The 46,995-nt window shown below is 68.7% G+C and carries 41 protein-coding genes and 11 pseudogenes; 28 read left to right on the top strand and 24 right to left on the bottom strand.

All coding sequences use genetic code 11. The features are described from left to right. The 5 genes from IE277_RS41795 to IE277_RS41810 all read left to right on the top strand — a co-directional run. Positions 1–956, top strand: a 956-nt coding sequence (locus IE277_RS41795; RefSeq protein ID WP_229882407.1) for a TnsA-like heteromeric transposase endonuclease subunit, incomplete at its 5' end; no start/stop codon positions are given. Next, positions 953–2,029 (top strand): hypothetical protein, encoded by a 1,077-nt coding sequence (locus IE277_RS48280; RefSeq protein WP_229882408.1) that lies wholly within the window; start codon positions 953–955, stop codon positions 2,027–2,029. The genes IE277_RS41795 and IE277_RS48280, both read left to right, overlap by 4 nt. Positions 2,030–2,032: 3 nt before the next feature. Then, positions 2,033–3,016: a hypothetical protein gene (locus tag IE277_RS48285; RefSeq protein WP_229882409.1), complete on the top strand. Its 984-nt coding sequence runs from the start codon at positions 2,033–2,035 to the stop codon at positions 3,014–3,016. A 62-nt stretch (positions 3,017–3,078) separates the two neighbouring features. Then, positions 3,079–4,011: a TniB family NTP-binding protein gene (locus tag IE277_RS41805; RefSeq protein WP_189958949.1), complete on the top strand. Its 933-nt coding sequence runs from the start codon at positions 3,079–3,081 to the stop codon at positions 4,009–4,011. Between the two features lie 34 nt (positions 4,012–4,045). Then, a complete protein-coding gene (locus IE277_RS41810; RefSeq protein WP_189958950.1) occupies positions 4,046–5,047 on the top strand; it encodes a TniQ family protein in 1,002 nt (333 codons plus the stop codon). A gap of 115 nt (positions 5,048–5,162) precedes the next feature. On the opposite strand, the gene IE277_RS41815 is transcribed toward IE277_RS41810, so the two are convergent. Further along, on the bottom strand, positions 5,163–5,600 hold the full coding sequence (locus IE277_RS41815; RefSeq protein ID WP_189958951.1) for a nucleotidyltransferase family protein: 438 nt from the start codon (positions 5,598–5,600) through the stop codon (positions 5,163–5,165). 17 nt (positions 5,601–5,617) lie between these two features. Here IE277_RS41815 and IE277_RS41820 point away from each other — a divergent pair. Then, positions 5,618–6,552 (top strand): IS5 family transposase gene (locus IE277_RS41820; protein ID WP_444544860.1). Its coding sequence is split into 2 segments (ribosomal slippage): positions 5,618–6,064 and positions 6,067–6,552, totalling 933 coding nucleotides; the frame shifts between segments, so codons are not numbered across the junction. An 18-nt stretch (positions 6,553–6,570) separates the two neighbouring features. Here IE277_RS41820 and IE277_RS41825 read toward each other — a convergent pair. The 4 genes and pseudogenes from IE277_RS41825 to IE277_RS41840 all read right to left on the bottom strand — a co-directional run. Further along, a pseudogene (locus tag IE277_RS41825) lies at positions 6,571–6,747 on the bottom strand (nucleotidyltransferase family protein); the annotation flags it as partial. Between the two features lie 474 nt (positions 6,748–7,221). Then, positions 7,222–8,340, bottom strand: coding sequence for a site-specific integrase (locus IE277_RS41830; protein ID WP_189958952.1), 1,119 nt, complete (start codon positions 8,338–8,340; stop codon positions 7,222–7,224). A gap of 428 nt (positions 8,341–8,768) precedes the next feature. Next, positions 8,769–9,071: a helix-turn-helix domain-containing protein gene (locus IE277_RS41835; protein ID WP_189958953.1), complete on the bottom strand. Its 303-nt coding sequence runs from the start codon at positions 9,069–9,071 to the stop codon at positions 8,769–8,771. Between the two features lie 84 nt (positions 9,072–9,155). Then, a complete protein-coding gene (locus IE277_RS41840; RefSeq protein ID WP_229882410.1) occupies positions 9,156–9,647 on the bottom strand; it encodes a tyrosine-type recombinase/integrase in 492 nt (163 codons plus the stop codon). A 342-nt stretch (positions 9,648–9,989) separates the two neighbouring features. Between IE277_RS41840 and tpg the strand changes: the two are divergent. From tpg to IE277_RS41850, 3 genes and pseudogenes are all read left to right on the top strand, one after another. After that, positions 9,990–10,232: pseudogene (gene tpg / locus IE277_RS50215) on the top strand (telomere-protecting terminal protein Tpg); the annotation flags it as partial. Positions 10,233–10,370: 138 nt separating this feature from the next. Further along, the gene (locus tag IE277_RS41845) at positions 10,371–10,571 is read left to right on the top strand and encodes a hypothetical protein (RefSeq protein WP_189958954.1); all 201 of its coding nucleotides are present in this window, start codon (positions 10,371–10,373) and stop codon (positions 10,569–10,571) included. Between the two features lie 114 nt (positions 10,572–10,685). After that, a complete protein-coding gene (locus IE277_RS41850; protein WP_444544861.1) occupies positions 10,686–11,093 on the top strand; it encodes a helicase associated domain-containing protein in 408 nt (135 codons plus the stop codon). 375 nt (positions 11,094–11,468) lie between these two features. Here IE277_RS41850 and IE277_RS41855 read toward each other — a convergent pair whose 3' ends face one another. Together IE277_RS41855 and IE277_RS41860 are read right to left on the bottom strand one after the other, a co-directional pair. Beyond that, positions 11,469–11,921, bottom strand: a complete 453-nt coding sequence (locus IE277_RS41855; RefSeq protein WP_189958955.1) for a hypothetical protein — start codon at positions 11,919–11,921, stop codon at positions 11,469–11,471. A gap of 38 nt (positions 11,922–11,959) precedes the next feature. Next, entirely contained in the window at positions 11,960–13,249 is a 1,290-nt protein-coding gene (locus IE277_RS41860; protein ID WP_229882411.1) for an MFS transporter, read from the bottom strand. An 81-nt stretch (positions 13,250–13,330) separates the two neighbouring features. Here IE277_RS41860 and IE277_RS41865 point away from each other — a divergent pair, with 81 nt between their 5' ends. Next, a complete protein-coding gene (locus tag IE277_RS41865; RefSeq protein WP_189958956.1) occupies positions 13,331–13,675 on the top strand; it encodes an ArsR/SmtB family transcription factor in 345 nt (114 codons plus the stop codon). A 116-nt stretch (positions 13,676–13,791) separates the two neighbouring features. On the opposite strand, the gene IE277_RS41870 is transcribed toward IE277_RS41865, so the two are convergent. Continuing rightward, positions 13,792–14,859, bottom strand: coding sequence for a serine hydrolase domain-containing protein (locus IE277_RS41870; RefSeq protein ID WP_189958957.1), 1,068 nt, complete (start codon positions 14,857–14,859; stop codon positions 13,792–13,794). Positions 14,860–15,069: 210 nt separating this feature from the next. Between IE277_RS41870 and IE277_RS41875 the strand changes: the two genes are divergently transcribed. Next, positions 15,070–15,798, top strand: a complete 729-nt coding sequence (locus IE277_RS41875) for a GbsR/MarR family transcriptional regulator (protein WP_189958958.1) — start codon at positions 15,070–15,072, stop codon at positions 15,796–15,798. Positions 15,799–16,111: 313 nt separating this feature from the next. Here IE277_RS41875 and IE277_RS41880 read toward each other — a convergent pair whose 3' ends face one another. The 5 genes from IE277_RS41880 to IE277_RS41900 form a co-directional block, all read right to left on the bottom strand. Further along, a complete protein-coding gene (locus IE277_RS41880; protein WP_189958959.1) occupies positions 16,112–16,489 on the bottom strand; it encodes a Helicase associated domain protein in 378 nt (125 codons plus the stop codon). A gap of 288 nt (positions 16,490–16,777) precedes the next feature. After that, positions 16,778–17,512, bottom strand: coding sequence for a GNAT family N-acetyltransferase (locus tag IE277_RS41885; RefSeq protein WP_189958960.1), 735 nt, complete (start codon positions 17,510–17,512; stop codon positions 16,778–16,780). Between the two features lie 411 nt (positions 17,513–17,923). Beyond that, positions 17,924–18,106, bottom strand: a complete 183-nt coding sequence (locus tag IE277_RS41890; protein WP_308433475.1) for a hypothetical protein — start codon at positions 18,104–18,106, stop codon at positions 17,924–17,926. Positions 18,107–18,198: 92 nt separating this feature from the next. Further along, entirely contained in the window at positions 18,199–18,597 is a 399-nt protein-coding gene (locus IE277_RS41895) for a nuclear transport factor 2 family protein (RefSeq protein WP_189958961.1), read from the bottom strand. 155 nt (positions 18,598–18,752) lie between these two features. Next, positions 18,753–18,965, bottom strand: a complete 213-nt coding sequence (locus IE277_RS41900; protein WP_189958962.1) for a DUF4287 domain-containing protein — start codon at positions 18,963–18,965, stop codon at positions 18,753–18,755. Positions 18,966–19,202: 237 nt separating this feature from the next. Between IE277_RS41900 and IE277_RS41905 the strand changes: the two genes are divergently transcribed. Further along, complete coding sequence (locus IE277_RS41905) at positions 19,203–19,853, top strand: TetR/AcrR family transcriptional regulator (RefSeq protein WP_229882412.1); 651 nt, start codon at positions 19,203–19,205, stop codon at positions 19,851–19,853. Positions 19,854–20,030: 177 nt separating this feature from the next. After that, positions 20,031–20,177: pseudogene (locus IE277_RS41910) on the top strand (chaplin family protein); the annotation flags it as partial. A 27-nt stretch (positions 20,178–20,204) separates the two neighbouring features. Here IE277_RS41910 and IE277_RS41915 read toward each other — a convergent pair. Continuing rightward, positions 20,205–21,009: pseudogene (locus IE277_RS41915) on the bottom strand (IS5 family transposase). A gap of 561 nt (positions 21,010–21,570) precedes the next feature. Here IE277_RS41915 and IE277_RS41920 point away from each other — a divergent pair. Further along, positions 21,571–22,170: a TIGR03086 family metal-binding protein gene (locus tag IE277_RS41920; RefSeq protein WP_189958964.1), complete on the top strand. Its 600-nt coding sequence runs from the start codon at positions 21,571–21,573 to the stop codon at positions 22,168–22,170. A gap of 34 nt (positions 22,171–22,204) precedes the next feature. Here the strand turns inward: IE277_RS41920 and IE277_RS48300 are convergent. Together IE277_RS48300 and IE277_RS41925 are read right to left on the bottom strand one after the other, a co-directional pair. Continuing rightward, a pseudogene (locus IE277_RS48300) lies at positions 22,205–22,405 on the bottom strand (IS630 family transposase); the annotation flags it as partial. 3 nt (positions 22,406–22,408) lie between these two features. Next, positions 22,409–22,933, bottom strand: a complete 525-nt coding sequence (locus tag IE277_RS41925) for a MerR family transcriptional regulator (RefSeq protein WP_189958965.1) — start codon at positions 22,931–22,933, stop codon at positions 22,409–22,411. 89 nt (positions 22,934–23,022) lie between these two features. Here IE277_RS41925 and IE277_RS41930 point away from each other — a divergent pair, with 89 nt between their 5' ends. Continuing rightward, a complete protein-coding gene (locus tag IE277_RS41930; RefSeq protein ID WP_189958966.1) occupies positions 23,023–23,850 on the top strand; it encodes an oxidoreductase in 828 nt (275 codons plus the stop codon). Positions 23,851–23,920: 70 nt separating this feature from the next. Here the strand turns inward: IE277_RS41930 and IE277_RS41935 are convergent. The 3 genes and pseudogenes from IE277_RS41935 to IE277_RS41945 all read right to left on the bottom strand — a co-directional run bounded on the left by IE277_RS41935 (position 23,921) and on the right by IE277_RS41945 (position 26,827). Beyond that, positions 23,921–25,313, bottom strand: a pseudogene (locus tag IE277_RS41935) (ISKra4 family transposase). Positions 25,314–25,382: 69 nt separating this feature from the next. Further along, positions 25,383–25,916 carry a hypothetical protein gene (locus IE277_RS41940; RefSeq protein ID WP_189958967.1) on the bottom strand — a complete coding sequence of 178 codons (534 nt, stop codon included), beginning with the start codon at positions 25,914–25,916 and terminating at the stop codon, positions 25,383–25,385. Positions 25,917–26,239: 323 nt separating this feature from the next. Further along, the gene (locus tag IE277_RS41945) at positions 26,240–26,827 is read right to left on the bottom strand and encodes a TetR/AcrR family transcriptional regulator (protein ID WP_189958968.1); all 588 of its coding nucleotides are present in this window, start codon (positions 26,825–26,827) and stop codon (positions 26,240–26,242) included. Between the two features lie 105 nt (positions 26,828–26,932). On the opposite strand from IE277_RS41945, the gene IE277_RS41950 reads away from it, so the two are divergent. The 4 genes and pseudogenes from IE277_RS41950 to IE277_RS49055 form a co-directional block, all read left to right on the top strand. Then, positions 26,933–27,748, top strand: a complete 816-nt coding sequence (locus tag IE277_RS41950) for an oxidoreductase (RefSeq protein ID WP_189958969.1) — start codon at positions 26,933–26,935, stop codon at positions 27,746–27,748. Positions 27,749–28,200: 452 nt separating this feature from the next. Further along, positions 28,201–28,530: pseudogene (locus tag IE277_RS41955) on the top strand (transposase); the annotation flags it as partial. Between the two features lie 842 nt (positions 28,531–29,372). Beyond that, a complete protein-coding gene (locus tag IE277_RS41960; RefSeq protein WP_189958970.1) occupies positions 29,373–33,212 on the top strand; it encodes an amino acid adenylation domain-containing protein in 3,840 nt (1,279 codons plus the stop codon). Between the two features lie 105 nt (positions 33,213–33,317). Further along, positions 33,318–33,659 (top strand): annotated as a pseudogene (locus IE277_RS49055) (transposase family protein); the annotation flags it as partial. A 194-nt stretch (positions 33,660–33,853) separates the two neighbouring features. Here IE277_RS49055 and IE277_RS41970 read toward each other — a convergent pair. The 4 genes from IE277_RS41970 to IE277_RS41980 all read right to left on the bottom strand — a co-directional run bounded on the left by IE277_RS41970 (position 33,854) and on the right by IE277_RS41980 (position 36,143). After that, a complete protein-coding gene (locus tag IE277_RS41970) occupies positions 33,854–34,093 on the bottom strand; it encodes a trypsin-like serine protease (RefSeq protein ID WP_189958971.1) in 240 nt (79 codons plus the stop codon). A gap of 140 nt (positions 34,094–34,233) precedes the next feature. Beyond that, complete coding sequence (locus tag IE277_RS41975) at positions 34,234–34,611, bottom strand: peptide deformylase (protein ID WP_229882413.1); 378 nt, start codon at positions 34,609–34,611, stop codon at positions 34,234–34,236. A 33-nt stretch (positions 34,612–34,644) separates the two neighbouring features. Then, positions 34,645–34,797, bottom strand: a complete 153-nt coding sequence (locus IE277_RS48305) for a hypothetical protein (protein ID WP_229882414.1) — start codon at positions 34,795–34,797, stop codon at positions 34,645–34,647. A gap of 548 nt (positions 34,798–35,345) precedes the next feature. Continuing rightward, positions 35,346–36,143, bottom strand: a complete 798-nt coding sequence (locus IE277_RS41980) for a FadR/GntR family transcriptional regulator (RefSeq protein ID WP_189958972.1) — start codon at positions 36,141–36,143, stop codon at positions 35,346–35,348. Between the two features lie 376 nt (positions 36,144–36,519). Here IE277_RS41980 and IE277_RS41985 point away from each other — a divergent pair, with 376 nt between their 5' ends. The 8 genes and pseudogenes from IE277_RS41985 to IE277_RS49915 all read left to right on the top strand — a co-directional run. Further along, positions 36,520–37,881 carry an ABC transporter substrate-binding protein gene (locus IE277_RS41985; protein ID WP_189958973.1) on the top strand — a complete coding sequence of 454 codons (1,362 nt, stop codon included), beginning with the start codon at positions 36,520–36,522 and terminating at the stop codon, positions 37,879–37,881. Beyond that, positions 37,878–38,792 (top strand): carbohydrate ABC transporter permease, encoded by a 915-nt coding sequence (locus IE277_RS41990; protein WP_189958974.1) that lies wholly within the window; start codon positions 37,878–37,880, stop codon positions 38,790–38,792. The genes IE277_RS41985 and IE277_RS41990 overlap by 4 nt, the downstream gene beginning before the upstream one ends. 55 nt (positions 38,793–38,847) lie before the next feature. Beyond that, the gene (locus IE277_RS41995) at positions 38,848–39,750 is read left to right on the top strand and encodes a carbohydrate ABC transporter permease (protein WP_229882415.1); all 903 of its coding nucleotides are present in this window, start codon (positions 38,848–38,850) and stop codon (positions 39,748–39,750) included. Positions 39,751–39,815: 65 nt separating this feature from the next. Continuing rightward, on the top strand, positions 39,816–41,831 hold the full coding sequence (locus IE277_RS42000; protein ID WP_189958975.1) for a DUF8034 domain-containing protein: 2,016 nt from the start codon (positions 39,816–39,818) through the stop codon (positions 41,829–41,831). Beyond that, positions 41,828–42,175, top strand: coding sequence for an L-rhamnose mutarotase (locus tag IE277_RS42005; RefSeq protein WP_189958976.1), 348 nt, complete (start codon positions 41,828–41,830; stop codon positions 42,173–42,175). Before IE277_RS42000 ends, IE277_RS42005 begins: the two co-directional genes overlap by 4 nt. Positions 42,176–42,257: 82 nt before the next feature. Continuing rightward, on the top strand, positions 42,258–43,181 hold the full coding sequence (locus IE277_RS42010; protein ID WP_189958977.1) for an amidohydrolase family protein: 924 nt from the start codon (positions 42,258–42,260) through the stop codon (positions 43,179–43,181). An 84-nt stretch (positions 43,182–43,265) separates the two neighbouring features. After that, positions 43,266–43,452, top strand: a pseudogene (locus IE277_RS48310) (SDR family oxidoreductase); the annotation flags it as partial. Positions 43,453–43,532: 80 nt separating this feature from the next. Beyond that, a pseudogene (locus IE277_RS49915) lies at positions 43,533–44,102 on the top strand (aldo/keto reductase); the annotation flags it as partial. 421 nt (positions 44,103–44,523) lie between these two features. Here the strand turns inward: IE277_RS49915 and IE277_RS42020 are convergent. Beyond that, on the bottom strand, positions 44,524–46,254 hold the full coding sequence (locus IE277_RS42020) for an RICIN domain-containing protein (RefSeq protein WP_229882416.1): 1,731 nt from the start codon (positions 46,252–46,254) through the stop codon (positions 44,524–44,526). A 526-nt stretch (positions 46,255–46,780) separates the two neighbouring features. Between IE277_RS42020 and IE277_RS42025 the strand changes: the two are divergent. Beyond that, positions 46,781–46,933, top strand: a pseudogene (locus tag IE277_RS42025) (IS5/IS1182 family transposase); the annotation flags it as partial. Positions 46,934–46,995: the final 62 nt, after the last annotated feature.

Raw genomic sequence — 46,995 nt, forward strand, 5'->3', positions numbered from 1 at the left:
GGACAACCGCGCAGACCCCGCTGACGCCCAACCAGCGCCACCACCACACCCATTCACACGGGCTGATGTGCAGTCATAGCAGATGTGCGACCGCCCTGTTGGTGCATTCGGAAGGGTTTTCACTTGTTAAGGGGGCGCTCTCGATCTGCGCATTGTGCAGATGTGCCGGTCAGGTCTTCACTGGCCGCGTGAGCAGCACGAGTGGTGACCACCGTTCGGGGAGCGGTCGGGTCCGTGTGAGGGATGTCGATGTGCGGTTCATCGGCGCGAACGGTCTGCCGGAGCAGCGGCCGTGGCTGGAGGTGGCCGCGGAACTGGTTCCGGCCGACTGCCCGCCGGTACGCGGTTTCGCGGTGCGCCGGGGCAGGAGGTTGGCTCCTGGTTGGTGGTGGGCGGCCACTACGGGTCGGTTGGTGGCCTACGGGAGCGCGGCGATGCGGGACCACCTGATGCTGCTGGACCAGGAACGGCGGGTGGTGGGTCTGGCGTGCCGCCCGCTGGAATTCGTGTGGCGGGACGGCAGGCGGGTGGTAGCCCATGCTCCGCAGCTGGCCGCGCGCATCGCTGACGGAGGACACGTGCTCGTGGACTGCCTTGGTGCCGGCTTCCTGCCGCGTCGTCTTGCCGGTGTGCAGGCTGTGCTGGAGGAGTGTGCGCAGGAGGCGGGATGGCAGTACCGGGTCGAGCCTGCCGCGGATCCGGTGGTGGTGGCCAACGTGCGCTGGCTGTCCGGGTACCGCCACCCGCGCTGCGCGGGCAGTGTCCGTCCAGGCCGGTTGCGTGACGTCTTCACGTCTCGGCGGCCCTTGGCGGAGGGGACTGCCGCGCTCGGTGATGTGGTCCGGACCTTGCCGGTCGTCTACCACGGCTTGTGGAGTGGGGAACTGACCGCGGCGCTGGACCGGCCGCTCACCGAAGGCACTCTGGTTGCCGCGGCCGGACGGCACGGGCGGTGAGCGCTGTGCGGCATGTGGTGGAGGTGGGTGACCAGATCCGGTTCGCCGGTGGTGTGTTCACTCTGGCGGGGCTGGACGGGCCGCGATGCCGGATCGTGGGTGAGGACGGGAGCGTCCAGGTGCTCCTGCTCACGCAACTGTATGCCGATGAGGACTTCTGTGTGGTGGCCGACTGTGCCGAGCCGCGCCGGGCGCCGGTGTGGGGGCCCTTGGCGGGCCTTGAGGCAGGCGTCCGCGAGAAGGCTCTGGCCTGGGAGCGGCACATCCGCGAGGTCGAGACGGGCCATCCGGAGCCAGGCGGGAGGGGTGCGCCGCGTGAGGAGTTCGCCCCGGAGTTGCGCAGCCTCGCCGAGCGGGAGGCGGCCAAGGCGGCGGAACTCACAGAGCAGGGGCAGCCGGTCAGCGTGGCCACGGTACGGCGCATGCGCACCCGCTACCGCAGGCAGGGCGTGTGGGGGCTGGTCGACGGGCGTACGACACGAGCGAGGTCGCCGTGGGGGCGTGCCGACGAGCGGGTGGTCAACGCCATCAGGACAGCGCTGGAGGCGCAGCGGGAGCGGTCCACCGGGACGCTGAGCCGGCTGCGTCGGCAGGTGGGCTGGCTGCTGGAGGACGCTTACGGGCCGGGCACGGTGGAGGTGCCGCCGGTGGCTACGTTCAATCGGCTGGTCCATGCGGTCGCCGACGGCCAGGGGCTGCTGGACCCTGCGGTACAGCAGCGCTGGCGGACGAGTCGGCCTGAGCCGCCGTTCACGCCCACCGTCGCAGCGCGGCCCGGCGAGCTCGTCATGATGGACAGCACCCCGCTGGACGTGCTGGCCGTGCTCGAGGACGGGCGCACCGGGCGGCTGGAACTGACCATGGCCATGGACGTGGCCACCCGCAGTATCACCGCCGCCGTGCTGCGCCCGCGGGGAACGAAGGCGGTCGACGCGGCAGTCCTCCTCGCGCAGACCGTCGTGCCCGAGCCCCTGCGGCCCGCCTGGGCCGAAGCGCTGGCGATGGCCTCCTCGGTGATCCCCTACGAGCGGCTGTTAAGCATCGATGCCCGGATGCAGGGCGCTGCTGCGTGACCGGTGATCTTCCCGTCCACCGTCGTCATCGACCAGGGCAGGGTGTTCATTTCCCAGTGCTTTCTCGCGGCCGCCGAGCATCTGGGAATCTCCGTCCAGCCGTGCCCGCCCGCGTCCGGGCCCGCGAAGGGCCACGTGGAGCGCGGCTTCGGATCGGTGGGGACGCTGTTCGCGCAATACGTCTCCGGCTACACCGGCTGCCACATCAGCCGGCGCGGCCGCCGCGTCGAGGACGAAGCCTGCTGGACCCTGCCCCAGCTCCAGGACCTGCTGGACGAGTGGGTGATCAGTGGGTGGCAGGAGCGGCGGCACCGGGCACTGTGCCACCCTCTGATGCCCAAGCTGGCGCTCACGCCCAACGAGATGTGGGCGGCCCTGGTCGGCATCGCCGGGCACGTGCCTGTTCCGCTGAAGGCCGCCGACTACATCGAGCTGCTTCCCGCCCGGCGGTGTGCGATCGGCGCCGAGGGCATCCGGTTCGATTACCGCACCTACGACAGCAAGGCCCTCAACGGCCACCGGCAGCGTTCCACCGCGCAGGACGGCAAGTGGGAGGTCCACTACAACCCCTACGAGCCCTCACGCTGCTGGGTGCGTCTGCCCACCGGCTGGGCCGAGGCGGGATGGATCCACCGCACTTTGGTCAGCCGGCCCTTCACCGACACCGCCTGGCGGCACATCCGTACCGTCGTCGAGCAACGCGCAGGACGTGCCGAACACGAGGAACACCTCGCCCGCGCACTCGACGAACTCCTGCGTCGCGCCGGCGGCAAGACCGCCGGTACCCGCGGCCAGGAGCCGGCCACCGGCTTTGGGGCAGGTCCCACGGGCGTGGTCCCGCAGGCGGACACCGGCGTGCTCGGGACCCGAGAGGCGAGTCGGCTGAGCGAAGAGGAGCCCGATCAGGACGACGCCGACGACCCGGTCACCGGCACAGCTGATGCCTGGGAAGTCTTCGACGCCCATCAGGAGGCAGAGCAGTGGTAGTCCCCGGCCAAGCAGCGGCGCACACCGGCCCGTTCGCCTCACCGACCACATGGCGGGAGTGGATGCAGTTCATCGACGCCGAACCCCCTCGCCTGCCGGGCCCGGGCCCGTGGACGCTTCAGGAGCGCCTCGACTACCACTCCCGGTTCGTGATCCTCTCCACCCCGGTCATGGACAAGATCTCCCTCACCCTGCGGCGGCTGATGATCCTCAACCGGCACCACAACGGCACCGCCCGGCGGGGGCTGATGATCTCCGGCCCACCCACCACCGGAAAGACCACCGCTCTGCAGCAGCTCGGGCGGTCCTTCCACCTCGCCGACCGGGCCCGCCACACCGACCCCGGCGAGCGACTGCCCGTGGTCTTCCTGTCCGTACCGCCCGCCGCCACACCGAAGATGCTGGTCTCCGAACTGGCCCGGTTCCTCGACCTGCCCATCGCAAAGACGATGAACCAGGCGCGGATCACCGACATCGTCTGCGGCGCTCTTCGCGATCTGGCGACCCGGCTCGTCCTCGTCGACGACGTCCATCTGCTCAACACCCGCACCCGCGCCGGTGCCGAGACCTCCGACCAGATGAAGCACCTCAGCGAACGCATCCCCGCCACGTTCGTGTATGCCGGCGTCGCCATCGAGGCCTCCCCGCTGTTGACCGGCAACCGCGGTGCGCAGCTGGCCGGGCGGTTCAAGATGGTGCGCAACCCTCCCCTGGCCTACGGCAGCACCACACAACGCACAGCCTGGGAAGGCCTGGTCGGCGGCATGGAAAGCGCCCTGCGGCTTACCCACCACCGCCCCGGCGCCCTCACACGGCACGCCGCCTACCTCCACCAGCGCACCGCCGGCAGGATCGGCAGCCTCTCCGCCCTCGTTAGGGAAGCCGCCATCGCCGCGATCCTCGACGGCACCGAAAAGATCACCAAACGGCTGCTGGCCGACATCGAGGTCGACCAACTCGCCGAACAGACCGCACGGCCACCGGCCAGGACCTGACATGCCAGCTCCCCCACGCCCCAGCATCCGGCGCGTGGCCCCGCTGCAATGGGAGACCACCGCCTCCTACATCCAGCGCCTAGCCCGCAGCCACCACCTGACCACCGCAGAACTGCTGAACGGCCTGGGCATCCCCCGCCCCCGCGTCGACAACGAACGCACCCGGCCGCACGCCCCCCACACCAGCATCGAGCTGTACCTGAACGCCCCGAGCCGCCGCCTGATCGCCTCGTTCGCCGGGGTCCCTGAGGAACACCTCTGCCACGCGCTCCCCCAGTGGGACCAGTACCGCGACAAGCCCAACCCCGCCTCCGCCCGCGCCCGGCTGAGGCCCGCACCGGTGAACGCCGTCACCGGCTGCCCTGGCTGCACCCTCGCCCGCACCGGTCAGAGACACCCCGTCCCCCAGTACCTGCCCGACAGCCGCCTCATCTGCCGCCGCCACCACACCTGGATGCTCGGCCGCCACACCCTCGCCGGCACCCAACTGCCCATCGACCACGCTGATCTGGAGCACACCCCGGAGATCCTCACCGCCCACCGCACCCACATCCGCTTCCTTCGCCGCTGGGGCACCGCGGCCGACCACGCCCTCGCACAGTCCATGTCCCTGACCGAGACCTGGCGGCGCACAGCACCCGCGCAAGAGCGCATCTGGCCCGCACGCGCCCGCCGCATCGGCAACAACAAGCGCACCCGCCTGTGGTACGCCCTCGCCCGAGCGGCCATCACCTACCCCGAAACCATCACCCTCGCCCAATACATCGCCCACCACCCCCGTACGCTGACCGCCCTCGAACGGCCCGAGAGCGCACCACCCGTCCACACCGCCATCGCCGCCCTCCTGGGCCGGCCCTGGCTTCAAGACCCGGCCTTCTACCCCGACCGGCTCAACAACCGCATCAACTACGCCCCCAGCCCCCACCCCGGTGCCCGCCCGCGGTGGACGTACCGCCACCCAGGCCCCACCGAACTCACCCACCTCGGCTACCACCCACCAGCACGACATAACCGGCCCGCGCCAACGACAGCCTGAAAACAGGCAGTTACGAGGAGACCGCCGCCCCTGAGGAAGGACAGTCAGTGTCTGCGTCATGAGGATCTTTGACACTGTCCGCAATTCCGTGAAGGCTCGGTAGCCACGTCACCCATCAGTTCGGCCACGGCAGGACGGAGAGCTCCGGCCACTCATCCTTCCAACGCGCCGCCTTCGTCTCGTAGACCTCCCGCGGAGCAAGTACCGAGTTGGGGCGCACGACCAGGTTGAACACGTCGGACAGCCCGTGAGGCGCATACACACGCCACCCTCCATCGGGCTCCAGCCGAACCCCCAGACAGCACGTCGTCGCAGCGAAGCAGCCGATCGCGGCCTCGGTGGACTCGTGCGGCGGACAGGGCACACCGAACTTCTTCTCGTACCAGAGATGCACGCGGGCCTCGTTACGGATCTCCACCTCGGCCGGCAGGCCGGCGAACACCTCCTGACCCGCCTTGATCACGGCGTCCTCCGCTGCCCAGGACAAGTCGCCGCTGTCGAAGTAGAAGACGTCGTAATCCTTGATGCCGTTAGGGCGTGTCTCTCCGATCATCGGATCGTTAGTTTGGTGTGAGTGGTCGCGGTGATCTGACAGACGAGGAGTGGGCTCGGCTGGAACCGCTCCTGCCAGCGAGTAATGGACGTTGTGGCAGGTGGCGGGATCACCGGCAGGTGATCAACGGGGTCCTGCACCGGGTGAGGACAGGTGTGCAGTGGCGCGACTTGCCAGAGCGGTTCGGCCCGTGGAAGACCGTCCACAAACGGCACTTGCAGTGGTCGGCCGACGGAACCTGGGAGCGACTTCTGCAGCAGGTCCAAGCCGCGGTGGATGCCGAAGGCGCAATCGACTGGGACGTCTCGGTCGACTCCACGGTGATGCGCGCCCACCAGCACGCCGCCGGCGCGCGCAAGGCCCCGCCGCCTCCCGCGCTCTCAAAAGGGGCAGATGCGATGGCACATCAGAGCGATCCGGCGTGGGCGGGCCTGGCCGACCACCTGGCGGAGGTGGTGCTGCAGGTGAGGGTCTGGGCCGCTCGCGCGGCGGCTTCTCCACCAAGGTCCACCTGAGCGCGGACGGCAGGTGCCGGCCGCTGTCTCTGGTGGTCACGCCCGGACAGCGGGCGGACTGCACGCAGTTCGAGCCGGTTATGGAGAAGATCCGTGTGCCGAGGACGGGCCTCGGGCGTCCGCGCACGCGGCCCGACAGCGTGAGCGCCGATAAGGCGTACAGCAATCGACGCACGCGTGCCTACCTGCGCAAACGCGGTATCCGCCATGTCATTCCGGAGAAGGCCGACCAGGCGGCCAACCGCGTCAAGCGCGGCTCTCGCGGTGGCCGGCCTCCCGGTTTCGACAAGGAGCGGTACAAGAAGCGCAATGTCGTCGAGCGGGCGATCAACAAGCTCAAGGGCTTCCGGGCCGTGGCCACGCGCTATGACAAGCGCGGCCACGTCTTCCTCGGCACTGTCACCCTGGCAGCCATTGTCATATGGCTCCGCTCATGATCGGAGAGACATCGCCTAGGGGGGCCTGCCGGTGACCACGTTCCACACCGTCTGGAACAGGCAGCCCGCCGTCACGTACCAGCCGGGCAGATCCAGTGCTGCCGCCCCGGCCATCACGTCGGTCAAGACCTCGTTCTGACAGAGCACGGATCGCAAGCCGTCGAGTTGCTCATCGAGGGAAAGTCGGCCAAGCATCCGCCTTACCTACCACGACCACCACCAGAGCATCACAGCCGGGTGAGGACACGGCTCGCAGACCAGGCCCGCCATCCTGCTCGACGAACATTCGACGCGAACGGCCCCTCCCGCCACAGAAGAAGTACCAGCGGACCCGTACAGCCACACAAGCCCGGCAACAACCAGACGACTTAATCCGACAACCACTCATCCTGCACAGCACTCAAAAAACCTGCGCAGCCCGCCACAACCAGCCAAGAACGCCCAGGTCAACACACTAAGGCGTACCCGCCATAACGCAGATTGATTGAACGACCACGCCCCCGAACCCACCCAACCAACCTGTAAAACCACTGACCAGCGAACCAACACCTGCTCAGATCCACCGACCGACGACAACCGCTGTCGCCAGCCAGTGGAACTGCGCAGTGCCCAGTGATTCTGCGCCTATCCGCTACGCGGAAAAACTAGCGCCGACCGGCTGGTGTACCGTCAAGTGGCCGGTATCTGGGCTGTGTTGTGGTAGTGGGAAACGCCCGCGTAGGACATGCCCAGTGACGCGGTCAGGACCTTGATGTCGAGTTCCTCCGCGAGTGTGACCAGGCGGGTGGAGCGCAGGATGCGGGGCAGCAGCCCTGCAGGGGCCAAGCTGTCGCGGATGTGCGCGGCACCGGCCGGGGCGCAGGTGGTCCGGGTCAGCCTGGTGACCAGGAGATGAGGGTTGTCGGTCTGCAGCCGGCTGCGGTGGTCGCGGCAGCGCTGGAGCGCCGTCCAGGTCGCGTTATCCGGTGGGAGCTCCACCTGTCTGCCGGGGAACTGGATGGTGTGGCGGGCGGGGTCGATGCAGGGGTCGGTGAGATGGCGCAGCTCGGTGATGGTGGCCGCGTGGAGCAGGGCTGCGAGGCCGATGAACGCTTCGTGCGGGTGGATGTCGGGGGCGGTGGTCCATCGCTGGTACAGGGCCCGCTGCTCGGCGAGTGTAAGAGTGACGCCGTGAAATCCCCTTTTCTGCAGGGCAGTTATAGGGCCGGTGGGGTCGTAGAGGACTGCTCGGGTGTGGTGGGCGTACGCGAAGAACTGGCGCAGGCCCGTGAGACGGGAGGCGCGGCGCGCGGGGGTACGGCAGAGGAAGGACTCCAGGTCTGCGGTGGTGACGCTCGCCCAGTTCCTGTGTCCTTCAGCGTGGAGGTGGCCAGCGAGGTCGCGGATGGCATCCAGCCGGATCTCGATCGTCTTGAGCTGGTTCGGCCGTAGTCCCAGCTGCGGGGCCCGCTCGCGCTGGAGCACCAGGAAGTCCGCGAACCCTTGGACCTGGGGACGCAGCGGGGCGGGTACGGCCTGGATGCGGCGGGCGCGGCGGGCTGCGGCTCGCCTGCCGGCGAGGCCGGGTGGCGGGGAGAGGTGGCCGTGGGCGCGGAAGAAGTCGGTGAGTGCCCCGGTGAGTTCGGGGGCATCGTTGCGGGCGTGCGCGAGCAGGGTGGGTGGGTCGCAGGCCGAGGTCGTGAGGATCAAGCGAGCGGTGGTGGCCACGAGGTCAGCGGCGTAGATCGGGTGACGGTGCTCGGCCAGGTGAGCGGCGAAGTCGTTCCACCAGGAGGGCTCAGTGGGCATGCGTTTGGCCCAGCCGTCCGCACGGGTGATGACGGTGCGCGGCGAGTGCTCATAACAGCGCTTGCACAGCCCTTTGGCCCACTGGCCGCTCTTCCCGCAGTGCTGGCACTGTGCCGCAGGCTCGGCGGTGGCGGGATCGGCACAGGCGCGGCAGCGCCTGGTTGCCGGGTCGAGGACCCGTTTGCGCCCGCAGTGCCGGCACGGGCCCAGGGCCCGCTGTCCGCTCTCCCGGCACCGGCATGCCGCGCACAGCTGCTGCGAGGAGCGCCGGGGAGCGCCACAGAGGGTGCAGGTACGTGAGCACCAGGGGCAGCGGCCCGTGTCAGGGCGCAGTCGGCGTAATCGGCTGCAGGCGGGGCAGAGGGCTTTGACTGTCCGGGTGGCGCCTGGGGTCGTCGTGCCGTCTGCTTTCGGGGTGTTGGCCGCGGTCACAGCGGTGGCATGGACCGGCGGGCGGGAGACTGCGGCTGCACGGGCAGCGGTGGGGCCGGAGCGGGTGCGGTGCTGGGCGCAGGAGCCGGGGACGGGGCGGTGGTGTGCAGGGTCAGGAGGTCGCCGGGGGTGCAGTCGAGGGCGGCGCACAGCGCGGCGAGGGTGGGCAGCTTCACCTGGGAGGGCTGTTTGGTGAAGAGCGCGGACACCGACGCTGCGGACAGTTCCAGGCCGGCCCGTTCGGCGAGCAGACGGCGCAGCTCGGTGCCCGTCCAGATGCCGCGTTGCGCCGCGGCCATCCTCAGTCTCCACTCCACTTGGGGTGGCGGGCTGGTGGTTTCGACAGCGCGGAGAAGGGGCGTGGTCAATGGGGCTCCCGTGGGTCAGCCGGCCAGGCCGGTGATGGCGGTGAGAGTGGCGTGGCGCCAGGCGTCCTCGACAAAGGCCATGGAGGGCCGGACGTAGGCCATGGTCGCGGCGATGTGCCGGTGGCCCAGGAGCTGCTGGACGGTCACCAGGTCCATGCCCTGCTCATAGTGGTGGGTCGCGCAGGCGCGGCGCAGGTCATGCGGGGTGAACCGGTCGTTCCCGGACCGGCCCTCCAGGTCCAGGAGACGGGCCAGGCGATCGCGTACCGTCTCCGGCTTCAGTGCCCGTCCACGGGCGTCACAGAACAGCGGTGCGGTGCCGGGGAAGAAGGGGCGCACATCGCTCAGGTACCAGGCCAGGATGCGTTCCAGTCCGTCCAGCATGGGTGCCCACCTCGGGCACGGTCCCGAGCCGCCCGCCGCCTTGCCGAACCGCACGTGCAGCTTGCCCGAGGAGCCGAGTCCGGGATGGACATCACACGTGTCGAGGCGGACGACCTCGCTCACCCGCGGCGCCGAGTGGCTGCCGCTCCAGCAAACGACGCACCACCAACCCCCGGGGCAGCACAGCCCCCCGGCCGACTCCTACACCTTCATCCACCCCACGATCACACCTGCCCAGCCCACCTCAGCGCATCAGAACTCACGAACCTGAGACAACATCAGCTGCCATACGATAAAGCCCCACGACAGCGATCCCACCCATCAATCTCTCACCTCATGACAGTGCCGATCCCGCCCCAACACCTCACTGACCAGCGCTGACACAGCACACCAGACCAGCACCACCGACTCTCACCACTACCGACCCCAAGCCAAGAGGCCGCACATACGGCCCGGTCCGGGCGTCACCCGCGGACCGTCGAGCGGTACGTTCGGGACCAGATCTGCTGGCCCCGCGCCGACCTCGACCAACGCCTGGCCGACGCCGCACGCGCCCGCTGGCAGCCCCGCGTGCGTGAGCAGGCCTGCCGCCGCGCCGCCACCAGCGCCGGCCTCGTCATCGAGACGCAGGCCCGGTTCGGTTTCACCGCCGCGTCCGGCACCACCGTCGACGCCCTCCTGTGCCACCTCACCGTCGCCCTGCCCCCGCGTCACGCGGCCGGGAGAGGGGGGTGGAGCAGGGGCGACGCCGCTCGGATGGCCTGCGCCGACGCGCGGGGCTGTCTGGGCGCGGTGAGGATGTCAGGGATGCCAAGGGGCAAAGGGGGGGAGCGAAAGGAGAGGATCATGTCCCGCTCGTTTTCCACGGTGCTGGCCACTACGGCTGTCGCCGGGCTCCTGGGTGCCGGTACAGCCAGTGCCGCGCCCGACCACTCCTGGGCACCCGCAGCCATCACCCGACAGGCAGAACCCAGCCCCCTCGGCGTACTCGACAACGCTCCCGTCATCAGCGGAGTCGTCAACGACCTTAAGGGTTCCGACCTGTAAATCTGCTTGAGAGTGTCACTTTGATTGTAGTGGGTGTCTGGCCTGAGGTGATGCGGTAGGTGGTGTCATCGAGGTGACGCGTTGTCGGTGACACGGGAATGAGCATGTGAATGGGTGCCACCGTTTGCGCGGACCGTGGCCGTCCACCAGAGCGAAGACCTCGGGCGGTGGATCAGGGCACAACGCCTTGGATGGGACCGACTCACCGGCGCCCAACAGTGGATGTGCGAGAACGTCCTCGGCATCGAGCCCGCGGCCCAGGACGAGAAACCGAAGCCACGCCACACGCACGCCGACAAGTGGGCACTGAACTACAGCGCCGCCCGCCAGTACTACGAACGCGAGGGGTACCTCCGGGTACCCAGGGGACGCATCGAACGGATCGTCACCGGCGACAGCGAGGACCAGGAGGAACGAGACCTCAAGCTGGGGTCGTGGATCAGCAACCAGCGCAGCAGAGCCGCCGCGCTCTCCCCCGAGCGGGTCGAGCAGCTCTCCGCCATCGGCATGCGCTGGGCATAGCCGGCCACCGGTGTCAACGCCCTCACCGTCATCGGGAGCCACCACACCTGCCGTACCCCCGCCCGTGAGCGGGGGGGGCAACGGCTCAGCAGGTCATGAGGCGGTGGTAGTCCTCGGTTTGCCGGGCCAGGTCGTCTTCGGGGATGGACGTGAAGGCGCTCATCTGGGCGTAGGACAGACCGCTCCCACGTCCGACCAGCGCAAGCTCCTACAGCGAGATGCCGGGCCGCCACCGCCGCGCGCCCAACTCGCCGCCGTACTCCTCCCCGACCGACAACCGAGGCGAGGGCCACCCGGTCGGCCGGGCGCCGCGCGCTGGGCACCGGCCCCGCCCGGGTGGTGGCAGGACGGCGGGGTGCTGGGCTGAGACGAGGACTACTCGGTGGCGAGCGCCCTGAGTCTGGCTGCGTGTCCGGGGAGGTGTTCGGTCGCCCGTAGACGGATCAGGTCGCTCCAGGACAACTGCTGGTCGGGCACTGGTTGGCCGTCGCGGCCGACCAGGCGAAGCTGAACGAGCGTGGTGGCGGCGTGGTCGGGGATCGCCTTGATCACGGTGCTGAGGTCGGTCGCGTTACGGCGCACCAGGTCGACGCGCTGGGTGTGGGTGGTGGAGGCGACCAAGGAGGCGATAGCGGTGTTGTCCATGGCCCGGCGGTTGTCGATGGTGACGGGCAGGCCGGTGAGTACCTCGCGTGCTGCGGCGGCGAGGATGCGGTCGCTGAGCGCGAGGTGGCTGAGGGTCCAGTCGATGGCAGAGCGTGCGTGCAGGGACGGTGTGGCGGTGTTGATCGCTTCGGTCGCGGCAGGCCGCGTCGAGTTCGGTGGCATCCATGGCTTCTCCCGGGGATGGTCACAGTCGCGTGGCATCAGCCAGTGGCGTTGGGGGCCGAGATGCCGTGACGCGCTCGGGCGAGGACCGGCAGCATCACCAGGCACAACAGCGCCATGAAGTCGGCGAAGTACTGCACGGCGGCAAGAAGACCGGACACGGTGGCGAGGAAGCCGACACCGATGACGGGCAGGCCTACGCCGAGATAGATGATCACGTAGAAGCTGGAGAGCACGTCTGCGTGGCGGTCGGCGGGGGCGGCTTGGTTGACCGCGGTGAGGCCGCCGAGGAACGCCAGGCCCTGGCCGGTGCCGGCGATGACGGTCGCGGCGAGCAACAGGATCAGCGAGGCGAGCGCGCCGGCGAGGGCCAGCAGTACCAGTCCCGTGGCCAGCAGCGGCAGGCCGACCATCTCCAGGGTCCGGGCCGGTCTGCCGTAGCCGAGGAGTTGGGCGAGCGCGGAGCAGCCCAGCATCAGTGCCACGGCCGCACCGCCCAGCAGCAGGTTCGTGCTGCCCGACAGGGTCGCCACGTACGTGGGGATGAGGGTGAGGAACAACCCGATCACCGCGAACGCGAGGAAGCCGGACGTCCCACTGGTGGCGAACAGCGCCCGCAGGGCAGCGGGGATCTCGGGGCGGCGAGGGCACCACCGGGTCCTGGAGCGCGTCGCCGGCAGCGTGGTGACGGCTGCCGCCGCCGGGGCCAACAGCACGATCTCCACCGCGAACGGCAGCACATGCGGTGCCGGGGCGTACTGGGCGAGCAGGCCGGCCAGCACTGGTCCGAGTCCCAGGCCGCCCACGGAGGCCACGGTGGACACCAGCGCCGCCTTGTGCCGGTTTCCGGTGGGCTCCAGTTCTGTCAGGGCTGCTGTCAGCGGCCCCGAGGCCGCGCCGAGCGCGAGACCCTGCAGGACACGGGCGGCGAACAGCCACCCCGTCCCTGCTGCGAGGGCGAACACTAGCGATCCCAGCGCGGCCAGAGCTACCGCCGGCAGCAGCACGCTGCGGCGGCCGACCGCGTCCGACAGCGGGCCCGCCACCAGCAGCGAGGGGATCAACACCGCCACGTACGCGGCGAAGATCAGCGTGACCATCAGCGGCGAGAACCCGAATCTCGCCTCGTAGCCCCGATACAACGGCGTCGGCAGATTCGTGCCGGTCAGCAGCATCAGCAGCGCGTAAGCCGCAGCCCAAAACCGCCATCGCCCTCCCGGGGCGGGCTTGCTGTCCGGGTCCGGGTCCAGCGTGCTGGTACGTGCACGCGGACGGTAGTGGGGTGGCGGCGTGCCGCCGGGTGCGGCGGCGGAACGTTCAGGCGGCATTCATCCCTCCGGATTATGTTCGGTGTTCCCGAACATAGCAGATGTTCGGGAGCACCGAACATGTTTGGGTATCCTGGAGACATGGCCAGCCGTACCGCGACCGAGCTCACCCACCCCGACCGCACCCAACTGCAGTTCACCACCGTGCTGGCCGCCCTCAGCGACCCGGTCCGACTGGCCATCGTCGCCCGACTCGCCGACGTCGAACCCGACGGCGAACTGGCATGCACCACGTTCGCCCTGCCCGTCAGCAAGTCCACCCAGAGCGGCCACTTCAAAGCCCTCAGAGAAGCCGGCGTGATCCGCCAGCGCGACGAGGGAACCCGACGACTGAACCAGCTGCGCCGAGACGACCTCGACACCCGCTTCCCCGGCCTGCTCGACCTCGCCATCCCGCAAGGATGCGACGTCATCGCCAGCTGGTGACCAGACCGGCGCAGGCCCTCCCAGACCGGCCGGTCAGGCGCCCACCTTGGCATCCCGGCCGGTCCGTGGCCGCTTCGGCGACGGCAAGAACCAGCTGGACCAAGAGAGGGGGCCGGTCAGTCGGCAGGGCTGAACGCGGCGTCGAGGACCTCGGGGAAGAGGTCGAGCGGCGGGCAGCCCCAGTCGCCGTTGACGTTCGTGACCGCCACCTTGGCGCCGTCGCGGGTGCCGTACAGGTACGACCAGTTGCCGGTGATCATGCCACCGTGGCCGTAGACCGTGGTGCCGCAGGGCAGTTCAAAGGAGGAGAGGCCCAGGCCGTAGCTGTAGCCGTCCAGCCACGTGCCGTCCGGGACGGGGGTCATGGTGAGCATCTCGTCCAGCTGCACGGGCGGTAGCAGCCGGCCGCCCAGCAGCGCGCCGAGGAAGGTGGCGAGGTCTGCGGTGGTGGAGACCAGCTCGCCGGTCGCGAAGCCGTAGGTGGCGTCGAGCTCGGTGACGTCGTGGGCCGGAGCGTCGGCGTCGGGCAGTGTCAGCCGGGAGTAGCTGTGGGTGTGCCGCCCGCGGAACTCGGTCTCGCGGCCTGCGGCGTAGGTCCCGGCGAGCTTGAGCGGGCGGATGATCCGCAGGTCGACGACATCGGCGTAGGACATGCCGGTCGCCCGTTCAATGATCATCCCCGCGAGGACGAAGTTGGTGTTGGAGTACGCGAAGCCCTTGCCCGGCTCGAAGTCCGCCGGGTGGGTGAGCGAGATCTTCACCAGCTCCTCCGGCGTCCACCGGTCGAAGCGGTGCCCCAGCAGCTCCGGACTCGCGTAGCGCCGGAGCATGTCCTCGTCCAGGGTGAACGCAAACAGCCCGCTGGAGTGGCTGAGCAGGTGCCGGATGATGATCCGGCTGCCGTCGTGGCCGTTGCCCTGCACCAGGCCCGGCAGCCACTTCTCCACCGCGTCGTCCAGGCTCAGCACGTACTCGGCCGCCAGCTGCAGCACCACGGTGGCGGTGAAGGTCTTGGTGATGCTGCCGACCCGGAACTGCTCCTCGGCCAGCCGCTCCCGGCCGGTGCCCAGTTCGGCGACGCCCGCCGAGCCGAACCACCGCTGCCCGCCGCTGCGGACTTCGGCCACCATGCCCGGGTAGCCCTGCTCGGTCACCGCGCCGTCCATGATCTGGGTGATGGTCATCTCGAACTCCTCCGCCCTCTCGCCGCGTCCTTCGCGACACGAGAAAGGCTATGTTGCATTCATAAAAGCATCAATTGACTGAACGCTCTCAGATCGCATTGTCGCAGGTAAATGGCACTAAATTATTGCAATGAAGATGCCGATGAATGCAAAAGTTGCCTCGGTTATGTTGCAATGATCTGGACGTGAAAGCACGAGAAGGAGGACACCGTGCCCGGAGGCAGGCTCACCCAGCAGGACCGCCGGCAGATCGCCACCGGCCTGGCCGAGGATCTCTCCTACACCGAGATCGCCAAGCGGCTGGAGCGCCCCACCTCGACCATCACCCGCGAGGTGATGCGCAACGGCGGCCCCGCCAACTACCGGGCAGAACGCGCGCACCACGCCACCGAGCGCCGCGCCCGTCGCAGCAGGCAGGCCCCACCCCCGACCGCGCCCGCCCCCGCGGCCGACTCCTTCGGGCGCGACCTCGCGACGGTGCAGGAATTCGCCGAGCGGTTCACCGAACTGCTGGTCGCCACCGGCATCCCCCGGATGATGGCCGGCGTCCTCGCCTGCCTGTACACCTGCGACACCGGCAGCCTCACCACCGCCGAGCTTGTCCAGCGGCTGCGGGTCAGCCCCGCCTCGGTCTCCAAGGCCGTCGGCTACCTGGAGGGGCAGGAACTGATCAGGCGCGAGCGCGACACCCGACAGCGGCGCGACCGGTACGTCATCGACGACGACGTCTGGTTCCGCGCCATGCTGGCCAGCGCCCGACTCAACGCCGTACTCGCCGACGCCGCCGACGAGGGCGCCGAACTCCTCGGCACCGACACCCCCGCCGGGACCAGACTGGCGGACATGGGACAGTTCCTCGGGCATGTCGGCCAGGACCTGGTCCACGCCGCCGAACACTGGCGGGAGGTCTTCGCAGCCCAGCGTACGGCCCGCCAGTAGTCCATGGAGGCCGCACCCCGCGACGACGGCCGTCAGGTCGTTCTACCCCTGGCCGCGGATCATAGACATCAACAGCCCGTGGGCCTCGGTGTCGGAGGCCACGACAAGTCCGCGGCCTGCCGGCCCGATCGCGGTGCCGTCGATCCCGGTGACCTCGCCGGCCCGGTACGTTCACGCGTGACTCGGTCCACCACACCGCTGCTGCCCGGTGGAGCAGACCCCGCCTCGAAGCCAGAGCAAGCGACGGCGTGCCAGGCCTGCCTGCTGCCCTCGGTGGCCAGTGCGCTGCCGCAGGACGCAGGTGGTCTGCCCCTCAGCGCCAGCGCATGTCCAGTGCTTGAAGGGCGTTGATCTGCTGTGTGGTGAGCCGGGTGACACTGCGGCGCCGTTCAGACAGCCACCGGCGCAGAAGGAGCGGATCGTCGCCATCGTCGCCGCGGTAGGTGGAGGGGACGGCGAGGTGCTGGTGGGTGCGCCAGAACAGGTAGGCCTCTCGCAGTCCTTTGTGGAAAGCCCAGGCCGAGTATCCGCGGGGCCGGCGCAGCAGGCAGGCGAGTGGGTGGCGCAGGGGGATCTGGCCGAGCAGTTCGTGCTGGATGGTGGTGAGGCGGGGCAGGGCGGCGATCTGGTCGGCCAGCCATTCGCTGTAGGGGTTATCGGCCTGTTCGAGGCTGAGATCGGGGAAGGGCACCTTGTTCTGGCGTGCGGCGCTGAGGACGGCGGCGTAGGTGCGGCGCCACCGCCCGGTTTTGTCCCAACGACTGTTCCACCAGGGGTAGATCTCGGTGAGGGCACGGTGGTAGCAGTAGGGCAGGCCGTGGCGGTCCGCTTCGGCGCGGCGCTTAGAGAGCCACGCGCCCAGGCGGACGCCGTGGTGGGAGGCGGCGTAGGCGGGGACGAGGTGGCCGTACCGGCCGGTGTAGTCGCGTGCGATGTCCGGTTCCGTGCTCGGCCCGTTCGCGGATGCCCGGTCAGGCGGTCACCTGCCGGGTGCGCGCCACCGGTAGAAGAACGTCAGACCCGGTCCCGCCCCGAGATGGAGCGGTATACCGGCAAGCAGGGTCCCGACGTCGATGGCCTGCTCGGGCCGCAGCACGTTGAAGCCCTGCCGTGTGTAGTACGGCCCCAGTTCGCGCCCGGTGTCGAACTCGCCGAACAGCAGCGTGTAATCCACTTGCTCGTACAACTGCACGCACCGTTTGAGCAGCGCCGCTCCAATCCCGCGGCCGCGGGCGTCCTCGGACACCGCGATCACCTTGATCTTCGCGAACGTCAGCATCGACATCAGGATCTGTTGCCGGGACACCGGCAATCGGGATAACCCGGAGACGACTGTGCCGGACGGGACACCCAGAAGCGCTCCGGTCACCTGTCCGTCGCCGTCTCGAGCAACCAACGGCAGGGACAACTCGGCTGCCGCAGCCTGGAGTTCACCGGCCGCCGTCGCCCGTACAAGCGGCTCACCCAAGTCACCGCCCGCGAGGGCATCCAGCAGCCAGGTCCCGCATCGCCCCCGAGCGAGTGCTTCGAGGTGACCGGTCTCCAGGTCGTCGGCGGCCGCCTTCAACAAGGCGGCCGCCGCGCCGGCCTCCTCCGGCACGGCGAACCCGATCCGCACCCCGTCCGGTCCGGACACACCGTCCAGCACCTGCTGCCGCGTCAGCCGGGCCAGCCCCGCCGAAGAGCCCGTCTTCCTTGTCTTCTTCTTCGCCATCCCCGAGAACTACCCCGCGTCTCGCCACCGGAGTCGATGACCGCGCCCTCCACCGCTCACGCAGCCACGACGGCGAGTTGGACAAGCGGAAGCCGCTGTCGGCCTTCCCGCCCAGCCCACAGACGACCCACTATCTCGGCCTGTGCCCTTACTCCCCTCGGTGACCAGCGCAAACCCAGCCGCCCGGGCCACCCAGCCAAAAGGAAATCCCACGCCGATCACTACATTGCGAGACGATCACTAAACCTGCACTTCAGAGCCTCCCTCGGAACTCAAAGACCCTCGGAAGCCCCAGCTCAGAACCGCGTCACACCACAGCAAAAGCCCTATGACAACCACTAGATGCACAGGCCAACGCATCATCCACCTAATGATCACTAGCAGATTCGCCACACCCGCCGGCTGAAGCGGTCAGCTGAGGCCGAGCCCGCTGAGCGCCGTAGTCCAGTCGGTGACGATGGCCTGCTGCGCGGCGGCGAGGGTGACCTTCCCGCACCAGACGGCAGTGTGCAGCACCGTCTCCACCGGGTCCCTCTTGTTGTTGACGCCACCACCCGGCTCGCGGCCCGGGGCAGCCGGATGCGGAACCCACAAGTTGCGGGCATCGTTCGGGGCACGGCCGTGGTGCGAGCGGCACTGCGGGGCGGACCGAATCCGGGCAGCACCGACAGAGGGCGGCGTGCCCCCTATGGGGCAACCTCGGCGGGCGCCAACGCGGCCTGCATCGCCACTCCGTCGACGTAGGAGTGCTTCTCCTTCACCGCCCCGTCCTCGACCAGGACGTAGTCCACAAGGTCGACGTTGACCTTGGCGCCGGCCGCAGACGTCCCGGTCATCTTGAACTGGACAGCCCAGAAGTCCTCCCCGACGCGCAGCGAGATACGTTCAAACGCCAAGTCGGGGACGAGTTCGAACATGCCTGCCGCTGTCTCGCGGATGGCTGCTCGCCCGCGCGCGGGGGCCTGACCGCCCGAGTGCAGGTGGAACACCGAGTCGTCCGTGTGGAGTTCGGCGATCCGATCGGGGTCGCGCGCCTCCCAGCAGGCGTGGTAGTGCTCGAAGAGTTCGCGGGTGGTGATGCTCATCGTCTGGTCCTCCGATTCATCGATGAACAGGCACGCTGCATGTCATTTCCCGATCAGTCGTACGCCGAGATCTCCCTCGACGCGGAGCTGATCACAAACGGATCCCGAAGACCTGCCGTGCTACGAGCTGGCGGCCCGACCGGTCCCGGGGCAGTTCACTTCCCGCTGTCCTCGGCCAGCGTGTGCGCCACGAGCGCGTTGGCATGGCCGTGGCCCAGGCCGTGTTCGGTCTTGAGCCAGCTCACCAGCTCCATGTGCTTGCTCAGCGGCGAGGAGCGGATGAGGCCCTTCCACTCGGCTATGGGGCGGCCGTACTTCTTCTCGATGGCGGGGAAGTAGCTGGCAGGGCCCTTGGCGGGGGTGGTCACCCCGTATTCGTCCTTTCGTGGTCAGGCCGGGCGGTGGCGGAGGAGGGCCACCTGGGAGTCGAGAGTGATGTAGACGGATGCGATGACCTTGCGCATGCGAGCGCTCCCCCTTGACGGCGGGCACAGCGGTGCCCTTGTATACGATGTCCACATTCGCCGGATGCGAGGAATCGCCCCCGGTTCGATCTTTGGATCAGCCTAGACGAGATAAGTGGATGCTGTCCACATTGGAGTGAGATGATGGCGGCGACGGAGAGCGGCAAGAAGCCGAAGCGGGACACCTACCGCCACGGCGACCTGCGCAACGCCCTGATCAGGGCCGGGCTCGAACTCGCCCGCACGGGCGGGCCGGAGGCCGTGGTGCTGCGTGCGGTGACGCGCGAGGCGGGCGTCGTCCCCAACGCCGCCTACCGCCACTTCGCCGACCGGGCCGCCCTCCTGCACGTCGTCTCACAGGCTGCGATCGCCCAGGTCGCCCGCACCATGGAGGCCGAGCAGGCCGCCCTGCCGCCGGCCGCGGACACGACGGCCGCTGCCCGGGCCCGCTTCCGCGCCGTCGGCACCGGATACCTCCGCTTCGCCCAGGAGGAGCCGGGCCTGTTCCGGACCGCCTTCCACGTCCCCGGCGACATGACCCACGCCGCCGACGACGACGCGGCCGGAAGCAGCGGCAAGACCCCGTTCGAACTCCTCGGCGCCGCGCTCGACGGCCTCGTGGAGACAGGCATCCTGCCCGAAGACCGCCGTCCGGGCGCCGAGTTCCTCGCCTGGTCGGCCGTCCACGGCCTCGCCGTCCTGCTCATCGACGGGCCTCTCCGCGGGCTTCACCCCGCCCAGGCCCACGACGCGGGACAGCATGTCATCGACATGATCGAGCGCGGTATCTGACGGCCTGCACCAGCTGTCAGCCCTCTAGATTCCAGTCCGATAGGACGCCCGTAGAGCTGAGCCCGGTCTCACGACCGAACACTGCGTGCGCCTCCAGCGCCCCCGTGAGTGTGGTTTTCATGATCCTGCTGCGGCTCATGCTCAGGACGAATTCTCGCTGAGCACCAGGAGGAACCCATGCGTGTACGTATCGCCATCATCGCGATCGTCCTGACTGCCGCCGGCCTTGCCACCTGCACTGGGACTGCCATCGCTGATGCCGACGCCAACGGGGCGGCTGCGGGCTCGCCCGGCGTCATCTCGGGCAATGTCATCCAGGTCCCGACTTAGAGCTCGCGCAGATAGGGGTGTTCACGGTCGGCGTCGGGGGCGCGTGTCCCAGCGGTGGGTGGTCCAGGCTCGGCGGATCAGACTGCGTACGGTGATGATCGTATCGGCGAGGTCAAAGAAGGCTTCGATGACGCTGGTGCGTCGTTCGTAGCAGCGTGCGAGCCGCTGGAAGGAGTTCTGCCTGGACCGGCGCCCGGCTCCCCTTGCGGGCGATTCGGCCGTGCAGTCCCCGCTCCCGGAGCACCGTACGGGAGGCAGCCGAGTCGTATCCGGCGTCCAGGTGGACGGTGATCGCGTCGGGCAGTAGCCCAAGTCCATCCAGTAGATCGAGCGTTGGGGCCAGGAGGGGAGAATCATGGCGGTTCGCACCAGCCAGAATCCGCCCGAGTGGGATGCCGTAGCCGTCGGACATGCCAGAACGTTTCATGCCCCGCTTGCCCCGGTCGACCGGTGAGCGTCCGGCCGCCTCACCGCCGCCAGGTGCCTTGGTGATGGCGCCGTCTACGGCGATCTGGTCCAAGACGAGGCCCACGACGCGGTCGTACGCGTCAAGCGCGATCTGCTTCAGCCGGACGAACAGCCCCAGTTCCATCCACTCATCGCGGCGGTTGCGGATCGTGGTGGCCGAGCAGGTGGAGTCCGCAATCGCCTCGTAGGAACAGCCGAACCGGAGGACCTGCAGCAATTTGTCGAACACGATCCGGTCGCTGATCCGGCGCCGGTGGCAGCCCATCGGATGGGCCGGATCGAACTGTGGCCGCGGCGGCAGCAGGGCAGCGGATTGGTCCCACAGCGGCTCAATCAGCCATGAAGGCAGCGCAGGCACAAGTCTCCCCGGTGGTCACAGACCATCGCAACTTCATGATCTCGGAACCTGTGCCTGTCCCGTCCTTGCCTGTCCTATGAATCCTGTAAGCAACCGTGCAGGTGCCTGGGCCGGGACGCGTCGTCCGCGCGACCGTACAATCTGCGCGGGCCAACGGGGAGGGGTGGCATGTTCAGGTCGCGAGAGCGCACTGCGAAGCTGACGGAGCGGCAGGTCAGGGGCGTGGTCCTGCCGGCCCAGATCGCGGCCACGTTGTGCCTCCGTACGGTGTGCTGCAGGTTCCTCCCGACGGACGACCTCGCTGTCGATTCCCTGCGGAGCGATCATTCGCAATTCCTAATTGGGTGTAGTTCTTCCTGAGTGACTGGCCGTCAGGCTGCGAGGCTGTGGCTGTCGCTCTACCGATCTTGATTGGCGTGAGTTCGAGGCCGCCGAATCGGTCCGGTGATCTCCTGGCTGGCTGAGCATGGGGGCGGGGCCTCCCGTATTGCTGTGACCGGCAAGGTTTACCGGGTTCGTTCGGTCACGGTGTTGTCGTATACGGCGGGTACGATCCGAGGAATGACGGACATTCATGAGTTGGACGCGCACGCGCTGGAGATCACGAAATCCATCGTCAACCAGGTCGACGTTGGCATGCTTGACCGGCGGACGCCCTGTGGGCAGTGGACGCTGCGGCAGTTGTTGGCGCACATGACGGGACAGAACTACGGCTTCGCGGCGGCCGCGTGGGGCGAGACCCGCGACCGCAGCGTCTGGGACGACCGTCCGGTTGGCGACGATCCGGCGGGGGTGTTCGCCGCGTCGGCCGCGACGGTCACGGCCGCGTTCGCCGAGGAGGGCGTGTTGGCGCGCTCGTTCTGGCTTCCGGAGGTCCGCGGCGGTCAGATGTTCCCTGCACCTCAGGCGATCGGCTTCCACTTCCTGGACTATGTGGTCCACGGCTGGGACGTCGCCGCCTCGATCGGGGTCCGGGCTCACTTCGGTGCGGATTTGTTGGCGGCCGTGCTGCCGATCGCCGAACAGGTCCCCACCGGAGCCGCTCGTGAGCGAGAGGGCGCCGCATTCCGGCCTGCATTGGACACGCCGACTGCAGCTGGTCTGCTCGATCGGATACTCCTGCTCCTTGGCCGCAACCCGAGTTGGCCCGCGAAGGGGTAGCTCGGCTGACGTGGCGATCGCTGCTGGGGCGTGGTCACGATGCGGCGGTGAGGGGGCGTCCTCCCCAGCGGATGCCTTTCTCGCTGCGGACGCGGGCACGCTCGCGGCGTTGGGCGGCCAGGACCTCGGGGTGGCGGGCGTTGGCGTTGCGCCAGCGGAGGTAGCGGTGCAGTTCGCGGATCTGGACCGTGTCGTTCGGGTGGTTCGAGTTGGCGAGCGTGAACTGCCGCAGTGGTCGTCACCTGCGGCGACGTTCTCCGGCCGGTACATGGAGCGGCCCTGTTATCTGCGGCGAGTGGGAAGTCGCTCGGGAGGGTGCGACCTCACAGAGCCGATCCACATCTTCTGAGCCTTGCTCGGTATCCGGGTGGGATGGGTTCCACAGTCGGTCGGCTTCGCCCCGGGCGAGATGGTCCTCGTAGATCTGCACCTTGTGCCGCATCACGTCCAGGGTCCCCTGCAGCTCCCGGATCTGCGCCTCCACGTGGTTTTGGTGTCGGCGCAGCAGCTCAAGCCGCTCATGTTCGTTGCCCGTGCCCTGGCGGACCAGCTCGATGTACTGCCGGATCATCGTCAAGGACATGCCGGAGGAACGCAGCTTCGTGCAGATCGCCAGCCACTCCAGATCGTCCTCGTGATAGATCCGGCGGCCGTTGGCCAGGCGGCGTACAGGGTTGGCGAACAGGCCCTCCCGCTCGTAGAACCGCAACGCGTGCACGCTCAGCCCACTGCGCTGCGCCACCTCACCGATGCTCAGGTCCATGAACGCCCCTCTCCATCACACAGCTGTTGATCTAGACCCAACTCTAGGACTTAGCGTCGAGCCGTCGGCCCATCGGAACAGGAGAGAACATGAGTGTTTGGTTTGTCACCGGGGCATCGCGGGGGCTGGGCGCGGAGATCACCCGTGAGGCACTGGACCGAGGACACAGCGTGATCGCTACAGCGAGGGACATATCGGCAGTGCTCAAGGCGTACCTGCACAAGCGGGATGAACTGCTGGTGGTGAACGCGGACGTGACCGAACCGAAGCAGCTGACGGCCGCTGTGGAGGCCGGGCTGGCCAGGTTCGGCCGGATCGACGTCGTGGCCAACAACGCCGGTTACGGTCTCGTCGGCGCAATCGAGGAGATCTCGGACGAGGCTGCTCGGGCACTGTTCGACGTCAACGTGTTCGGCGTGCTCAACACGTTGCGGGCGACCCTGCCGACCTTGCGCGCCCAGCGATCCGGACATGTCCTGAACATCGGCTCCGTGGGCGGTTTCGCCACCGCACCGACGACGGGCCTGTACGGCGCATCGAAATTCGCCCTCGAAGGCATCTCCGAAGCACTGCACGGCGAACTGGCCCCCCTCGGAGTCCGCGTCACGATCATCGAGCCGGGCGGCTTTCGCACGGACTTCCTGAGCAACTCCAGCCTCCAAACCGAGCCGGCCACCATCGCCGACTACACCACAGGCGCGGGACCGGTGCGCGAGGCGCTGGTCCACTACGACGGCCGCCAGCCGGGCGACCCGGTGAAAGCTGCCAAAGCCATCGTCGACGTCACCGAGACCGCCGAGCCCCCACTGCGCCTACAGTTGGGCGCAGACGCGGTCGAGCGAGTCGAGGCGAAACTGGATCTGGTACGGCGTGAACTCGACCAGTGGCGCCACGTAGCACTCTCCACCTCGATCTGACAGATGTCAGGCGCTTCGCCCTCGACCTCAGTCTCAGCTGGGTGCCGTTCGTTTCGAGTGGAGCTCGCGATCAGGCAGTGAGGGTGTAGTTCCACTGATCGGGGGTGGGGTAGAGGCGGTCGTGCTCTCGCGCGGCGTGGAAGTGCCAGTAGGCGTCGAGGTCGCCGTTGGAGATGAGACTGCGAAGCCGCAGGACGGCTTCGGCTCCGTGTAGGCCCCAGCGGGCGCCGGTGATGTCGAGGCGGTCGGCGATCAGGTGGCGGCAGGCGCCCTCGATGGCGCCGGTGGCGATCGGCCACCCACCTGCGAGGGTGGTGTCGTAATGGAGCTGGTCGAGGTGGCCGGTCAGGTAGCGGTGGCAGGCGTCGACGGCCTCGCGGCGGGCGGCCGGCAGTCCTTGCTGGTCGGCCTGGGCGGTCATCTCGTTGGCGGTTCGGGCGGCGTGGCCTGCGAGGATCGCGGTCAGGTGATCGGCGGCCCAGGTTTCGGCTTCGGTGGTGCCGGGTTTGTGGAAGGCGTGGGCGGCGGCCCACACGTACTCGGTGACGTGGACGAAGTCCAGCAGCACGTGCACCGTGACGTCGCGTCGGATGGTCTCGGCGGCGATCAGGTCGAGTTGGTGGCGGGCGCCGTCGACCAGGACGATCCACGGCCGCGGATGCTCCGGGTCGCGGGCCTGGGCCTGGTAGAAGGCGTCGGCGATGACCTGCTCGGGCGGGCGGACCAGGGAGGCAGTGCACCACTTGTTCTCGGCCTTCGGTCCTGGGCGGGCCGCTCGCTCGTCGCTGCGGCCGCCGGGCGGATGGATCACATCGTGCGGGCGCCTCGGCGCCAGACGGATGTCGAAGACGCAGGCCACGGTGGCCATCCGCTTACGGTTCGGCTTCTCGCCGGGGGCGAGCCGTGCGCGGTGGCCGCCGGCGGTTTTCTCGGCGGCCCTGCGGGTGGCCTCGCGCAGGGCCTCGGGCCGCATGACCACGCCCTTGCCGTCCACCTGAAGGACCAGCGGCATGTCCCGGCTGCACGGGAGAGGGATCCTCGCGCGATAGAAAGCGTCGACGTCGACTGCGGCGGCGACCACGAGTTCTTCCAGCCGCCGCTTGCCGAGCACGTTCCCGCAGCGGCGCGTCACCGCACCGTGGGCCTGGTCGAACGATCCGCGCACGGCCTCGGTGACCGCGATCTTGCGCAGGCCCATCGAGTGCCGCCCGTCCCTCCGGCCCGACCACGGCCGGCCGGGAACCGGCACGGAGCCGGTCCTCTTCGCGCCGAGCGCGCAGGTCCAGGTGGTCCTGCAGCATCTGCCGCAGCAGGGCCCGCCCCGCCGATTCGAGGTGTTCCTCCAGCTCAGCGTGGGTCCACGCGCTCGCCAGGTCGCCCGACAAGGTGCCCATCAGCGATTCGAAGGCGCTGATGGAGCGGGCAAAGGAGTCAGCTGCGGCATGAGTGTCGTACGGTGTCATCCCGGGGCTCTTCCCGTCCTGCATCCGACATGGTTGGCACCATCGAATGTAGGCGGAAGCGCCCTGCCACTAACGGGAGTTGAGCGAATCGCCCGTCTGGTGGCGGGCCGGGGTGCACAAGCCGGGGGCGTCCTCGTCCAGCCAGCCCCGCTCCACCAGCCTCTTCAGCTTCGACCGCGCGCCCGCGATCTTCCCGGTCTCGGCCGGCAGCCCTATCCTGGGCACGATCTGCTTGGCGCGCACCGGACCCGGCGCATCGGCCACCACCTCCACGATGTCCCGGTACACCTGGGGCAGGGCGTCCACCCCCATCCCGGGCTGCCACTTCGGCACCGCCAGCACCCCGATCACCCGCCGCTCAGCCCCCGCATACGCCGACGCCACCCGGTCACCGGCCGATGCCTCCGGCGCCCCCACGGCCACTTCAGACGTCATCTGGGCGAGCACGTCGGCCACCGTCTCCCGAGTGATCCGCAAACGCTCCAGCCCGCTCCTGGCCTCCTCCAACCTCCCGGACAGCTCGACAAGTTCGGCTTCCAGCGCCTCGACCCGGATCCGGGCAGCCGCCTCACGCGCCTCCAACTCCTCGAACAGCGAACCCATCAGCCGCCCTCCTCCACCTCCACGGTAGAGACAAGCGGCCTCCCGCACAGCCCCGATCAGCGTTCTCCCAGCTCAGCCCTTCACTTCAGAGGAACCGCACCCAAGTCCGTTTCTGGTAGCGGCCTCGTCCGGGTTGGGTGAGGAAGCCTTGACGGGTGAGGTGCCCGAGGGGGCTGCGGGTGATGTTGACGGACGCCTCGTCAGTGAGAATGCCGAGTTCGTGCAGCTCGCGTGCCCCGGAACGCCTGGTCGTGGGGGGGGCTGGTTGAAGGCATTCACGATCGCCGAACGGCGCGCCCTCACGAAGGCCTCGGAACGCGGCGCTACCGGACAGGTCCGGCGTCCAGCAGCGCGAGGGAGTTGTGGACGCCCTGGTCGAGGACGTCGTCGGCGAGCTTGGGATCGGCCAGGGCGCGGGCGAGTTGGAGCGTCCCGACCATCATGGCGAAGACGCCGAGCGCCTGGGCGCGTGCCGAGGGCGGGTTGTCGGGTGCCAGGCGGGCAGCGATGTCGTCGATGACGGCCAGCAGGCCGTCGGTGAACGCCTGCTTGGTCGCGTCCGTGCATCGCCCGATCTCGTCGAGGAGAGCGGCCGTGGGGCAGCCGTTCTCGGGGTCGTCACGGTGCTCGGCGGACAGGTAGGCGCGGACGAACTGTTCGAGCCCGGCGCGGCCCGGCGCGAGTGCTTCAAGGCTCGCGTTCTGCGCGCCCAGCTGGTCGGCGACGGCGTTCGCGACGAGGTCCTCCTTGGAGGTGAAGTGGGCGTAGAAGGCGCCGTTGGTCAGCCCCGCGTCCGACATCAGCGCGGAGACTCCTGAGCCGTCGATGCCGTCCTTCTTGAACCGGCGGCCGGCGGCCTCGATGATCCGCTGCCGCGTCGCCTGCTTGTGGTCTTTCGCGTAGCGCGCCACGCGCTCCTCCTCGCAGCTCCGGTGGAGAGGTCGCTTGCCGCTCTCCGACTCTCGTCTTAGAGTAATTGCATTACGGTCATAATCCAATCATTGGGGAGGCCCATCATGACCACGAACCGGCCGGTAGCACTCGTGACCGGAGCATCGTCAGGCATCGGCAAGGCGGCCGCCTCCGCGCTCGCCGATGCGGGATTCGAGGTCGTCGGCACGAGCCGCCGAGCCTCAGCGGACGACCGCCGCGAGGGCGTGACGTTCCTCGACCTCGACGTGGCCAGCGACACCTCGGTCGCCAGCCTGGTCGACCGCGTGATCGAGCAGTTCGGACGGATCGACGTCCTGGTCAACAACGCCGGCATCGGCTCTGCGGGCGCCGGGGAGGAACGCTCCCTCATCCAGGACCAACAGCTGTTCGACATCAACGTCTTCGGACTGATCCGCATGACCAAAGCCGTCCTGCCGCACATGCGCGCTCAGGGCGGCGGCCGGATCATCAACATCTCATCCGTTCTCGGGTTCGTCCCCGCGCCCCACATGGCCGCCTACGCCGCGTCCAAGCACGCCGTCGAGGGCTACTCCGAGTCCTTGGACCACGAGGTCCGCCAGCACGGCGTCCGCGTCCTGCTCGTCGAGCCCGCCGTGACCAGGACCGCGTTCGAGGCCAACTCCCCGAAACCCGCCACGCCTCTGCCGGTCTACGAGCAGCAGCGCCAGGTCTTCGAGCGCGTGATGGCCGCGGCGATGAAGGACGGCGACGATCCCGCCACCGTCGCCAAGGCGATCGTCACCGCGGCGACCGACCCGAAGCCGAAGCTGCGCTACCCCGCCGGACCGACCGCCGGACGTGTCAGCACCCTGCGCCGCCTCGTCCCCGCTCGTGCCTTCGACCGGCAGATCCGCAAGCTGAACCAGCTGCCCGCCTGACCGGCACCCCCATCCCCCGACACCACAGCCCGCACCACTCAGAGGGTGTTACGTGCCGGGGGGTGTTCCAGGTGATGAGGACGTAGCCGTCGCCACCCCTGGCCCCGTCACGGGCGAGACCTCCCCGGCTGCCGTTGAACGGGTAGTTGTCGCTGTCTCTCTGGTTGGTGGCGCCGTCTGCCCAGCCGCCGCCTCCGTAGCCCACCCTGTCCGGAGGCGTGAGGTCGGTTGCCGGTGGCTCGGTGAAGTCCGCTCCCCGGCCGCCGCAGCCGCCCTTGCCACCGGTGCCGCCTGCTGCCTTGGGGACGTCGGCGACCGTGCCGCCGGACTGACTGCCTGTGCCCGGTCCGCCGTCGCATCCTGACTCGCCGGTCTGCCTGCTCTTCGACGCCTCCGACGCCCTCGACTGAAGCAAGGTCTTGATCCCGGTCTTTCCTGCGGAGTCCAGAGTGGCTGGTCGCGCCCTGCTCGAGCAGGCCGCCACCGGCCACCCCACCCTGCGCAAGGTCTGGGTCGACGGCGGCTACCGCAAGCACTTCGTCGAGCACGCCGCCACTCTCGGCATCGACATGGAAATTGTCCGACGCCCGCCCGGGACCAGGGGGTTCACCCCCGTCCCGAAACGCTGGACGGTCGAGCGGACCCACGGGTGGCTGATGCTCCACCGCCGCCTGGCACGCGACTACGAGGCCCTCCCGGCCCGTTCAGAAGCCATGATCCACCTGGCCATGACAGACCTCATGGCCCGCCGCCTCACCGGCGAGGCCACCACCTCCTGGCGCGCGACCCGACATTACCGGATGAAATCCGGATATCAGGATAAAACAACGGGAGAAAACGACCTCTTAGTGGGCTGGGCTACCGTCGACGAGCCTTGACGGGCGGCTCCGCTCTCGCCTGGCCGCCGGCGGCGGCCCGGAGATGGGCGAGATCTTCTCCACCCGCATCCTCGTCCGCCCCAAGGCACAGCGTGGTCCGCGCAACAGGCGACCACGGTGGACTCCATCGTGGTGGGCAGGGTGAGCATGAAGGACGGCTCCGCACCTCGGCGCCTGGACAGCATCGTCACCGTGTCGGTCACCGCGCTGTGCGGAAGCTGCTGCTCGAGCAGATCGCGCCGGGCTTTGCTGATCTCCAGCGTGCCCGGGTCGGCCCAAGGCTCACTGACGAAGTGTGTGTCCGCGTCTCATATCAGCTTCTTGGACGGCGTGCACCGCGTCGGTTCCACATGCCTGTTCGACGTCCCGGCCGTACAGTGGGAGTCGCCCCACCGGCAGGGTGTCGATTTCGCACTCTTCCCCGTCCGCCCGCTTGGCCAGCAGCCGGCGCACGGTGGGAAGAACGGAGGCGTTGAGCGAGTCCCGCCGAATGCTTTCCGGGACGAGGACAATCTTTGTCACGGTGGCTGGCCCTTCACAGGCGTCACGGGTTTCCGCGGTGCAGCTCGCACATGTTCGGCCGAGCGGGTGGTTGTGGCGGGTCCCGATCCCGTCGGCCGCCATTGCCTATACATCTCCCGCGAACGCCCCGTGCCGGGACCGTACCCACTCGGGAGATCTTCAGGACTCCTCGTCCCACGCTGGTCGTCGCCACTCATCGAGCACAAGCACGAGGGGACGATGCCATGAAGACTGCGAGCGCACTGATATCCGGCACTCCCCTTACGGGCCTGTGCCTGCCCGAACTTCTAGCCCGCCAGGCGGCGGTGCGTCCCGGGGCCACGGCGGTCACCTTCCGCGACGAACGGCTCAGTTACCGAGAACTCGACCTGCAGAGTCGGGACCTCGGCACCCGTCTCGCCCGGCTCGGCGTCGGCCCCGAGACCTGCGTCGGTTTGTTCACCGAGTCTTCCCTGGAGCTGATGACCGGGGTGTGGGGCATTCTGGGCGCGGGCGCCGCCTATCTGCCGCTGTCCCCGGATTACCCTGAGGACCGGCTGCGCTACATGATCGAGGACTCGGGGGCGTCCGTCATCGTGACGCAGGAACACCTGCGCGAGCGCCTGGCTGCCCTCGCCCCGCGGGATGTCCTGGTGCTCACCTCGGACGAGGTGACGCCGAGCCCGGGCGAACGCCCCGCCGCACTGGAGGGGCAGCCGGGCCATCTCGCGTACGTCATCTACACCTCGGGCAGCACGGGCCGGCCCAAGGGCGTGGGAGTCGAGAACCAGGCCATCGAAAGCCAGATCCGCTGGCTCACCTCCCGCGGCTACCTCGGACCGCAGGTCACCATCCTGCAGAAGACACCCATGAGCTTCGACGCCGCCCAGTGGGAGATCCTCGCCCCGGCTGCCGGTGCCCATGTCGTCATGGGCACCCCGGGCATCCACCGGGACCCGCAGGCCGTCATCGAGGCCGTACGCACCCACGGTGTCACCCACCTGCAGTGCGTGCCGACGCTGCTCCAGGCCCTCCTGGACACCGAGGAGTTCGCCTCCTGCACCTCACTGCGGCGTGTCTTCTCCGGTGGCGAGGTGCTCACCCACAAACTGGCCCGCGACCTCTTCCACCGGCTGCCGCGTGCGTGTCTGGTCAACCTCTACGGGCCGACCGAGACGACCATCAACGCCACCTTCCACGAGGTCGACCCCTCGGCCCTCGACGGCGGAGGCTCCCGCACGGTACCCATCGGTGTACCGGTGACCGGCGTCTCGGCGTACGTTCTGGACGAGGACCTGGCACCAGTCGGCGTTGGGGTCGCTGGCGAGCTGTATTTGGGCGGTGCCCAGCTGGCCCGCGGCTATCTGGGCCGCCCCGAGCAGACCCTGAAGCGTTTCATCGCCTCGCCGTTCGAGCCGGGCGAGCGCCTGTACCGCACGGGGGATGTGTGCCTGTGGAACCCGGATGGCACCCTGCAGTTCGCGGGCCGCGCCGACAACCAGGTCAAGTTGCGCGGCTGTCGTGTGGAGCTGGAGGAGGTGGCCTCGCGCATCGAGGAGCACATCTGGGTGCGCCGCGCCGCCGCGATCGTCACGGACGACCCGCGCACCGGCCATCCGGCGCTGGTCGCGTGCGTCGAGCTGGACCCCCGTACGGCGGCCGTGATGGACCAGGGCTCGCACGGCGCCCACCACCAGTCCAAGGCGTCCAAACTCCAGGTCAGGGCTCAGCTGTCCAATCCTGGCCTGCGCGAGCCAGCGGACCTGGCGGACCGCACGGCCATCGCACTGCCGGGCCGAGCGGAGACCCCGGAGCAGCGCCGGGAGACCTTCGCCCGCAAGACGTACCGCTTCTACGACGGCGGTCCGGTCACCCGCGCGGACCTCCTCGCGGTGCTCGCACCTCGGCCCGTTCCCGCGTACTCCCGGCCGCTGAGCGAGCTGACTTGGGCCGAACTGGGCTGGATCCTGCGCTGGTTCGGCCAGTTCCACAGCGAGGCACGGCTGCTGCCGAAGTACTCCTACGCGTCACCGGGCGCCCTGTACGCCACCCAGATGTACGTCGAGTCCGGCGGCACCGCGGGCCTCGAGCCCGGCGTGTACTACTACCACCCGGTCGACCACGGCCTGGTCCGCGTCGGCGACGGCACCGGCCGCTGCCCGTCCGGCGGGCTCTTGGTGCACTTCCTCGGCAAGCGGCGGGCGATCGAACCCGTCTACAGGACCAACATCCAGGAAGTACTGGAATTCGAGACCGGCCATATGCTGGGCGTGTTCGAGGAGGTGCTGCCCGCCCACGGCCTGGCCATCGCCCCGCTCGGCCACTTCCCGCCGGTCAAGGACGCCTTGGACGTTACCGAAGAGGACCACTACCTCGGCACCTTCCAGATCACCGAGAACGACGGCCGGCCCCGCCAGGACCCCACCGAGCTGTACGTCCAGGCCCACCCGGGCCGCATCCAGGGCCTGCGCGGCGGCCAGTACCGCTACCGCGACCGGGGACTGGAACGCATCGGCGACGAGCTGATCGAGGCCCGGCACGTCATCGCCATCAACCAGGGCGTGTACGCCCGCGCGAGCTTCGGTATCAGCGCGGTCAGCCGGGCCGCCGAGCCCTGGCTGCAGTACATCGCCCTCGGCACCCGCCTACACCACTTCCAGCGCACCCCGGGTTTCGGCTTCATGTCTTCGGGTTATTCCTCCATGTCCGGGCACCCCCTGCCCGCTGCCCGTCGCCTCGACGACATCCTCGGCTCGGCAGGATTCCCGAGCGGCCCGTCGTACTTCTTCCTCGGCGGCCGCGTCAGCGACGAGCAGATCGCCGGCGAGGACATGTACGAGGACGCGGTCCACACCCAGGGACCGGCGGAGATGATCCGCGACGAACTGGCCCGATCGCTGCCCGACTTCATGCTCCCCAACCAGGTCCTCGTCCTGGACGCGCTGCCGCTCACGGCCAATGGCAAGGTCGACAGCAAGGCCCTCGCCGCCTCCCCCGAGGTGGCCGCCGCCCGGCAGCCCGGGGTGTACGTCACCCCGGCCACACCCACCGAGCAGTGGCTGGCCGAGGTCTGGGGCGAGGGCCTGAAGTACGGGGACGTCTCAAGCGAGGACGAGTTCTTCGTCTGCGGCGGCAACTCCCTGATCGCCGTGGCCCTCGTCAACCGGATCAACCAACATTTCGGCACCCGGCTCCCGCTCCAGGTCCTCTTCGAGACATCGAAGCTGCGCGACCTGGCCGCCCGCATCGACAACGACGCGACGACCCCAGCCTCCCGCCTGATCCCCCTGGCCGCAGAAGGCGGCTTCGCCCCGGTCTTCTGCTGGCCCGGCCTCGGCGGCTACCCGATGAACCTGCGCCTGCTGGGCCAAGAGGCCCGCCTGGACCGCCCGTTCTACGGCATCCAGGCACGCGGCATCAACGCGGGGGAGACCCCGTACGCCACCATCCGCGAGATGGCTGCGGCGGACCTCGCGGAGATCCGCCGCATCCAGCCGAGCGGCCCCTACACCCTGTGGGGCTACTCCTTCGGAGCCCGGGTCGCCTTCGAGACCGCCTGGCAGCTGGAACAGGCCGGGGAGAAGGTCGAGTACCTGTTCCTGATCTGCCCCGGCAACCCGAAGGCCCGCCAGGAGAACTGCAACGCTCACGGCCAGGCGGCGTCCTACGATAATCCGGCGTACGTCACGATCCTTTTCTCCGTCTTCACCGGCACAATCCAAGGCCCTGCCCTGGACGCCTGCCTGGAGCGGACCGACGACGAGGACAGCTTCGTCGCCTGCATCCGCGATCTTCTGCCGTCCCTGGACGAGGACACGATCCGCCGAATCACCCGCATCGTCGCTATCACCTATGAGTTCGACTACACCTTCCGCGAGCTGACCGAACGCACGGTTCAGGCACCGATCACCCTCTTCAAGGCTCAGGGAGACGACTATTCCTTCGTCGAGTCCCACCCCGCGTACTCGACCCTGCCGCCCACCGTCGTCCACCTGAAGGGCGACCACTACAGCGTCCTGAAACACCCCGGCCTGCTGGAACTCCTCACCGCGACCCGCACGGCAATGGGCCACCCCGCCAAGTAGGAAGCGAACACTGCGAGTTGCGCGCTGATTGGGGTGTGTCGATTCACTCCCGAACGAGCTCTACCGGCTCTACTTCGTCTCCAGCCATCTGCTACGCGGCGACTGTGTCCTCGACGAGGTCCAGGCCGCCGACGGCGGCGCACGGAGTCCGGGCGGAATCACCCGGCTGAGGCGACACTCTTGGTGGTGACCGACCCAGCCGGGCGGCTGCTGTGGATCTCGCCTGCACTGCCCGGCCGCGCCCACGACCTGACGGCTGCCCGCACTCACCGGATCATCCGGATCTGCGAGCGCCAGGGCGCCCCGATCCTCGCCGACCGCGCCTACATGGGTGCCAGCCCTTGGGTGACAACGCCGCTCAGACGCCCACCGGGCCGCGAGCTCACACCGACCCGGCAAACCGTCAACCGCGCGCTGTCCGCCACACGGGCACCGGTCGAACGCGGCCAACCGAACCGAGAGCACGATCCGCTCCCTTGCCGTAGAAACAGGGTCGCTTCGCGTACGGCCTCGAAGACGTCGCAGCAGGCGTGATCAGCGATGCCGCAGATGAGATAGGGCGTTACTTGTGGGAAAAGACTTCAGACCGGTTCTGTCGCCAACGCCCCGTCAGTCGCCCACCAGGACCAACGGATCCTTAGTTAGCCGGCCTGAGACGTCGGTTCGTGCGCCTTCTCGAACGCTCCGGGCCATGTGTCCCGGAATCGGGCGGAGCTGGTGGATGCGTAGGTCCCCGGTCCGCCCTGCTCACCGCAGCCCGCGCCCCGCGAGACGATGCCGATCTGATAGTAGCGCTCACGCCCAGGCACAGCCCTCGGCAACGGGCCGCCGCTGTCGCCCTGGCAGGAGTCCTTGCCCTCTGCCCCCGCGCAGATCTCCACGGCACGGTCGTAGTCGCCAGCCTATTGATCTTCGCTGCAGCCATTGAGCCGATCTTGATCACGGCCTGCTGGGGGGAGCCTGTGCGGCTGGACCCGTCACCGACCACACGTCGGGTGCGGAACGGTTCGCCGACAATGCCCTACTCGTATGCCCAGGCCCGTCCGGTCTGCCGGTATTCCTCCATGGGGATGGGATCGACCCCGGTTCGCGTGCGGGCGGTGTACAGCAGGCCGTCGAGGTGGTCGATTTCGTGGTGGATGAGGCGGGCGAGGCCGCGTACGTACTCAGTCGTGGTGGTCTCGCCGGTCAGCGTCGTGGCCTCCACCGTGATCTTCAATGGGCGGGGGATGAGGCCGCGGACGTCGGAGAAGCTGAGGCAGCCTTCGTACTGCTCGTCCGTCTCCTCAGAACGGTCGGTGATCCGGGGGTTGAGCAGGATGACGACCGGAGCGCCGTCGGCCGGCATGACGACGGCGGCAGAGCGGGCAATGCCGATCTGCGGGGCAGCGATGCCCATACCCTTGGCGAAGGGGTGGACCTGGCCGATGCGCTATATGGCGGCGAACAGTTCCTTCACGACGTGTTCGGCCGTGTCGCGCTCAGCGGGCGGATCGAAGGCTCGGGTCGGTTCGGCAAGGATGCCGGCACCCCGCTGGACGACGCCGAGGTCTCGCATGCGCTGGCTGGGCCGTACGTCAGTCACCTGAACTCCCTTGTTCTGATTCGGGTTCGGGCCGTGCCCGGAATCGCCATTCCAGACGGTACCGAGCGTGCAAGGCGGGTGTGGTCGTGGTCCATGTGGAGTGCCGTAGCCCGGCGTGGTCGCTGCGGACGGGCGGGGTCCGAAGTGGGGAGGCTTCGGCAGTCATGGAGGGCTCGGTGCCCCACCCGACGGGGTCGAGGTCGGCGGGGAAGATGAGGTGGACTTCGAGTTGTTCGGTGGGCCACTCTTGAGCATCAAGGCGGTGACGGCTGACGTCCGAGCATGTCGGCGGTGTCGCAGGCGGACTCCTTTCCGGTCCAACCGGTATGGACGGCGCTACTCCCGGAGCGCCGGAAGTCCCGCCGGCTCAGGGACTCCGCTCGCCGGGTTCGAGCAAGCCACCGCCGACGGGCAGCAGCACCTTTCCCGCGGGTGCCCGGGGCCGTAGCGCCCGACACACTGACGATCGACTCGCCCTGGCCAACTCACCTGTTGACGCCTCGCGGGCGTCAACGTCATCGCGCGGGCCCGCGCTCACTTCCCCTCCGCTATCCGAACAGGCGCCGCTGGATCTCACGCCGGTAATCCTCAAGTGTCCTGTCGAGGTGTGCCGCCGTGGCCTCGGCCGCCTCGTCGGGCCGGCCGTCGCGAATGGCCCGGTAGATCGCCTCGTGCTCCACGACTGCGGCCTCGGTGCCTTCACCGAGCGTGTCGTGTATCCCGATCGCGCTGGACTGCCGCTGCAGTCGTCGGGCGTCACGCACGGCACTGACGAGGAAGGTGTTGTGCGAGGCCGCGGCCACGCCCATGTGGAAGTCCTCGTCCGCCTGGTTGAACTCGTCGACCTGACCGTGGACGAACCCGTGCCGGCACTGCTGCATGGCCACCTCGATGGTCCGCAGCTCGGCGGGCGTGGCACGGGTGGCGGCCAGACTGCTCGCGGCCGTCTCCTGAACCCTGCGGAACTCGAACAGCATGAGGACGTGATCGATGTCGACGGGGCGGAAGAAGCCGCCCCAGCGGCTGGTGATGAGCATGCCCTCGTCGTCCGCCACGAACAGTCCGCGCCCCTTGTGCGCCCGGACTCGGCCGAGCGCCGAAAGGATCTTCACGGCCTCCCGCACCACTGCCCTGCTGGTGTTCAGCCTCTGAGCCAGATCGAGCTCCGTGGGCAGCCGGTCACCCGCCACCAGACGGGCCTCGGCGATGAACTCGAGGATCTGCTCCGCCACGACCTCGTAGCCGGGCCGGTACTCACGCCGCGCGTCCGCGCCGTTCATTGCTTCCGTCGCAACGGGAGGTGCATGCGTCGGAACGGCCTCCGGGGCCGCGGGCGTGTCGTTCATCTGTCCTGCCTCCTGGCTGACGCAACTGGGGGCGGCTGATCGCTGGGCAGCCGCGCTCATCGTAGCTCAAGCCTCGATTGGTCGTACTCATCCAGTAGATAGATCCGGAGCATAAAGCAGGAGTCTTGGATAGTATTTATAGTGACTTACTGGACATTGCTCACCTTGAGTTGGGGTCTCACCGGCCGTTGTTTGAGAAGAAGGGCTGCACAAGCCCTTGACGGAACCCTTAATAGGGCGGCTAATTTCTTCCGCGACGGCAAGCGGGACGGCCGTTCGCGGTCCCTGACGCCCGGCCGGTACGGCCGACGTCGCCCCATCCTCGCGCCACCTGTCCATCTGCTCGGGGCGCCTTGTGAAGCCAGTGGAGTCGCAGATGACCGTCAACAAGCCTTCGTCCGGCCGGGAGAGGGTGTTCAGCAAGAGGCGTGCGGCGTTGCTGGCCGGCTGCGCGGCCACCGCGGCGCTGACCCTGACCGCCTGCGGTGGCGGCGCCACCGGTACGACGACCAAGGACGGCTTCGCCCAGGCGCCGCAGAAGGACGGTGCGCTGACCGTCTGGGTGGATGCGACCCGTGTGGAGGCCGCGAAGCTGTACCAGCAGCAGCACCCGGACGTGAAGCTGGACATCGTCACCTACGACGGCGACGCCAACGGCTCCAACTACCTCCAGACCAAGGTCCAGTTGTTCAACCGCACCCGCGAGGGCTGGCCGGACGTCGTGTTCAGCGCGCAGAACAACGAGGCGACCTGGGCGGTCGACGCGGGCTTCGCCGCTCCGCTGAACAAGGGCCTGATCCCCTCGGCCTCCTTGGGGAAGTTCGCGAGCGGGGCCAACGACGTCTGCACCGTGGGCGGCACCGTCTACTGTCTGCGCAACGACCTCTCCCAGGCGGTCCTCTGGTACAACGCGCCGCTCCTGAAGAAGTTCGGCTACTCGGTGCCGACGACCTGGGAGGAGTACCAGCAGCTCGGCGAAAAGGTGGCCAAGGAGCACCCCGGCTATCTCGTGGGTGACGCCGGCGACTCCTACACCCCCGAGATCTACCTGTGGGCGAGCAAGTGCGGCGCCAACCACATCACCGGCCCCAAGTCGGTGTCGGTGAACACCACCAGTGAGGCCTGCACCAAGATGGCCAGGCTCGTGGACGTGCTGATCAAGAACAAGTCCATGTCCATCAGCGGGGTCTTCAGCACCGACTTCGGCAAGAACCAGGCCGACAAGGTCCTGCTCATGCCGGGTCCCGCCTGGTACGGCGGCGCGGTGTTCAAGGGCACCTTCAAGACCCCGGCGAAGCAGATCGCGGCAGCGCCCATCCCGCAGTGGAAGGGTGACACGTCGCCGTCCACCGGCAACGTCGGCGGCGGCACCTGGCTGCTGTCCCAGCACTCCACCCACATCAAGGCGGCCACCGACTTCCTGAAGTGGGTCACCACCGACAACGCCTACCAGGGCGAGAAGGCGCCGGGCTTCCCCGCGTACGCGCCCGCGGCGGAGAACTGGCTGAAGGGGCAGGACGCCTCCGGCTACTTCGCCAGTGACCTGAGCGCCCTCAAGGCCGCCTCCTCCCAGGTCTGGCCGGACTGGGGCTCGGGCCAGTTCAGCCAGGAGGCGATCTGGGCCGCCACGGTCAAGCCCGGCATGACCCAGGGCAAGAGCATCGTCTCCCTGCTGCCGGCCTGGCAGGACTCCATCGTCAAGTACGCCAAGTCCAACGGATACAAGGTCTCCCAGTGACCCTCACCCCTTCCTCGCCCGGCTCTGCCGCACGGCGCCCTCGCGGCGCCGTGCGGCAGAGCCGGGCCGGTACAGCCTTCGTCGCCGCCTACGTGGTCCTGCTGGTCGCCTTCGGCGTCCTGCCGACCGCGTACGCGGTCTACTTCGCCTTCACCGACGCCGGGGGCAAGGTCACCGGATTCGCCAACTTCACCGCCACAGCGCACGACTTCCGATTCATGGACGCCGTGAGCCATGTCGCCGTCTACCTCGCCTTCTGGCTCCTGTCCCTGGTGGTGTTCGTGGTGGCCCTGGCGCTGCTGCTGCACCGCCTGGCCTCAGGTTCCGCCAGCAAGGCGCTGCGTTTCCTCTACTACATCCCGGGAGCGCTCGCCGGCGCCGCGAGTGTGCTGGTGTGGCTGTTCATGCTCGACCCGACGGTGAGCCCGGTCAGTTCCCTGCTGGGCATGTCGGGGTTCCACACCTTCGGCGAGGTGATCGCGCCCGGCAACCTGCCCCTGCTGTTCACGGTCATCGCGTTCTGGACCGGCGCGGGCGGCTGGATCGTCGTCATGTACGGCGCGCTCAACAACATCCCGACGGACGTGATGGAAGCCGCGCGTATCGACGGCGCGGGCGCCTGGCAGACCGCCTGGCACGTGCAGATCCCGATGCTCCGCAAGTGGATCGTCTACATGGTCATCCTGGCCTTCGCGGGCGGCGCCCAGCTCTTCGTCGAGCCGCAGCTGCTCTCCCTCGCCAGCGTGGGCGTGGCCGGCCGCGACTACTCGCTCAACCAGCTGACCTTCGACTTCGCCTTCCAGATGAACAACATCAACGGCGCGGCCGCGGTCTCGGTGGAGCTCCTGGTCGTCAGTGTGTCGGCCGCCGCCCTCTTCGTCGCACGGTCGGGATTCTTCGATGCCGACTGAAGCCCCTGGTAGTCGAGTCGCCATCGCGGCGAGCTCGGAATGGGAAGCGCCCGTCATGAGCCGATCTCACCACCGCCCGCCGCGCCGCCGGTCCGTACCGCACCTGGCCTCCCGACTGCTGACCGGATCCGTACTGGCCGCGTTCCTCGCCTTCTTCGTGCTGCCGGTGTTGTGGCTCGCCCTCGCGGCGACCAAGACCGACCATCAGCTCGTCCACGACAATCCGCTCTCCTTCGGGTCGTGGCACGCGCTGAAAGCCAACTGGGACGCCCTCACGGCTTTCCAGGACAACGCCATCATGCAGTGGCTGGGCAACTCGGCCCTCTACGCGGTGATCTCGCTGGCCATCACTCTCGCTGTCGCCATCCCCGCGGGATACGCCCTCGCCATGACCGAGTTCCGCGGCCGGCACACCCTGCTGATCGCGACCCTGGTCGTGATGCTCATGCCGAACGCCACCCTGGTGGTGCCGCTGTTCCTGGAGATCAACGCGGTGCACCTGATCGGCACCATGTGGTCGATCATCCTGCCGTACTCGTTCTACCCGTTCGGCGTTTACCTGACGTACATCTACTTCACCACTGCCGTACCGAAGGACTTGCTGGCGGTGGCCCGCATGGACGGCTGCTCGGAGTTCCGCGTCTTCTGGCACATCGCGCTGCCGCTGGCGACCCCGGTCATCGCGCTCGTGGGCTTCTTCAGCTTCGTCGCCAACTGGACCAACTACTTCCTGCCGTACGTCATGCTCCCCGAGAGCAGCCAGATGCCCATCCAGGTGGGCGTCGGCACCCTGCTCAGCAACGTGCCGTCCTTCAACCCGGCCGTCGGCACCCTCGCGATCGAACGACCGCAGCTTGCTCTGGCGACGCTCGTCGCCATCACTCCCGTGCTGATCGTCTTCCTGTTCGCCCAGCGCTTCCTGGTCAGCGGGATGCTTGCCGGCGCCACCAAGGAATAGCGGCCCGTCCCGGCCGCCGTCCTCGGCGTGTGCCGTCCCGCCGCCCACCCGAACGGAGATCCCCCATGTCCTGCAGCTCTGCCGACCGCACCTCGGCCGAGGACGCCTCCTGCGACCAGCCGGTCCCGCCACCCGAGGTCGAGGCGGGGGTGCCGCTGCTCGAACCACCCGGCTGGGCCGTCGCACAGCGCTCCCTGTTCGACCTGCTCGACCACGCCTGGCGCCGCTTCGCCCGCGACTTCACCGGCCCGGACGGACGCCTGAACTACACCGGCCCGCTCACCACCCGCGACGGTGTGGACGACTTCTACGAGGTGTTCTTCAACTGGCCCCAGCTGTACCTCCTCGGCGGCGCCGACGACCTGCTGCCCGCCAGTGAGCAGCACTGGGAGGGCGTGACCCGGCAGCTCACCGAACTCGGCATGCTGCATGATGAGTTCGAGCGCGGCTACGACTGGTTCCACCAGGGCGAGAGCCTGCTGCTGCTGTACTTCCTGTGCATGGCCGCCCCCGACCGCTGGTCCGAGCGCGCCCTGCGCTTCGCCGAGCTGTACGTCGACCCGGCAGCCGGCAACTACGACCCCGGGCACCGCGTCATCACCCGCCCGCACAACGGCAGCGATCCCGACCGTACGGGCCTGTTCGACGGCGACGTCTACCCGTGGCTGCTCAAGGAAGCGGAGACCTACGGCTTCCCGCTCGACTGGATCCCCGAGGCAGACGGCGGCCCGTACCCGCTCTCCGCGGACCCGCGTCTGGGCGCGCAGATGCGGGACCGGATGGGCGTCGGTGACACCGCGGTCAACCTCGCCGCGGCCGGACTGGTCCTCAACGCCTGGATCCTGTCCGGCGAGGAGCGCTACCGCGACTGGATCGTCGAGTACGTGGGCGCGTGGCGGGAGCGCACCGAGGCGAACGGCGGTCTCATCCCGGACAACGCCGGCCCGGACGGCGTCGTCGGCAGCCTGCTGGAGGGCCGCTGGTACGGCGGCCACTACGGCTGGTCCTGGCCGCACGGCTGGCACAGCGTGGGCCACGCGGCCTGCGTGGCGGCGCTCGCGGCGGCCACGGCCACCGGGGACGACGACTACCTCTCCATGGTCACGACCTCGCTCGACACCCTCATCGGCCACGCCAAGGTGATGCCCCACACCGAGGCGGACTCCAGCCTCCCCTCCAAGTGGGCGGTCGAACTCGGCCCCGACGACGTCCGCACACCCACACCGCACCTTCCGTTCCGGCACAACGACTCGGGCTGGTTCGACTACAACCCGGCCACCGCGCCGGTCCTGGTGGCCCTGTGGCACCACACGGCCTCCGACGCCGACCGCGCCCGGCTGGAGCGGCTGCGCGAAGCCGACGGCATCGACTGGCGTACCCTGCGGCCGTTCCGCGCCAAGGAGGAGTCCGGGCACGAGAAGGCATGGTTCGCCTTCCTCGCCGGTGACGACCCTGGCTACCCCGAGCGCATCCTCGCCACCGCCCAGGCTCAGATCCGCCACCGCCTGCGGCGCGTCGACCGCTACCGCGACCTGGACGTGCCCGAGGCCGACATCCACGTGTGGCAGCAGTGCAACCCCGTGGCCACCGAGGCTCTCGTCCAGCTGACCTGGGGCGGCCCCCAGGTCCTGTACAACGGCGGCCTGCAGCAGGCCCGGCTGCGCTACCACGACGCCGACGCCCGCCGCGCCGGCCTCCCCCAGGACGTGGCCGCCCTGATCACCTCCATCGACCCCGAGGCGACCACCGTCGAACTGGTCAACCTCTCTCCCGGGACGGATCGCACGGTGATCGTCCAGGCGGGTGCCTTCGCCGAGCACACCATCACCGCCGTCCGGTACACCACCTGCGAGGACGACGGCTGGATCGGGGACATGTACGACTACGGCCACACCGAGCCGGTCGTCACCGAGGCGGAGGAGGCCTGCGACAGTGCCTTTCTGACGGTCCGGCTGCCCGCGTCCACCCGCATCCGGCTCACCCTCCGGCTCGACCTGCGCACCAACGCGCCCAGCTACCGCACACCGTTCGACACCCCGGCCGGCCGGCCCTCCCCGGGCCAGGAGGAGACCACAGCATGAAGCGTGTCGCCCAGACCATCAGGCTCCGCCCCGAGCACCGCGAGAAGTACCTCGAACTCCACTCGGCCGTCTGGCCCGGCGTCGAAGCGGCCCTGCACCGGTCGAACATCCGCAACTACAGCATCTACCTCCACGGCGATGTGCTGTTCGCCTACTTCGAATACCACGGCGACGACTTCGAGACCGACATGGCCGTCCTCGAAGCCGACCCCGAGACCCGGCAGTGGTGGAAACTCACCGACCCTTGCCAGGAGCCCTGGCCCGACCGGGGCGACTCCCGCCAGTGGACGGAACTCCCCGAGATCTGGCACCTGAACCCGCCAGGAGACACCACCGGCGCCTGACACACCTCGCCCCAGACCACATGGACCCCACCCGGCGTGGACCGACTCGACCCGACCTGGACCGACCCGACTTGGACCACCAGTGACCCCCACCACCGCCCCGCTCATCGACGCCCACCACCACCTGTGGGACCTCGACCAGCGGCCGCAACCCTGGCTCGACGACCCCGCCCTGGCGACGATCCGCCGCACCTTCACCCCCGACGGCCTGCGTACCACCGCCACCCGGCCCATCGCGGGCCGCCGTCTGCACAGCACGGTCGCCGTGCAGTGCGTGCCGGACGTACCCGAGACGGAGGACCTGCTCGCGCTCGCGGAGCGGGAGCCGCTGATCGGAGCCGTGGTCGGCTGGGCGGACCTGACCTCCCCGGCGATCGGCGACCTGCTCGACAGGCTGCTTGCCGGGCCGGGCGGCACCTACCTGCGGTCTCTGCGCCACCTCGTGCAGGGCGAGACGGATCCGGAATGGCTGCAACGCCCCGATGTCGAACGCGGGCTGGCGGCGGTCCGGGACCGCGGACTCTGCTATGACGTGCTCGTCCGCAGCCACCAGCTCGACCAGGCGGTCCGGCTGGCCGAGCGGTTCCCGGACCTGCCCCAGGTGCTCGACCACGCCGGCAAGCCGCCGATCGCCGACGGTGACCTGGCCGACTGGGAACGCCAGGTGCGTCTGCTGGCCGCACACCCGCACGTGGTCTGCAAGGTGTCGGGGCTGATCACCGAGGCGGACCACGAGAAGTGGACCGTCGACGACATCCGCGCGGTGTGGGACGTACTGCTGTCCGTCTTCGGCCCCGGCCGCCTGATGTTCGGCTCCGACTGGCCGGTCGCGAACCTCGCGGGCGGCTGGAACCGCTGGGCCGCCACCGTGGACGCTCTGCTCGACGGCTGCTCCGGCACCGAGATCCACGCGGTGCTCGCCGGCACCGCGACCGCCTTCTACCGTCTCCCCTCCGTGCCGGAAGAAGCCGAGGTCACCGCGGACAGCGCCACGCACACCATCTGACCGTCACGCCCACCCCGGCGTGCGCACCCTTCGCGCACCCCTCGCGCACGCCGACCACTCGCGCCGGGCACTTATCCGCGTCTAACGACCGACAACACCCAGGCTCTGCGGGACGACCCAGTGCGCAGCACAGCGATCCTGGACCGCATTCCGGCCGGCCGCTGGGGGACGCCGACGACCTGGCGGGCGCCACGGGTTCCTCGCGTCGGACGCCGCCGCCTACGTGCACGGCGTCGTCCTGCCCGTGGACGGCGGATGGCTCGGCAGATGACCGTCACCGACCCGGCCACCGCCTACGCCTACGCCAGAGGCTGACCGGCGGCGCCCTTCGCATTTACCCAGGAGCACTCCTTGCAGCAACGCGAGATCCCCGACACGCCCGTCGCGCTCAGCGAACTCGGCTTCGGCGCCGCCGTCATCGGCAACCTCTACGAGGCCACCCCGGCCGAGGACGCGGTGGCCGCCGTCGATGCGGCCTGGGAGGCCGGCATCCGCTACTTCGACACCGCCCCCACTACGGCCTGGGTCTGTCCGAGGAACGCCTTGGCGCCGCCCTGCGCCACCGCCTTCCGCGACGAATACGTCCTGTCCTCCAAGGTCGGCCGCCTCCTCGTGCCCAATCCCCGGCCCCGGGGCATGGACGACGAGGGCTTCGCCGTTCCCGACGACCTGTGCCGCCGCTGGGACTTCAGCCGCGACGGCGTCCTGCGTTCGATCGAAGGCTCCCTCAGCCGCACGGGCCTGGACCGCCTCGACATCGTCTATCTCCACGATCCTGACGACCACTGGCGGCAGGCCGCCGAGGAAGCCACGCCCACGCTCGCGGACCTGCGCGACCAGGGCGTGATCGGCGCGATCGGCGCCGGCATGAACCAGTCGGCGATGCTCGCCCGCTTCCTGCGGGAGACCGCCGCCGACGTGGTGATGCTCGCCGGCCGCTACACGCTCCTGGACCAGTCGGCACTGGACGACGTCCTGCCCGCCGCTCGGGAAGGACGCCCCGCCGGAACGCGTCGCGCGGGCGCTGGCGATCGCCGGGGTCTGCGAGGCGCACGGCACCACCCTGCCCGCCGCAGCCATCGCCTCCCCGTACACCCACCCCAGCGTCGTCAACGTCACCCTCGGAATGCGCAGCCCCGGCCAAGTGACACGGAACGTGGAACTGCACCGGGGCAGCGTCCCCGAGTCCCTCTGGGACGACCTCCGCGCTCAGGGGCTGATCAGGCCGGACGTGCCGTAGGAAGCCGCTCACCGACCGGAATCCCACGGTCTGGGAGCAACGCCGAAGCCGCCCCTTCACGAGGGACGGCTTCGTCATTCCCGGAAATCCCGGATCACCCTGTCACTGGATCATCCAGGCCTGGTTGGACTGGTTCAGGGGCATCCACTGATCGATGGTGGCCCCGTTCGCCGTCGATCCGTTGCTCACCTCCAGGATCTGCCTGCTCTCGAAGTTGCGGATGAGGTACCCGCCGCTGGTCTGCTCGAAGTACCACAGCTGGTTGTTGCCGCCGCCGTAGGCGTACTGCTGCAGCGCGGTCCCCCTCCAGTGACTGGATGCGTTGACGTCGAGGACCTTGCCGCTGTTCCTGTTCACGATCTTGTAGAGCTGCCCACTGACCGGAACGATGTTCCACTGCTGGTTGGCCCCACCGGTGCTCGGCCATTGCACGACGCTCCCGCCGTCGGCGCTGGACCACCCGTTGACGTCCATCAGCTGCCCGCTGTTGACGTTCTTGATCGTGTAGTACGTGGACGGGTCGACGGTCGGCGTACCGGTCGCGGCCGCCAGCGCCCCGCCGGCCTGCTGGACACTGAAGTCCGCGATGAAGAAGTACGCGCCGTCGGTCTTGGCGACCCGCACGTAGCGGAACTTCTGGCGGACGTCGATGTTGCCCGTGAGCGTCGAGGCGAACGGCAGTGTGTCCGTCTGACGTCCCAGGACGGTGTAGGTGCCGAAGGACGGGTCGTTGGAGGCCCGGACCTCGAACTTGCCCCGGGTCTCGGGCTGGTCCACGTCCTGACGGGTCGTCAGTGAGAACTGTCCGAGCCGGTAGGCCTGCCCCAGGTCGACCTGCCACCACGCCGAGGAGTCACTCCCGGTGGGAGACCAGCCGGTCGAGCTGTCGTTGTCGACGGCGTTGCCAGCCGACCAGCCGGAACCGAAGACCGACGAGGAGGACGCCGGCTTGTTGTAGGCGAGGTTGAGCTTCGCCGCCAGCCCCTGATAGGCGGACTCAAGGCCGGAGGCCTTGATCACCGAGTCGCCGGACGTCGTGTTGTTGGTGAGCGTGACGTGGGTGCCGTTGCGGTTCTGGTTGATGAATCCGTCGGTACGCGACAACACGTTGTTCGAGACGGTCATGTTGTTCGACCCCTCGTCCAGGTAGAAGCCGTGCACGGGCGAGCCGCAGGCGGACGGTACGCGTATCACGTCGTGGACGTAGTTGCCGTCGAAGACGGTGCCCGGGTCGTTCGAGAGGTGGTAGATACCGGCGGAGTCGCACAGCCGGTTCATCACGTTGCCCATCCGGTTGTAGCTGACGCTGTTGTTCCCTTCGGCGTTGGCCGCCGACTGCCAGCCCCAGCCGAGCGAGATCCCGGCCCACGGAGTGTCGGAGATGTCGTTGTGGTCGATGGTGGTGCTGTTGACGAAGCCCGCGTTGATGCCCGCGGTTCCCAGGTAGTCCTCACCGATCCGAGTGATCAGGTTGTCCTTGACGGTGACCTTCTTGACCACCTCCCGGGCGTCCTCACCGGCTGGTGTGGTGGGTGGGTTGTAGACGGTGTGGTACTCCACGGTCGGGTCGGAGAACTTGCCGACCGTGATTCCGTTGCCGGCGATGTCGTGGACGAGGTTGCCGGTCACGGTGCTGTCGTGCACGCCGTGGTGCAGGTCGAGGGCGGTGGAGCCCATCTGCGTGAAGGTGTTGTCGGTGAAGGAGACTCGGTCGGCGTTCGAGACCTGGACCCCGGCCGGCGGACGACCGACGTACTGGTTGTTGGACGTGTCGGCCGAGATGTTGTAGTTGCCGCCCTGGGCGTTGAGGTAGCCGTTGTCGGTCGCCTCCATCCAGGTGGTCTGGGTGAAGGTGATCCCGGAGAAGCGCAGGTCGTGGGCGGGACGCGGCTGCCGTCGCGACCGCCTTGACCGTCCCCGCGCCGATGCGTAGGGGCCTCATCTGTGGTGTGTCCCTCCTCCGAACCCCTGGCTTCTTATGAGTTGCATTTATCAAGGCAAGATGGCATCCGAGTCAAGACAAGAGGCAGACCTATTTTTCACTCCAGCAACACCAGTGACATGCGGAGGCGCCAGGAGCGGCGCGCACACATCCCTTGTGACGAGGAAATACCCCCCCAGGTAGTAACGAAATTGACCGTGGCGATCGACATGCCGACCGCCACCCACTCGGCCTGGTTGGCCAATCCACCGCCCCAAAATGAGTACTACTCATTTCGCGCAGTCTGTCGCTATCGATTCCTCACCTCGAGTGAGTCCTGGCCAGGTGGAAGCAGCGGCGCGTGAAGGCGTCCGTTGTGCGAGGTGGTCGGCTCTTACGACATCGTTTCTTTTGGTGTGATCGTTCGTTGAATCGTGCATGACGGATCTGGTTGAGCGGCTGGTGCCGGACGAGTTGTGGGTGTTGTTCCGGCGGGTGGTGCCGCCGACGGAGGTGAGGCGTCCGCAGGGCGGGGGCCGACGTCGGGCGGGTGATCGCGAAACGCTTGCCGCGATCATCTTCGTGGCCGCCTAGGGTTGTACCTGGCGGCAGTTGCCGCCGGTGTTCGGACCGGCCTGGCCCACGGTCTACCG

The sequence above is a fragment of the Streptomyces alanosinicus genome (assembly GCF_014650595.1).
Taxonomy (GTDB): Bacteria; Actinomycetota; Actinomycetes; order Streptomycetales; family Streptomycetaceae; genus Streptomyces; species Streptomyces alanosinicus.

Excerpts from the sequence above, each read along its gene's own strand:
- IE277_RS41805 (WP_189958949.1), top strand. The coding sequence starts at position 3,079 with ATGCAGTTCATCGACGCCGAACCCCCTCGCCTGCCGGGCCCGGGCCCG.
- IE277_RS41815 (WP_189958951.1), bottom strand. The coding sequence starts at position 5,600 with ATGATCGGAGAGACACGCCCTAACGGCATCAAGGATTACGACGTCTTC.
- IE277_RS41830 (WP_189958952.1), bottom strand. The coding sequence starts at position 8,340 with ATGCCCACTGAGCCCTCCTGGTGGAACGACTTCGCCGCTCACCTGGCC.
- IE277_RS41835 (WP_189958953.1), bottom strand. The coding sequence starts at position 9,071 with ATGGCCGCGGCGCAACGCGGCATCTGGACGGGCACCGAGCTGCGCCGT.
- IE277_RS41845 (WP_189958954.1), top strand. The coding sequence starts at position 10,371 with ATGTCCCGCTCGTTTTCCACGGTGCTGGCCACTACGGCTGTCGCCGGG.
- IE277_RS41855 (WP_189958955.1), bottom strand. The coding sequence starts at position 11,921 with ATGCCACCGAACTCGACGCGGCCTGCCGCGACCGAAGCGATCAACACC.
- IE277_RS41860 (WP_229882411.1), bottom strand. The coding sequence starts at position 13,249 with ATGCCGCCTGAACGTTCCGCCGCCGCACCCGGCGGCACGCCGCCACCC.
- IE277_RS41865 (WP_189958956.1), top strand. The coding sequence starts at position 13,331 with ATGGCCAGCCGTACCGCGACCGAGCTCACCCACCCCGACCGCACCCAA.
- IE277_RS41870 (WP_189958957.1), bottom strand. The coding sequence starts at position 14,859 with ATGACCATCACCCAGATCATGGACGGCGCGGTGACCGAGCAGGGCTAC.
- IE277_RS41885 (WP_189958960.1), bottom strand. The coding sequence starts at position 17,512 with ATGGCGAAGAAGAAGACAAGGAAGACGGGCTCTTCGGCGGGGCTGGCC.
- IE277_RS41895 (WP_189958961.1), bottom strand. The coding sequence starts at position 18,597 with ATGAGCATCACCACCCGCGAACTCTTCGAGCACTACCACGCCTGCTGG.
- IE277_RS41905 (WP_229882412.1), top strand. The coding sequence starts at position 19,203 with ATGATGGCGGCGACGGAGAGCGGCAAGAAGCCGAAGCGGGACACCTAC.
- IE277_RS41920 (WP_189958964.1), top strand. The coding sequence starts at position 21,571 with ATGACGGACATTCATGAGTTGGACGCGCACGCGCTGGAGATCACGAAA.
- IE277_RS41925 (WP_189958965.1), bottom strand. The coding sequence starts at position 22,933 with ATGGACCTGAGCATCGGTGAGGTGGCGCAGCGCAGTGGGCTGAGCGTG.
- IE277_RS41930 (WP_189958966.1), top strand. The coding sequence starts at position 23,023 with ATGAGTGTTTGGTTTGTCACCGGGGCATCGCGGGGGCTGGGCGCGGAG.
- IE277_RS41940 (WP_189958967.1), bottom strand. The coding sequence starts at position 25,916 with ATGGGTTCGCTGTTCGAGGAGTTGGAGGCGCGTGAGGCGGCTGCCCGG.
- IE277_RS41950 (WP_189958969.1), top strand. The coding sequence starts at position 26,933 with ATGACCACGAACCGGCCGGTAGCACTCGTGACCGGAGCATCGTCAGGC.
- IE277_RS41960 (WP_189958970.1), top strand. The coding sequence starts at position 29,373 with ATGAAGACTGCGAGCGCACTGATATCCGGCACTCCCCTTACGGGCCTG.
- IE277_RS41975 (WP_229882413.1), bottom strand. The coding sequence starts at position 34,611 with ATGGGCATCGCTGCCCCGCAGATCGGCATTGCCCGCTCTGCCGCCGTC.
- IE277_RS41980 (WP_189958972.1), bottom strand. The coding sequence starts at position 36,143 with ATGAACGACACGCCCGCGGCCCCGGAGGCCGTTCCGACGCATGCACCT.
- IE277_RS41985 (WP_189958973.1), top strand. The coding sequence starts at position 36,520 with ATGACCGTCAACAAGCCTTCGTCCGGCCGGGAGAGGGTGTTCAGCAAG.
- IE277_RS41995 (WP_229882415.1), top strand. The coding sequence starts at position 38,848 with ATGAGCCGATCTCACCACCGCCCGCCGCGCCGCCGGTCCGTACCGCAC.
- IE277_RS42000 (WP_189958975.1), top strand. The coding sequence starts at position 39,816 with ATGTCCTGCAGCTCTGCCGACCGCACCTCGGCCGAGGACGCCTCCTGC.
- IE277_RS42005 (WP_189958976.1), top strand. The coding sequence starts at position 41,828 with ATGAAGCGTGTCGCCCAGACCATCAGGCTCCGCCCCGAGCACCGCGAG.
- IE277_RS42020 (WP_229882416.1), bottom strand. The coding sequence starts at position 46,254 with ATGGAGGCGACCGACAACGGCTACCTCAACGCCCAGGGCGGCAACTAC.